This is a genomic window from Sporolactobacillus laevolacticus DSM 442 (assembly GCF_000497245.1).
Classification (GTDB): domain Bacteria; phylum Bacillota; class Bacilli; order Bacillales; family Sporolactobacillaceae; genus Sporolactobacillus; species Sporolactobacillus laevolacticus.
This window is the reverse complement of the sequence record NZ_AWTC01000021.1, coordinates 1-57671: the sequence shown is the minus strand read 5'-3', so window position 1 is coordinate 57671 and position 57671 is coordinate 1. Positions and strand designations below refer to the sequence as shown.

Here is a 57671-nt window from a genome sequence, read left to right as displayed (position 1 = left end):
TCAGCTGTGTCAGACCCATTTCTACTTTTCAATGGCATCACTCCGTTCCACTATGATAATGAAATTCTATCATTTACCATCAACAAAAGAAATGCCCGAATGAAATGTATCTCTTTAACTCCATTTAATCTTAAATACGGTCCAACGTGTTTCCGTTATATTCCTTTGATTTTGCCCTTATAGCGTCGGTAAACAACGAGTACCATGATGCAACCTGCGAAAGCAAACAGTGCATTGATCAAGAAGGTATTTTGTGCTCCTTTTTCTGCGGCAAAACTGACGAGAAACGGAATGAGAAAGTACGCAATCGCTTCAGATATATTGTACAGACTGGTAATTAACCCTTTTCCTCGATCAGATACAAATGCCAGCAGCGTCAAACCGAGTTGAATGAGTCCCCCACATGAAAAATAGCCTAGAAGGATAGAGCCGACAATCGTGAGCACCGGCTGATGAATCAACCATAATAACAAGGACAGCACCGTTGAAGAAAAAGTATAAACAATCACGATTTTACTTGTACTGACACCCCTCTTACTAAACCAAAAGGTCACCAGCACACAAACGATTGCGCCAATACTTGCGTAGCTGACCAATTTTCTTCCCAAATCACTGCTCATATGAACCACTTCGGTGCCATACACCGCAAGCCAGTTATTTAATATGTAGAGAAGAATTTGTGCGATTGCTCCGAATAGAATCAGTAATAGTTCATCAGAAGAAAATGTATATTTTTTTCTCGTTAATTCCCCACTCTGTTTTCGATCACGATGTTCCATTAATGCACTCGATGCTGGAAATTTGCATACAGAGATTAATAAGAGATTGACCAGTAATACAACCGCTACAACGATGAAACTGTATCCGTACCATAACTGATGGACAATGAGAAAACCGATAAAAAAAGGTAAAACAAATTGTCCGGCTTGCATGAACGCTTTAACAATGATGGTAGCTGATGCCGCGTTCCTCGGAAAGGCTTCCATTAGTGCCGGATAGGTGCCTGTATCTAGAAAAGAATTCGCGGCGCCACCTAGAAATCCAAACAGATAGGCAATTTGCGCATTTGGGCTGATTAATATTCCACAAAAGAAAACGAGATAGAGAATCATGCCTAAGATAATTGATCGTTTTCTTCCCCAAATATCTGACAGCTTTCCGGAAACAGTGACAGCGATTAATTTGCCAATCCCGAGTGCAGACACAACGATTGCGGCTGTCAGTGTGCTTGTATGCCACTGTTTGGCCAGAAACTCCATATTTTGGGCCAATATAATTAATCCGACACCGTGTATGAGATAGTTGATATATAGACTCAATGCGGTTAGGGAATATCTGTTTTTCATGAATGTCTCCCCTATTCCATGTGTTATTTAAATATATTAAATGACTCAAAACTCTGTTTTCCGTTGATCAATACAAATAGAGTCTTTTAAAGACTAATACAAAAAATTACTTTTTGGAACCCCACTTCTTGTAACTTTTGTACGGTTTAAATAAAGTGCTGCCTTGTTTTTTGACCGTAGAAGCATACTTCTGCCAAGTAAAACAATATCATTTTGAAAATTTCGCTCTTCTTTCGTCTTCTTCCAAAAAAAGTGAGAGAATGGACGCTTGCGGCATCCATCACCGGTTCATCGTCTTTTGCATTGCTGTTTTCTCGTTGAGCATGAGTAAATAAACAGTAAAAAATATGTGTACTGAATTAGATTCCTGGATGAATATGGTACAATGAAACAAAAATAATTTTTCCTAGGAGGGGTTTTCACTTTTATGCGAATTTCAGAAATTAAAGATGATGCAAGATCATCGCTCAAAGGCTATGCTGTTTTAGCAGGGCTCTTTATCTTCATCCAGTTGTTGATCTCAGCGGTGCCTCCTAATATTGCTGACATTGTGCTGTCTGGGGGCTTCTCGAACTGGTTGGATCGGACGGATACCTCAATATCGTCCTCTATCTTTCAATTCATTTATATCATCGTATTGATTCCGTTGAACATTGCCTCAACTTGGTTTTTTCTCAATTTAATTCGTGAAGAAGAACCTAAAATTTCATCTATTTTCACAATCTATCAAAAAGGGAAACTCGTATTCAAATTGATTTGGACGTCTATCATTCAATTTATTTTAGTTCTCTTATGGTTACTTTTGCTTATCGTACCGGGCATTATAAAGGGCTTGTCTTATTCTCAAACTTTTTTTGTACTTAAGGATCATCCGGAGTATTCAGCAGGAAAAGCGATTAAAGAAAGCAAGTTATTGATGAAGGGTTATAAGTGGAAATTCTTCCTACTTGGACTAAGCTTTATTGGCTGGGCGCTTCTTACAGCTGCCCCAATTATCATAGGGATTATCGCTTTTGCACTGCTAATGACTTTTCAAATGGCGGTCATCAGCATTGTTTTCCTTGTCCTCGGAATATTAGGAACCGTGTGGTTTTACCTATGGCTTATCCCATACATCAATGCTTCTTATGCAACGTTTTACCAACGATTAGTGGACATTCACACCCCAGCAGAATCCGATACGGAATTGCAATAATTTATGAGTTTTTTTACCATATAAAAGCCGCCCATTAATACAGGCGGCTTTTTCCTATTGGGTGTTAATTAATTAGTTAGCTCAAATTTGATTCCGGAAGGATCTTTGGCAAATAACCGGTCATCAGTTTCTTCCACGACAGCATCCATCTTTTCTAAACGTTCGATTACTTCTTTTCTCTCCTCTTCACTAGGAAAAACGAGGCGGAAGTAGTTCATGCCGACATGTACCCCTTCTTGGACAGGGATGCCTCTGCTGTTCCAGACATTGAGCCCGATATGATGGTGATAGCCTCCAGTTGAAATAAAGTCGGCATATGCACCGTATTTTGCTACAAGATTAAAACCAAGTCCTTCGACATAAAATTGCTCAGTCGCTTTTAGATCAGCTACTTGCAAATGAAGGTGTCCCATTATTGTTCCTTCAGGGAGACCAGTCCATGCTTCTCCATCCAATTCGTCTAACAGATGTTCATCCATTGCTTCGGTTGGCATGAATACCGTGCCATTTTCCCACTTCCACTGATCTGATGGCCGGTCACGGTAGATTTCAATGCCGTTTCCATCCGGATCTTCAAGATAAAGAGCTTCACTGACTGCGTGATCCGCACCCCCGACAAGTGGATAGCCTTCTTTCATTAAGTGAGCGGTAACCGCAGCCAAGTCTTTTCTAGACGGGAGTAACAAGGCAAAATGATAAAGACCTGCGCTTCGGCGGATAAGCGGCAAAACGCCCTGTGGCTGTTCAACCGTGATCAAAGGATCTTTTCCATTTGCTGAAAATGTAATGGCGCGTTTATTTTCTTTTATCACATGCAACCCGAGCATCCCAGAGTAAAAATCTTTAGAGCGTTCCAAGTTATTTACATAAACATTTACTTGATCTACATAGGTATTTGGATATTCATGAAAATTCATCATGACCCCTCCTGTTTCGTTTTAGTTATAGTTTAGATATGCTTTTATTGGTTATTACTTTATGTAAGTAAGTATATATTGATAAGCTATTTAAGTCTAATATTCTTTCTCACAGGACTTTAGGTTTCTTAATGCCTTTCAAGAATCAGAAAAGGTACATTATGGTAAAATGAGATCAATCATAATGAATTGGGGGATGGATATGGATCAAAGACTGCAACGAAACCAGGTACCGACTGAAAAAACATGGAATCTTGTCGATCTATTTCAAACACGGGATGATTTCTTGGCAGAATTGGACGATTTATTAAAAATGGCAGATCAGTTGGCGAATGAAAAAGGAAAATTATTAACAAACGGACCGTCCCTTTTCCATGCATTAGAAGAGTACTTTGACTTTTCCGCCCGTTTGTGGCGCTTATCCGCCTACGTGAGCTTGAAGCAATCAGCAGACAGCAGTGATCCCGAGAATCAGGCGGATGCCGCTCGAGTGGATGCGGCAAGCGCTCAAATCGAAACAACACTCTCTTTCTTTGAGGACGAGTTTATGGATTTAGATGAAGAACGGTTGAATGCATTGGAGCGCGAGACCACGGAACTTGCAGAATACCGTCCTTATTTCACCAAATTATTCGCGCTTAAACCTTACCGTCTGCATCCGGAAGCTGAGAAAACGATCAAAGCTTTGTCCGAAGTTCTTGATGCTCCATATACGATTTACGCACGCAGCAAGCTTGCCGACATGCAGTTTCTTCCTGTAAAGGATGGGAACGGTAAAACCTTGCCAATGTCCTTTACGCTTTATGAGAATAGTTATGCGTCAACACAAGACACTGAGCTAAGACGAAAAGCATATGACTCGTTCACAAAAACACTGGACGCGTATAAGAACACGTTTGCATCCGTTTACGCAGCAGAGGTTGCGAAAACAGTGGCAATAGCCAAGTTGCGTGGCTACCGTACAGCAACGGAATACTTGCTTCAGCGTCAGCAAGTCAGCGAAACGATGTATAATCATCAGCTTGATATTATCTACAAGGAATTGGCTCCTCATATGCAGCGCTATGCTGAGTTGAAACGTCAAGCGCTCGGACTTGATCGCATGACCTATGCCGATCTGCTCGCACCTATCGATTCAACCGGCCCACAAACGACCTTTGAAGAAAGTAAAGCTGCAATTCTCGAGGCATTGAAAATCATGGGACCTGAATATCATGCCATTATCGAAGAAGGCTTAAATAGCCGTTGGGTTGACTATGGTGACAATATCGGCAAATCAACCGGAGGATTCTGTTCCTCGCCCTACGGCATTCATTCTTATATATTAATGACCTGGACAGGTGACATTCGTAACATTTTGACGCTTGCCCATGAATTAGGTCACGCCGGCCATCTCATGCTCGCCCAAAAATATCAGAAAATGGCTAATTACCGCCCTTCCCTGTTCTTTATCGAAGCTCCTTCGACAATCAATGAACTGATTCTTGCACAGTATTTGAAGAAAAATGCAACTTCAGATGAATTAAAACGCTCTGTTACAGAACGATTGCTGAGTACCTATTACCATAACTTCGTCACACATTTACTTGAAGGTGTCTATCAGCGTAAAGTTTTTCGACTGGCTGAAACGGGTGAAGCGTTGACCGCTTCAAAATTGACGGAGCTCTTTAACGAAACACTTGCTGGTTTTTGGGGGGACGCGGTTCAGCTTGAAGATCGTGACGGATTAACTTGGATGCGCCAGCCTCACTATTATTCAGGCTTGTATTCTTACACCTACTCAGCTGGCTTGACCGTTGCGACGGCGGTCGCGGGTCAAATTACTGAGGAAGGACAGCCAGCAGTTGATCGGTGGCTGTCTGTGCTTAAGGAAGGCGGCAGATTGACACCACAAAAATTGATTGAAAAAGCACATGTTGATATTTTAAATCCGGTGACAATCCGCCGAGCTGTAGCTTATGTGGGCACGCTTGTTGACGATATGCAGGCAGCTGCGATTCAGTAAGTAGTAAAAGAATAAGAGAAAAAGCGTTCCCAACATTGCGGAACGCTTTTTCTCTTTTCAAAGAGAGTGATAATTAACTTCACACCAAAACTTAATTAAGCTCTGTTTTTTTCCTAGCTTAGCAATCGAATATAATAGCGCATGTCCAGAACATGTAATCCTACATCGATTTAAATTTTAAAATGCTTAATCAGCTGTTCAAATTTATCGGATGTATTTGCAAGTTCTTGTGCTTCATTCAGCAATCCATCCATTGTCTCTTCGACACGTCCCATTGATTGATTGACTTGATCGACACTCGCAGAAGATTCCTGAGAAACTGCAGCAACTGCGTCAATGGACTGCTTCATTTGATTGCCTATGCTGCTGACCTCATGAAGTCTATTTGACAATTCCTTCATGCTTTCCCCAATCATCTGTGCCTCCTTGTTAATTGAAATAAAAGCTTCACCGGTGAGTGAAATCTGCTTTACGCCTGTCCGCACATGGTCACAACTTTCTAAAAGAGCATTTTCAACAGATTCAGAACCTGTTTGAACACCATGAAGCATATTTGTCATATCTTTAGCAGAATTTGACGTTTGGATGGAGAGCTTCCGAATCGATTCGGCAATGATACTGAATCCTTTTCCTGCTTCACCGGACCGAGCCGATTCAATAGTCGCGTTCAAGGCAAGAAGATTCGTTTGACTGGCGATCTGATCAATAATTTCGACCAATCGCGACAGATCACTCATTCGGTTCTTAAATCTGGCCATATTTTCCGATGCATTTAGAACGCTTGATTCAATTTGGTTCATATTTTTCTTTGATTGGTCAATTTGTGCTTTGCCTTTTTCTGTCAGTTCGGATGCGAATAATACGTTCTGGAGAACACTTGCTAGCGTGGACACTTCTTGTTCAAGCCGTATCATGAACTCTTCAGTAAATTGTGAAATATGGCTCGTATTGTCCGCTTGCGTTTCCAGGCCAGTAGAAAGCTGATTCATCACATGTACCATCTCTTCGCTTTCCTTGGAGATGGATTGTGTTGATCGGATTAGTGTCCCTCCGCTTTTTTTTGTCATTTCAGCTGCTTGGACAATCGCTTGAATCATATTGAGTAGATTAATCTTCATTTTTTCGATAGATTCTGCAATCAATCCAAGTTCATCTTTGTTATGTATGGCTTGCTCATTTCCGCGCAAATCACCGGATGCAATCATGTTGGTTGTGGCAATGACGCGCTGGAAAGAACCTTTGATCTGACGCCTAATCATCCAGGTAATTCCTGCGCTCAGCATAATGGACAAGACCACACTCGCTGCTAAGAAGAGTATGGCTCCCCACACTTGCTTTTGGACGTTTTCCATCGCCTGCTGTTCTTCACGAATCACAGAATTCCTCAAATGCTCTACTAATTTTATCGTCTTCTCTTGAATCAGGTTCTGCTCCTTGCGAATATCCATTGTCTTTTGTTTGTCATTCATCAGTACTGCCGGCACAAATTCAGTTTGAAAAAGATTGAATGTGCGCGCGTCGTAACTCATAATCTGCGAAAACCATTCTTTCTGTTGCTTCGTTTTCATATAAGGCTTTAATTTCTTTTCTGCCTGTGTCAGTTTCAACTGATCTTGTGAGTAAAGCTTTACAGCCTGATCACCTGGATTTAGCAAGTAATCTACAACGCGTGAGTCTTTAGAACGAAATAATGAACCGACCTCTGTAATCTGAGCAGCACGCTCTCCTTCTACCCGTGCATCCTCCGCCCGCTGTAGCGTGAGATAAAGCAGAAGTGTGGAGATGATTGCGGAAACAAGCATCAGTAGCAAAACAATCCATAAACTGAGTGAAAACTTCTGGCTTATGGTCAGATGCCGCCAGCTTGACCATTTTCTAAAGTTGTTCTTCAAACGTAACCCTCCGATAGTCGTATACGTTCTTTCCTACATTTTAAGTATTAAAGGATTACAGCTTTGGAACAAGACGCGCAATGTAAAAGAATTGTAAATTCAAATTTACAATACCAGTCATGATTCTAAAACCAGATGCCAATGATCGTACAGAAAAAAGATGGCTCACTAAAAAAATAAGTCTATCTTCCGCCCTCTCTCTCATAGATTAATAGAGCAGCATGAATCTTTCAGATGATGGGGAGGGACAAGTATGAAGAAATTAAAATCGCCACATTCAACACAATCATCGATCAACCATAGTCTGTTGTTCCACTATCTCTTTGTCCTGATCCTGATTTACGGGCTAGCCATCCTTGTTACGGTCAGCCAAGTAAAAATAGGTTTCATAGAGGACACTTTACAAAAAGCGGATTGGCCTGCAAAAGTTTTACTTACCGAAACGTTCGGAAATGAAAATGTTCTCTTTAATCAGGCGATAAAAAAACAAGATCGCCCAAAGACTGTCTATCATCTCTTATTTGAAGCAATGACTGAACTCCGATTTGACGATAACCGCAGTCTTTTCGGTTCGGAATTGCCCGGTTTTACCATTTACAACACAAGGATTTTCATAGCCGGAAAAGGATTGAATTATACAAATCTGCCTAAAGATAATCCGCCGTCTCCTGAAATTAATATTGAACCACCAAAGGAAAAAACTCCTCAAGAAAATGCTAAAGATGTACCTGATCAGAAGTTGAAAAAAGTAGTGCTTCTCTACCATACGCACCCTTGGGAATCCTATAAGCCAATGAACAGCGGCCAGGATTCGACCTATACCGACCCATTGAAAAGTGTCGCAAAAGATGCTGACATAATAGGGAAAACGTTGAGTGAAAATGGTGTGGGCTATATACACAAGTACAAACAGGGCTGGGGGTACAATGAAGCGTACGCGAAATCTAGAATCATTGTCCAGGATGCGCTCAAGCAGACGCCAACACTTAATTATTTGATCGATATCCACAGAGATTCATCAGGCAGGAGCGTTACGACCATGAACATTGGCAGCACATCTTATGCGCGGATCAGCATCATTATTGGGGAAGCAAATCCGAATTATTCGGCTAATCTCTATTTAGCCAAACAAGTCAAAAATCAGATCGACAAAAAATATCCGGATCTTGTGCGCGGCATTGTTGGCAAGACCAAGCTTGAAGGAAACGGAATCTATAATCAGGATTTGTCAAAGAACGCGATTCTCGTTGAAATCGGCGGCGTGGATAATAACCTGCAGGAAATTACGCGCAGCTCAAAAGCCTTTGGCGAAGCGCTCGCACAAGTCATTAAACAAAATAAATGAAAAGAGTTGTAAAAATTAGCACCTGGTATTAATATTAAGTTATAAATCGTATTGCTGAGTCTATACCCAGCCGAAACCAATTTAGGGAGATGAGTGGCAGCTTATGGAACTTATGGACCTCGTTGCACCACAGAAATATAATTTAACAAGTGAAATTGATCGGTTTGATTCTGACCGGATCGCATTGCTTTGGGAAAGCGAAGATGGCGAAAAGAAAACCGTCACATATCATGAACTGATTCAAAAAGGGAAACGTTTCGCGAACGTCTTGAACAAACTTGGCATCAAAAAAGGCGATAAAATTATGACGATCGTCCCGAGGATCATTGATGCCTATGTCATCTATATGGGCGCTCTGAGAGCAGGCGTTGCCGTCATTCCAGGTTCTGAGATGCTGCGTTCAGGCGATATCAGCTTCCGGATCAATCAAGGTGAAGCAAAAGCGATTATTACCTTTAAAGACTACACGGAACAGGTTGACGCGATACAGGAAGACATGCCTTCTCTTCAATACAAAATTTCCGTCGCGGGTGAAACAAATGGCTGGATGTCCATGGATCAACTCATGAGTGAATCCTCTGATTCTTTTACTACGGTTGACACTAATAAAGATGATATGGCTTTTCTGACCTATACTTCAGGAACTTCAGGCACGCCAAAGGGTGTTGTCCATACTCATGCATGGGCGTACGCGCATCTTAGGATTGCGCCTAAGCGCTGGCTCAATATTAAGGAAGGCGATACAGTTTGGGCAACAGCAGGTCCCGGCTGGCAAAAATGGATTTGGAGCCCCTTCCTTTCTGTTCTTGGAAAAGGTGTAACGGGTTTGGTTTATTGCGGTCGCTTCCATCCTGAAAAACAGCTTCAACTGCTTCAAGACTACAAAGTGAACGTGCTTTGCTGTACACCAACAGAGTATCGACTCATGTCAAAAGTGGATCACTTGGGCAAGTATGACCTCTCCCATCTGCATACTGCCTGCTCAGCTGGCGAAGCGCTGAATCGAGGCGTCATTGATATTTTTAAAGACACTTTTGACATTCAGCTCAAAGATGGTTATGGCCAAACCGAAAGTACACTGCTGATCGGTACACTTGTCGGCAGAGATATCCGGATTGGCTCAATGGGGCAGCCAATTCTTGATGAATTTATTACAATTATCGATGAGGACGGTCATCCCGTTCCAGAGGGTGTCGTTGGCAACATTGCCGTACGTCGGGACTTCCCCGCTCTCTTCAAAACCTATTACCAGCAGCCGGATCGCTATAAAGAGGTAGTAATCGGCGATTATTTCCTGACGGGGGACCGTGCGTCGAGAGATAAAGATAATTATTTCTGGTTCCAGGGCAGGCGCGATGATGTTATTATCAGCTCGGGCTATACGATCGGACCAACTGAGGTTGAGGACGCACTTCTGAAACATGAATCCGTTAAGGACTGTGCAGTCGTCGCTAGTCCTGATGCGATCCGTGGTAATATTGTTAAAGCATTTGTCGTATTGAAAGAAGGCTATGCTCCAGATGCTTCCCGAGTTCCAGAACTTCAAAAGTTTGTGAAGAAGCAGACGGCACCTTATAAGTATCCACGCGCGATCGAATTCGTGTCGGAGCTTCCAAAAACGGTATCCGGCAAGATCATGCGCTCTACACTTCGCGATCTGGAAATCCGTCGTGCTAGTGAAAAAAAGAACTAATTTGAATTTGAAGATTAAAAAACCCGGAACGATTGAATTTTATCAATCATTCCGGGTTTTCTTTGTCTCGTTCACTTTTTCTTTTCACCGGTTACAAAACGGACGGCTTTAGCTCCCCAAGACCTTGGCAGCACCTTAGCTGCGATCACACCTGCGTGGTTGATATTTCCGGGAATCGCAACTCTTCTCCCTTTTATCATTGCCTGGTAACCAATTTGGGCGACACGGTTTACATCCATCGTTTTGCTGAACATTTTGATATCCTCCGCATGAGCAACAGCACCAAAGTTTGTGTGGGTTGGTCCTGGGCAAAGTACGGTGACGGATACCCCGCTTCCCGATAACTCCTCAGCTAGTGCTTCGGAAAAAGAAAGCACATAAGCTTTCGTCGCAAAATAGACCGCCATAAATGGACCGGGCTGATATGCAGCTGTGCTTGCAACATTAAGAATTTTCCCCGCATGCTGCTTTAGTTCAGGAAGAAAATAGGAAGTTAGATTCGTAAGCGCGGTAACATTTAACTGAATCATTTCATTTTGAAGATCGGTATCCAGCGAATCAAAGGCACCAACCAACCCGAAACCTGCATTATTAATCAGTACATTGACAGATCGTCCATCCTGTTTTACTTCGTCAAAAACTTCTTTAGCAGCGCCTTGTTTGCTTAAATCCTTTTGAATAATGGCCACAGATCTTTCGGGCAGAGCATCCTTTATGCTTCGCATTTTTTCTTCATTTCGCGAAACAAGAATCAAGTCATAGCCATCTGCAGCAAGCAGTTGTGTTAACGCGTAGCCGATCCCACTCGTTGCCCCTGTTACTAGTGCGGTTTTCCCCATCTGTTCTCCTCCATTCTGTTTCCTCTAACGTACACTCCGGACACGCGAAGGTCAATGATCCAGTACATTGGTGAACGGTGTCAGTGGGAAATAAGCGGAGCAGACAAAACCAAGTGTGACGGTTAACAGGATAATGACGACAAAGAAAAGATCGTAACGACTCCAGCCGATTTCATAATAATACGTGCGTTCCTCAGTCATTGAAAAGCGTTTCGCTTCCATGGCGATTGCTGTACGCTGCGCGCGTCTGATGGATTGCGCCAGCATGGTCAACATGTACCGGTTCATTCGCTCATAAAGCGCTTTTGCGCCTTTTTGCCGTGCCATGCCGCGGACAATCATCGCCTGGCGGATATGCATCAATTCTTCCGCCATGATCGGAATCATCCGAAATGCGGCCATGCAACCATATGCGTAGCGGACTGGAACCTTTAACTGCTGCATCAGCGAATAAAAGAAGGGTACAGGAAGCGTTGTTGTCGCAAAGATCATGCCAACCAGGCTGAAAGTAAAGGTTCGAAGGCCAAGCAGAATACCTCTTGCTAAGCTCTCCTGAGTAATTAAAATAAGATACTTTTGATAAATAATGTGATCACCTTTGCCGAACATAATCATCGCTGATGCACTGAACAAAGACACAATCAATGTTAGAAAAACAAACCAGAAGGACCATTTCCCCGTTAGTCCGCTCACCAAATAGTAAAGAATAAGGAAGAGAAGGGACGCCCAGATCATCGTGTTCAGATTATGGACAAACAGATAGACAATAAATAATGACGAGATGATGACGAACTTCAGACTTGGATTGATTTTAAAAAATAATTTGTTCGTGCTGGTCCACACGTTGTCCACTCTTCTTCTCCTCCCCACTGTTATTCACGGAGTCATCAACGATACGGCCATCTTTAATTTTCAACACACGGGTCGCGTAATGGCGGACGATTTCCATTTCGTGTGTGACCATAATAATCGTTGTGCCTTCTTCCCTTAACTGCTGAAAAAGATCGAGCAGAGCGAACGTATTTCTTGCATCTTGCCCATAGGTTGGTTCATCAAGAATCAATACATCCGGGTACGTAATAAGTGCCGAGGCAACACTGAGCCGTCTTTTTTGTCCGACAGAGAGCTGAAATGGGTGCTGGTGCTTTTGTTCTTCAAGAGCGTAGCGAAGAAGCTGTTCATTCACCCGTTTATAGATCTCTTCTTCAGTCAGGTTGTTCACCTTTAAGCTGAAACCAAGTTCAGCGTCTACTTGATCAGTAACGAACTGGTATTCAGGATTCTGAAACACAAATTGAACATGATCCTCAGGATGATCAAACACCCATCTGATTTTGCCCCTTGTACGAAGAAGGTTCATTATTCCTTCAATCATCGTGCTTTTTCCCGCGCCGTTCTCACCGATCACAGTTACCCATTCGCCGCGATGAATACAGAGCTTGTCGGCAGTGAATTTCACCTTTTTTTGTCGCATGACCATAAAATGATCAAGTTCCAGCACTGGCTCTTTTGAATTGGCAGTGATCTGATTCCCTGGATGATTTTTTTCATAATCGTCCCAAATACCTGGATGCCAAATACCGAATTCATCCAATTTATCTTGATAGCGTCTAAGTGTTTCTGCCTTGGGCCCATCGGCAAAGATTTCGCCATTTTGATTAAACAGAATGACACGGTCGATAAAATCGAGCACATGATCGATCTTATGCTCGACAATGAGTAAAGTTCGATCTTTTCCGATTCGCTGCACGGTTTGCCAGAGCTGCTCGGTTCCTTTCGGGTCAAGCAGCGCGGTTGGCTCATCTAAAAACAGCACTTCCGGTTCCAACGCGAGGATACTGGCAACTGCTAGGCGTTGTTTCATTCCACCGGATAGTGTCCGGATCAGCTGGTGATTCTTCTCCAGCTTCAATCCCACCATATCTAAATAGTGCTGAATGAGCGATGGCATATCCTCACATTTTGTTCTCCTGTTTTCGAGAACAAATGCGATTTCTTCATCTGCATAAGGCATGCAAAATTGCGTTTCCGGATCCTGAAAAATAAATCCCCAGCTTTCAGGAATATCTTGGCTTTCCGTTCGCATCGGCAATTCGACACTTTTTGGAATAAGACCGGACAACACTTGCAGGAGCGTTGATTTACCGCATCCGGATGGGCCAAGGAGCAAGATCTTTTCTCCTTTCACATAATGAAAAGACAGATCTTTAAAATGCATAGTCTTCTTTTTAGGAAAAGCGAGGCGAAGATTCGTTACCCCCCACTCCTCCTTATTATTTGAGGACATCGTAATCTTCCTTGGAGACTGGACGGATCGACTGCGTTACACCCGTTTTTTCCAATCCTTTAACGAGAACAAACGGAAGCAGTCCTGAAAGAAGAATGGCACCCAGAACTCGGAATACGAGATACAAGGTTAGATTCCATCCGGCGAGCATCGGTAAATAACTGTAATATGCATCAATTATCACCGAACCAACCAAAGCAGCAAATGCGGACAATGAAGCAATACCTAGCGAAAATTTCTTATAACGCCATGCAGCAAAAATTGCTTCTGAGAGTAAGCCTTGGACAAGCCCGTAGTATAAATTGACAACTCCGCCGCTTCCTGCAAACAGCATTTCAGCAAGTGCTGCTGCTGTTTCTGCTATAAATGCAACGCCTGGTTTGCGAATCAGCAGAGCCGCAAAAGGTGCCGCAATAAACCAGATCCCATACAATAATGCGTCTAAATGAAGACCCAGCGGCTGCAAAAGATCATAGACCGGCCCCATCAGACGAAATACTAATCCAAATACAAGTGCGATAACAATCGTTACCAGAATGTCGGTCAAATTAAGCTTCAAACTTTTTTTACCTTCACTCATTTCAATTCCCCCTCGTCATTTTTTTGAACTATCTGTCCTGTGAAACCTGATAAAGGCGGTGACATGAAAAAATAAAAAACCGCTTTCATGATGACACAAGAAAGCGGTGAACCTAGTCACAATAACCACTTTCCTACGCTGGTATTACCCAGATCAGGTCCAAGGGTCGGGACAAGTCCCTCTCAGCAGAAGCACCCCTAGTGGACGAACAATTCATTATTCATTTGACAAGATAAACATACTACATCATATTCATTTGAGCAAGGCTAATGTCCTCATCAACTCCTGCACGTCTCGCAGATGTATAGATTTCGATTCACTGTATCAATCTAATAAAAAAAGATGGAGATTTTGTCTATGTCTAGTGTTATGCGAAAGTACCTGCCATTGCTTCTGATCCTGATCTGCCTATTTTTCTCAATAAGAATTACTAGTGCGCAACCTTCTGATTTGAATCAAATCATCAAATCTGAGCCGCCGGCATTCAGCAAACAGATGATCCAGATTTCCGATCTTATTGTCTACGCTCACCTTGATGAACACGTTACGAAATGGGATACCGGCCGCCGGCTTGCTTCAGGAGCCAAATTGATAAACGCTGCGCAACATCTTCACATCCGCCAGACATTGAAAGGGCGATCACCGGTCAACCCGTTACTTGTAACTACGGGTGTTGATCCTCTTCCTCCTCCGCAAGATCCTCTGAACAATGTCTATACCGGGCCGCTCGCTGACGGTGATTATATTTTGTTTCTAAAGAGCTTCCATGACGCTCAGCACTTTATTCTTAATGGCGGTTTCACCGCGGTCTATCCTGTTGTCTCCGGCAAAATGATTGCTTTGGACCAAGGGTTTAAAGAGTTTGAAGGTCTAACCGTACCCGACTTGAGCAAGCGCCTCCATGATCAATAAAAAGTAGAACTAGAATGATCTGTTGGTATATTTCTACAGGACAGGTCATATAGTCTGATAGAAAGCAACGAATCAGGAGGGACATGGCATGGAAAAAACAAACACAACCACATTCTCAAAAAAACAAACTCGCCTCGATGAAAAGGTCCAGCAGATTGCACATAAAGTGGAACACCTCTCTGCTGAGGAATGTTTTGAGTGGATCACAAAAATCATGTATCGAGCAATTCTTTTCTTAGGCATTCCCTATTTTTTATTTGTTCTCTTCTCTTTCATTCGAATGGCGAGTTAACCTTGTTCGCCATCACGTCCTGCTTGTAACAAAATATGATCGAGTACGTAATCGATAGATTTTATCGTTTCAAGAAAACGTCTTCTTCTCGTATCTTTCTGGAATGCGGTCACACATACGATCGATAGGTTGTCATACGTATCTTTAATCTGAATGGGGAAAACGTATTTAGGCCGGTTGCTTCTTACCCATTCTTCTGCTAAAGGACGCCAAGCATCTATAAGTAACTGCATTTTATCGGCAAAAGGTTTTACCTCACCATAGAAATCGGTTTGATAGTCAGTCAGTTGTGTTCGCTCGGAAAATTGACGAAATGCTTTTTTGTTCAACCGACTTATTTGAAGCGTGAGTTCTTTCAGCTTCACTTCTGCTTCTTCAGACACATCCATTCACTCCAATAGCTCTGTTTTTTCCAGTTTAACACGTTCTATCAAATAGCAAACCGAACATGCTCAACGATTGGAGTATGAAAACAGAACGTAGATGGTTGCTGGATTAACCAAGCGCACCGGATGGATGATGATGCCATGACTGCTTCTCAACCGATGATGGAACATGATTTTCACGAAACATGACTGCTTCCAATTGCCGTGAATAGAAGATATCTGTACCTCTGGCGGCTTTTATCATCAAGTGATTGACTTGCTGAAGATTTCGTCCGGTCTTTGCGAGTTTTGTGCGACAAACCGAAAGATGACTGTCAATCAACTCTTCATTTTTTCGAACCAGCTTATTTTCAATTTGCTCCAACTGCATGGTTAAATAATCTACTTTGAAATCCAGTTCTTTCGCGGACATACCATTGCACTTCACAGTGTCCATAGTTATTCCCTTCTCTCGCCTTTTTTATAGGATTTCCATACATTTAGGACAAACCCTTCATGGTCGACAAAACTCGTAGCGTTCCCTCAAAACTAGTGAAATATCGCATGCGATGATTGTAAGGCTCAACTAGAAAAGAAAGAAAATTAACCTCTTTAATGCTGACTTTGGTATACTGTTGTATGAATCTACTCTGTGTACGTAATCCGGCAGTTTCTTACTACCATGAAAGGAGCACTCCTACTAAATGACGGTCTATTACCCGAACGGTCAACCTTTTAAAAACTCCTTTACGTCCGTGGGAAAAGCATCGGATTCCGGAGTGGTCTATGGACATCGCGGCATGACCCTGGAAGAAGATCTGAATGTGAGTAACCGCTATTATATTGAGACGGATCAAGCGGTTATTTATAAGAAGCCCACCCCGATCCAGATTGTCCATGTAGATTACCCAAAGCGGAGTGCGGCAAAGATCACTGAAGCTTATTTTCGTAAAGCATCGACTACGGATTACAATGGTATATATAGAGGAAGATACATAGATTTTGAGGCGAAGGAAACAACCCATGCCCACTATATTCCCCTAAAGAATTTCCATGCCCATCAAGTCGAGCATATGAAACGCATCAAACGCCATGGTGGTATTGGATTTATTATCGTTAAATTCACGCAAACCGCTGAAATCTTTTTGCTCGACTCAGATTACCTCGCGAATTATTGGGTTGCATCGATGAAAGGTGGCAGAAAATCAATGCCCAAACAGCTTTTCATGGACCATGGACATCTGATTCCCCAAAATTATCTGCCTCGCATTGATTACCTTCGCGTTGTAAATAAGGTATACTTTTAGCTGGTCATAATCCATGGGAACAATCGAATACTATAAAACGTAAACCATGGGATAGGCTTTTTTTGGAAAGGTAGGATCAGTCATGGTTGAATACCATACACGAATGGAAAGACGGCGCGCAGCCGAACAGGAAAAACAAAAAAATACGAATAATAACGCACCAAAGAAAAAGAAAGTATCGAGTGGCAAAAAAAAGCACTGGTTTAAACGGATAGTTTTCATCTTCTTTCTCGTTCTATTATTTTTAATTCTGGCAGGAACTATTTTCGTGTTTGCGGTGATCAAAAATGCACCTGCATTGAATGAAAATGCCCTGCACAATCAAGTCTCATCAGTAATTTATGACCAAAATGGAAAAAAAGTAACCTCAGTAGATTCTGGTCTACACCGAATGTATACAAGCATCAATGATATTCCCATGGATGTTCAGGATGCTTATATTTCGACAGAGGATGTTCGATTTTATAAGCATATCGGTATTGACCCGATTCGAATTATGGGTGCGGGAGTTGCTCAATTTACAAAAGGTTATAAATCCGAAGGTGCCAGCACCATTACCCAGCAGGTTGTTCGTAATGCGATGTTGACGCAGAACAAAACGTTTACGCGTAAGATTCAAGAAATGTACCTTGCAATCCAGCTTGAGAAAAAATACACGAAGAAACAGATTCTGGAAATGTACTTAAATCAGATTTACTTAGGCGGTGGTCCAACATATGGCGTCGCAGCGGCTTCTGAGCGTTATTTTGGAAAAAACATTAAAAATGTAACTCTAGAACAAGCGGCCATGCTGGCGGCAATGACCAGAAATCCTGGATATTACGATCCGATTCGCCATCCGGTACAGGCCAAGGCACGCCGTGATCTCGTACTTGACCTGATGGTTCAGAATAAGGCAATTTCTGCGGATGAGGCTGCGAAAGCAAAAGCCGTCTCTATGAAAGAAATGACCATGGGGCACCGTAATATACCGATCAGTAATCGGAAATATGGCGCTTTTTTGGACTATGTTCGGAATGAACTGGTTAAGGACAAAAAGGTAATCACCGAACAGGAATTTACTTCCGGAGGACTCAAGATCTATACTACATTGGATCCTGATATCCAGACCCAAACACAAAATGTATTGAACAATAAGAGCAATTATCCGAATGTCCAAAGTAACTTCCAGGCAGCTGTTTCAGTTATCGACACACAAACCGGTGCGATCCGTGCACTCGGCGGCGGAAGAAATTATAAATATTTGGATCTAAATTATGCCTACACATCTAAGGGGCAGGTTGGCTCTACTGCTAAGCCGATCATGGATTACGGTCCGGCGATTGACTACTTGAAATGGCCGACGGATTATCAAGTAGACGATACAAAAGGCGCAAAATATAGTAACGGCGGTCCGGAAATTGGGGACTGGGACGGCAAATATCTTGGGAAAATGACGATGCGAAAGGCTCTTTACCTATCGCGTAATATTCCTGCGCTAAGAACTATGCAAGAAGTCGATCATGCACTTGGCAACCCGAAAAGCATTCAGACATTTGCAGGTAAATTGGGGATTAACCAAGTACAAAAAAGTTTCAATGAATCGTATTCAATAGGAAGTTTTCAATCCAATCCTCTTCAAATGTCAGGAGCCTATGCAGCATTCGGAAACAACGGGATCTATAACCAACCATATGCTGTTCGGAAAATTGTCAAACCGGACGGAGAAGTCATCCAGCTCGACCATACACGCCGTGTCGCCATGCATGATTATACCGCCTACATGATTTCGGATATGCTGAAGGATGTCATGACGAAAGGAACCGGAGTTGGTGCGAATATACCAGGGGCAAATCTTGCAGGTAAAACCGGTACACAGAACATACCTCCAGATTATGCACAGATGTTCAAGATTCCAAAATATGGACAGGACCACGGAGCTTTAGATGCTTGGTTTGTTGGTTACAATACGCGACTAACTACTGCTGTATGGACCGGATATAATGCTGATAAAAGTAAAATTGGCAATAAGAACTATGGTTCCTATTTGGGTCCAAATGAACAAAATTATGCAAAAGCAATATTTAAAAATATTATGGCTCGATTCTTACCAGGTGCACAGGACTTCACAAGGCCGAACTCAGTGATCGATCTCAGTAATGGAGAACTCGGCGTACGGAATTCGACGATCACCAATCATTTTCAAGAAAACAAGCCTACTGACGCAAGCAGCAGCGATTCTTCAAGTAGCAGCTCAGACAGCAGCAGTTCGATGCCGCCGGATAGCAGTAGTTCAAGCTTGCCGCCGGATAGTAGCTCAGGTTCGGTTCCACCTGCTTCATCATCATCTGTTGCACCTCCATCTTCACCTGCCGCTCCACCTGTGAACGGAGATCAAGGGAACAACGGTAATGGGAACGGTAATGGGAACGGTAATGGTGGTCAGGGCAATGGAAATGGAAATGGTAACGGAAGCTCAAATCCATAAAAAAGATAGAAAAAAGTGGTCAGCGACAGAAACGTCGCTGGCCACTTTTTTCTATGGTCTAATCTTACAAAATTCGATAATTAGCTTATTCATTTGTATCTTTTACTTGCAACCTCCGGCGAACTGCTAATTTCTTTGTCAGTTCCTGCTCAAGTTCATCGAGCTGGATAAAAGAAAGATAGCGATCCGGTTGATTCAGGACATAGCTCAATCGTTCATCACAATTCAGAGGTGCATATCTCATTTCCTTCATATCCTGAATTTGTTTTTTATAATTCAACGTCGAAACCGGTTTGCCCGACGACCAATACATCTGATCAATAAATGCAGCGACCGACTGAATCATCGGTCCCCTTGCTTGTTCCTGATTCCGTTTATGAAAGAGATCACGAATTTGATCTTTATGGCTTGTCCAAAACGTATGGAAAAAGTTGTCTTCTTGTATCCATGGCCAAATGATTTGATAATCCGGTTTTTCAAGATAAAGTAGATCATAGAAAAAAGGAGTGTGGAATGCGATATGATCAGGAATAGAACTCAGTTCAAGAACTTGATTATCCACGTAAAAAGGAGCGACATGAAAACAAGAAGGTATCTCAAGCTTTAGGTAAGGCTGTTCCAATACGAACGTCTCCTCTATTCATCCGTTTCTTCCCTTCTCTGCATACATCGAGCAGCGGACATTCCGGACAATTTGGATTCTGAGCCTTGCAATGATAGCGTCCGAAAAAAATCAGTCGATGATGTGTCTCCGACCATTTTTCCCGAGGCAACCTCTTTGTCAATGTCTTTTCTACTTCTAGGACACTGTCCTTCCACCGACAAATGCCCAGTCGCTTCGTCACTCGTTCAACATGTGTATCAACAGCAAGCGCAGGTTCTCCGAATGCAACGGAAACAATCACGTTCGCCGTCTTACGACCGATACCCGGAAGCTTGATCAATTCATCGCGATTATCCGGAAGAACACCGCCATAGTTGTCGATAAGCATCTGGCACATCTGCCGAATGTGTTTCGCTTTATTTCGATACAAACCTATAGAGCGAATGTCGTGTTGAAGTTCCTCAATAGACACCGCTAAGTAATCTTCAGGCACATGATATTTCTGAAAAAGCGCTGGAGTCACACGATTGACAAGTGCATCTGTGCATTGCGCGGACAGCATCACAGCGATTGCAAGCTCGAACGGATTGCTGTGCACTAATTCGCAATGCGCATTTGGAAACATCTCAGTGATTTTCTCCATGATAAAGTCAAATTGTGTCTGGTTCAGAGTCGTTCCCTCCTTTACCGTTTGTCCAGCCAATTGTAAGAAGGCATCTCCGGTGCACTTTGTTGCGCGCGGGATCCTCCAGTCGATCGTTGCTGATGATTCCTGATTTTTTCTCCATGGGTCTTTGCCTGATCCAGCGTTCGAATTCCGTTCTTCTTCCATTCGAACAGAATACGATCAATATAGCGGAAATTCAGTTTACCGGAAACGACTGCTTCACGAAGAGCACCTTTAATTAACATCGGTGAATGTCTATCCTGATCCATCCACATAGCGAGTGTCTCGCATTCAATTGGAGATAGAGGACGGCCAAATTCGGTTTCAAATAAAGTATAGAGTGTATTTTCATTGTTTTTTGATGTTGTCTCCACAGTTTTTCCGTAGGATGTACGCAATAATTTTTCCCATAAAGGCTGCAAAGAGTAGGATTCTGAATAAAAATCGTTATCACTTTTTTGAACAATCGAAAGATAACCGCGCTGAATCAAGCGCCGCAATAGATCGGCACATGCCGTTTCATCCAAGGTCATCCGATCAGCCAGATTGTCAAATGTGGGAAAATCATCACCCTTACTCAAGAACGAGTGCACCTGAATCAGCATCATACATTCTTGTTCATTTAAACCAATCTCCGGATAGTGTTCGAGAAGCAGGGACGGCACGTTGACACTGCCGTTTGCGATTAAATTAAGCATGAATCTCATATCCATAATTGACACCTCATCGTCCATTATAGCATGGATCTCTTAATTCGGATGAATCGCGTACGTGCACCATCATACGAAAATATACGAGTAAAGGTCCGGGAAGTATGCTCCCGGACCTTGAGAAAACTTATCTATACTCATATCAATACATCATGGATAAATACGGTTCAGCAATCTTGGGAATGGAATTGTTTCTCGAATATGATCAAGACCGCAGATCCAGGCTACTGCACGTTCAAGTCCAAGCCCGAACCCTGAATGCGGAACGGAACCATATTGGCGAAGTTCAAGATACCATTTATAAGACGGATCCGTCAGATGGAACTGTTCGTAACGTTCCTTCATCAATTCCAAATCATCGATACGCTGGCTTCCTCCGATGATTTCACCGTAGCCTTCAGGGGCAAGAAGATCTGCACATAGCACAACTTCATCACGTCCAGGTACCGGCTTCATATAGAATGCTTTCACTTTGGTCGGATATTCCGTTACAAAGACCGGCACATCAAAATGTTCTGCGATCGCTGTTTCATGTGGGGATCCAAAATCGTCGCCCCATTCGATGTCATCAAAACCTTCGCTTTTAAGAAATTCAATCGCATCATCATAAGTCATGCGCGGAAATGGTGCTTTAATTTTCTCCAGCTTGCTCGTGTCACGGCCAATTGTCTTGAGCTCTGTCTGGCAATTCTTCAGGACTTCCTCGACAAGATAAGCCACATAGTTTTCCTGAACGTTCAAACTTTCTTCATGATCACAGAATGCCATTTCAGGTTCAATCATCCAGAATTCAATCAAGTGACGTCTTGTTTTCGATTTTTCAGCACGAAAAGCAGGTCCGAAAGAATATACCTTTCCTAGAGCCATTGCTGCAGCTTCCATGTATAACTGACCACTTTGTGACAGATACGCATCCCGATCAAAATATTTCGTGTGAAACAAGTCTGTCGTGCCTTCAGCGGAGCTGCCGGTCAAGATCGGCGGATCAACCTTTGTAAAGCCGTTGTCATGGAAAAAGTCATAAGTTGCCTTGATTATTTCATCACGAATGCGCAGAATCGCATGCTGCCTGCTTGAACGCAGCCATAGATGACGATGATCCATCAAGAATTCAACACCATGATCTTTAGGTGTGATCGGATAATCTTGCGCAATTTGGATAACTTCCAGGGAGGTTACAGTCAGTTCAAAACCGCTCGGTGCGCGTTTATCTTCCCGAACCGTCCCCGTTACATAAAGTGAGCTTTCCTGAGTCAGTTCTTTCGCTTTTTCCCAGCTCTCTTCGCTGACCTCATTTTTGAGTACAACTCCTTGGATATAACCTGTACCGTCACGCAATTCGAGAAATTGGATTTTTCCGCTTGAACGTTTGTTTGCGAGCCAGGCACCGATCGTAACTTCCGCACCGACATAATTTTTTACTTCAGATATAGTTGCTTTCATTTCTTCTCGTGACCCCCCGATTAACTAATCAATCAAGATTACTGAATATGTTTTTTTATAAAGTGTTCAATTCTGTCTAAAGCATTTTCAAGATTTTCTAATGAAGTCGCATAGGATAGGCGAATGTATTCAGACATACCGAATCCTGCGCCGGGTACAACCGCCACTTTTTCTTCCTCAAGTAGAGCAGCAACCCAATCAGTCACTTGAGCAAAGCCGCAAGCATCACTTGTTTTCTGGATATTCGGAAACAGGTAAAACGCTCCCTGCGGTTTCACACAGGACACACCGGGAAGTTCTGTCAGACGAGCATAAACAGTATTCAAACGTTCTTCAAACGCCTGGCGCATTGATTCAATGCTTTCCTGAGGTCCATTATACGCTGCAATGGCCGCGTATTGAGAAACGGAAGCTGGATTAGATGTGCTGTGGCTTGCGACGTTAGTCATTGCTTTGATGAGCGAAGCATCAGCAGCCGCATAGCCGATACGCCAACCAGTCATCGAATGAGATTTGGATACACCATTAATCACGACTGTCTTCGCTTTCACCGCATCAGAAATTTGCGCGATGGAATAAAATTGATTGCCATTATAAACGAGTTTCTCATAGATCTCGTCCGAAATAATTAGAATATCGTGCGCGAGGCAAAATTCAGCGATAGGCTCAAGCTCTTCTTTCGAATAGATCATACCAGTCGGATTGCTCGGCGAATTCAAAATTAGTGCCTTTGTCTTTGATGTCGCAATCTTTTCGAGATCTTCAACGGTGATTTTAAAGTGCTTTTCTTGTGTGGTGATTATTGAAACCGGTACACCACCCGCCAGCTTCACTTGTTCCGGATAGCTGACCCAATATGGCGCCGGAATAATCACTTCTTCTCCAGGATTAAGTAAAGCCTGAAATAACAAGTAGAGCACATGTTTTGCTCCGTTGCCAACGATAATCTGAGATTTATCGTAATCAAATCCTTGATCACGCTTCAATTTATTGATGATTGCCTCTTTCAGTTCAGGAAGTCCGGCGGTCGGCGTATATTTTGTGTGTCCGGCTTTAACAGCCTCCATAGCGGCATCGATAATAAAGTCTGGTGTATTAAAATCCGGTTGACCCGCGCCAAGCCCAATTACGTCAAATCCTTGGGCCTTCAGTTCCCCTGCCTTCGCCGTAATGGCTAACGTACTAGATGGGGTAATTGTTTCTACTCTCTTTGCAAGCTGCATCATTTGTTCCTCCTAATAAAGCTTCGATCATATTCCTTTCATGAATTACAGGTTTAAGATGCGCTGCGCTTCTTTGCCATTATCAAAATAAAGGGATACATAATTATAATTGTTTTTCGAATTCATAAAGGTGATTTCCCATACCGGATGGCCATGAATTGCACCAAGGCGCACAGAAATAATGCTTTTGATATCCAGTCGCTCACCAAATAAACGCTGGATTGCCTGTTTTTTTGTGATTCCCTTGCTTGCTTGACGCTCAATATAAGGAGCTTTTTTTGGATGATCAGGAACCCAAAAATACATCATTTTACCTTTTTGTTTCGCTTGAATCACTTGATACGCATCAGTTCCATGATAAGCAGTGACTGACTTAACATGATCGAAATGGTACCACTTCTTCGCTTTATTGATCGCAGAAACAGCCGAATGATCCTGAAAATGCATATTGCTAAAATAAAGCTTCCAAGAGCCAAAGCAAAACAATATGAATACGGCTATTGCAGCCGTGATCAACCACGCCTTTATTCTTCTCAAAAAATCACCTGAATCAGTATATGTATAGTGCGGAAACAGCATGTACTTCTTGCTGCTTCCGCTAGCAAATTCTGGCGAGAATGACTGTTGGTCATCCCGCCCAAACTATAATTACCCGTAGAGGGAAAAATGCTCCTGACCCGACAATCTTCATGCATCTCCTGAAAAACCCGGCAAATTTGGGTTTTTCAGTTGTTTTTAAGGCAAATTAATCGTATCTATTTCATCAGAGAAATGCAAGGATAAATTATGCCGAACTTTTGAATACCCTCTTTAGAGGATCTGCATCGGTTGTTCGCCGCTTAGGAGCTTTTCAATCCGATTATTTTGATCAAGAACAGCAACAGCGGGTGTCACATTCTTGCACTCAGTTTCATTCATTAACGCATAAGCCATAATGATCAGTATGTCGCCCTTTTGTGCGAGCCGAGCAGCGGCACCATTCAAGCAAATAACACCTGAGCCCTGTTTGCCTGGAATGACATACGTTTCCAAACGGGCACCGTTATTATTATTTACAACCTGCACTTTTTCATAAGGCAGAAGATCAATAGCTTGCAAAATTGATGCATCGATGGTTATGCTTCCCACATAATTTAAGTTAGCATCTGTAACAGTTGCCCGATGTATTTTACATCTCAGAAAGGGACGCATCATTTGGCCGACACCTCACAATCCATTGTCACGTTGTCGATTAAGCGGGCTTGATCGAATCGTACTGCACAGGCAATAATCACCCGGCCACTAATCACCGGGGCGTTTCTTTTCAGATCCGGATAATTCAGAACATCTACATAATCCACAATACCAAGCTTCAGATGTGTTTTGTAGTACGTTTCAACTGTTTCAATGACTTGAGCGAAATCACGTTCACCTGTTTTTAGTTTTGTTAATCCGCTCTGAAGGCCTTTAAATAATTCCGGAGCTTCCGCTCGTTCCTGAGACGAGAGCCGGACATTGCGCGAGCTTTTCGCAAGGCCGTCTTCTTCACGTACAATCGGGCAGGCGATCAGCTTAATCGGAAAATGAAACGAAGTGATCAGGCTGCCTACAATTGCTACTTGCTGCGCATCCTTCATGCCAAAATAAACATGGTCAGGCTGGATGATGGTAAAAAGTTTTGTAAGAACTGTAGCCACTCCGTCAAAATGTCCCGGACGGCTCTTACCACAAAGCACATTGGTCTTCGCATTGACCTTCACCGTGATCTGCTCACCATTCGGATAGATGGTTTCTGCAGAGGGAAGAAACAATGCATGAATTCCTGATTTCTCTGCGAGTTGAATATCATGCGCCTGGTCCTTTGGATAATTAACGTAATCATCTCGCTCACCAAACTGCGTTGGGTTCACAAAACAGCTGGCGATCACGCAATCCGACGACTCAGCCGCTTTTGCAAAGAGCGATGCATGGCCTTCATGGAGATACCCCATTGTTGGAATAAATCCTATTGTTTTTCCTAGTTTCTTCTGTTCCCGCACATATTGCGTCATTTCAGCGGGAGACGAGATGCAAAGCATGCGCTTCGCTACTGCCACTTTCATCACTTGTTCCTCCTCTTGTCCTGAGGAGGTTTGGGTACGGAACTGCAAATTTGAGCATCTCACCCAAATTTGGTGTAGCCCGCTCCTCCGTCCATGTCCGGAATCCGGATCATAGCAGACTTTTATCTGATTTGCGTAAATAGCCGGGCCAACGTACCGCTTTCCAAAGAAATGCAGCCGATAGATCCTAGCCCTACCCATTCGGCAAATTCATTATAGCAAAAGACGACCCTTTTTTCGTCAGTCAACGACTTAAATTATTTCGTTTATTCCCATTCGATGTCTGCAGAATACACACGAACCGGGGTGCCATCCGCCTTTTCCAACAGCAATACCCCATCGTCATTGATACCGCGAGCAAAGCCCTCCAGAATCCTTCCGCCCGGCTGCCTAACTTTGATTTGCTTACCAAGGTTCAGTGCACGTTGTTCCCACAACGGACGGATGCTTTTAAAACCGTTATGAAGATACAATTCATAAAGGAATTCAAACTTAGCCAAAAAAGATTGAACAAAAGATGCGAGTTCATACTGTTTCCCGGTAATGGAACGCAGAGATGCTGCGACACTTTTAATCGGTTCAGGAAAAGCGGAAGATTCTGTATTCACATTAAATCCGATACCAATAATAACAGCTTTTACATAGGTGGCTTCCGCCTGAAGTTCTGTCAAAATACCGACGAGTTTCTTCCCATCAAATAGAATGTCGTTCGGCCACTTGATGCCACATGAAAGACCTGTTTCGTTTTCAATCGTATCAGCTGCTGCAACCGCTGTTAGCAATGTGAGTTGAGGCGTTTTCTCAATAGGTAGATCTGGCCTTAAAATCAGGCTCATGGCAATATTTGTACCACGATATGATTGCCACGTGTGTCCGAGTCGTCCACGTCCGTTCGTCTGCTCATTCGTCAGTACAACGGTACCGTCAGCAGCACCCTCGTCCGCCAAACGCAATGCTTCTTTCTGCGTCGAACCCATTGATTCATAAAAACAGATCTTTCGTCCCAATGTCTTTGTTTGTAGTCCTGCAGAGACTGAGACTTCGTTTAATCCGTCAGGCGCGTCCATTAGTTTATAGCCTTTTTTCTGGACGGACTCGATTTTAAAGCCTTCTTCAGTCAGTGTTTTAATGTGTTTCCAAACCGCTGTTCGCGAGCAGCCGATCAGCTCCGAAATTTTTTGTCCGGACAGAAATTGGTCTTTGTGTTCGTAGAGTAGCGTTAAGATTGCTTTTTTTGAGTGATTTGCCATCTTTTGAACCATGACTCAATCACCTCCAAATCATTTTCAACGTTTCCATTCACGATATCTTTTTCAAGCTGGCTGATGACTTTGGCCAGCCATGGCCCAGGTTTTAATCCTGACCAGTGTAAAAAATGGTTCCCGGTTGCCGCGAGTTCCGAACGCGAATGAATTGGACAGGAGCGCCATAGTTCGATCACTTGTTGTTCTAATAGAGAAAGATATGCCTCATTCACAACTCCACTTGCGGCAAGCAGACGATCCGCCGCCTTAGCATCATCCTCACCTGCAAAATAAACGGATTCAGGCGTCCAATCTGCTAATCTGCGGACGTTCTGCAGTTCGATCAGCCGGGTAACTTTTCTTTCAGTTTCTCTTGACCACTTCCAAGCTTTGGCGAATTCGTGCGTATTCTTAATGCCCAACCCGATCAGAAAGGCTGCCCAGCGCTCCTCAACTGATTGAAGGATGGAGAATCGAACCCCAGATAGCCCGGAATGAAGCTCAGCGTTCTCAAGAAGCGGCAATGCATGGATACATTTTGTCTCAAAAAGAATCCCAATTGCCTCTTGTACTCCTCTACCAGCAAGCAATCGAACCATTTCTTGATTGACGCGCTCAACCGATATGTTTTTCAGAAGCGCAGATTTTTCAAGAAATGCAGCACGTTCTTGATTGCCGAGTGTAAAACAAAGTTCGGATGTGAAACGTATGCCACGCATGATGCGTAAAGGATCTTCTGAAATACGTTCCTCTGCGCGACCGACTGTCCGAATTTGCCGGTGGGCGATATCCGCCCTTCCTTCGAATAAGTCGATAATCTTGCCGGTTCGATCCATGGCAAGTGCATTGATTGTGAAATCGCGGCGCATCAAATCCTGATCAAGAGTCAATACAAAATCAACCTTGTTCGGATGGCGGAAATCATCGTATCCTGTCTCCGATCGAAAAGTCGTAACTTCAAAGGGCTTTCCACCGAACAAAACAGCAACTGTGCCGTGCTGGACGCCAACGGGTATGGTTCTTTTAAATAAAGAGACAACGTCAGCAGGATGTGCCGACGTTGCGACATCAATATCATGAATTGGACGGTCAAGCAAATAATCGCGTACTGCACCGCCAACAACATAAGCTTCAAAGCCATGGCTGATCAATTGATCAAGAATACATGCTGCTTGCTTAAAAGGAAAATTCACAGGGGACACCCCATTTTTTCATTAACTTCATAGCGGCTCATTCGTAGGCGAACAAATTAAGCGTCATCTTTCCGCGAGTGAATTAGTTCACGCCAATGCATTTCACCGCGTTTCAACGCATGCATTAGAAGTTCCGCTGATGCGAGATTCGTTGCAAGTGGGATCCGATAAACGTCACTCAGCCTTAGAAGTGCATTGACATCAGGTTCATGCGGCTGCGCCGTAAGCGGATCCCTAAGAAAAACCACCATATCCATATCATTCGATGCAATCATCGCGCCGATTTGCTGATCGCCGCCAAGCGGTCCAGATTGGAATCGATGCACTGGCAAACCGGTTGCCTCCTTGACTTTCAAGCCGGTCGTCCCGGTCGCATACAATTCATGATTTTTTAATACAGACTTATAAGCGAGTGCGAATTCTACCATTTCAGGCTTCTTCTTATCATGAGCAATCAAAGCGATCTTCATAATCCTAGTCACCCCTTATTTAGAGGGTGTTCGAAAAGCAAACAAATGATAAGCGTCGAAACACTTCCGTCTCTTTTCGAACAGACTCTTATTCGTCAATCAGCTGTTTAGTCAAGTATATTCTCCAAACCATAAACAAGAGTATCAAGATCCATAACAGTCTTTGCAGCGTAATGAACGCCTGTCATAAATGAAGCGCGATCCATTGAATCGTGACGCAGCGTCAATAATTCACCCTTGCCGCCAAACAGCACTTCCTGATGAGCAATCAATCCAGGGAGCCGTACACTGTGTATCCTCATCCCGTCGAAGTCGGCGCCGCGTGCTCCGACGAGCGTCTCCTTTTCATCCTCAGCACCTTGCTTTTTTGGCTGACGAGATTTTGCCATCAGTTCAGCCGTTTTAATTGCTGTACCCGACGGCGCATCTTTCTTCTTATCGTGATGCAACTCGATGATTTCCGCATCTGGAAAGTATTTGGCGGCCATTTGGCTGAATTTCATAACCAGTACGGCGCCGATCGCAAAATTTGGTGCGATAATACCACCAAGCTTTTTCTCGTCCATCTGCTGTTTGTAACTTTCCACTTCCTCGTTTGAAAAACCTGAGGTGCCAATCACCGGCCGTACACCATAATCGATCGCTTTTTGCAGGTTTCTTTTTCCTGCCTCCGGATTGGTAAAATCAATCAGCACATCCACGTCTTCTTGCGAGAAGCAGGCATCAATTTCCGTATAAACTTGACCGCTCAGGCCAGTAATGCCAAGTAGATCTTCAATGCGTGCACCATCATGTCCATGATCAATTGCCGCTACAAGATCAAGATCAGGTGATTGAGCGATCATACGGATCGTCTCTGAACCCATTCTTCCTCTAGGTCCTGAAACGACCACACGAATTTGTTCTTTTTCTGTCATAAGTTTTCCTTCCCTTCATCGGTCTTTTTCGTCCACCGGTCTTTATCCCGGGTTTGAAATTTATCTAGAACAGTCTCTAAGGCCTGTCCCAGATTAATATGTAAACTATTCGCCATGCAAATCACAACAAAAAGAAGATCGCCCAGTTCCTCTTCAACGGTTTTTTCCAGTTCTGTGGGCTTCTTCTTTTTCTCTCCATAATAATGGTTGATTTCTCTGGCAAGTTCTCCCAGTTCTTCAGTCAGACGCGCGGTCAATGCGAGCGGCGAAAAGTAACCTTCCTTAAATTGGCCGATATAAGTGTCTACTTCTTTTTGAAACTGATCGATTGTCTTTTGCTCCAACTTGATCACCTCTACCTCTCTTCCCCTATTTTAACGGAAAAAAGGCATAATGCCAAAGTACATGTGATCCGAATGCAGTTGGATTATATCATTGTTTTCAACTCATGAAAACGTTTCGCAAGAGAAATATCCATGAATTGTGTGATCTCTTATTGAAGGTTGCACAAGTTAACCGTATGATATAGATTGCGAAGTGAATCGGAAAGGTTGTTGTTCTGAATGAAACTGAATTTACAAACAAAAAACATGCTGTTTATTTTGCTGGGTGCAGCAATCTATGCTTTCGGACTCGTTAATTTTAATATGAAGAATACACTGGCGGAAGGCGGAGTCACGGGCTTAACGCTGATTTTGTATAACCTGCTCAAAATTGATCCGGCGGTCAGTAACATTGTGCTCAATATTCCCCTTTTCTTTGCCGGCTGGCGATTCTTCCGGCGAAATGAATTTATCTATACCTTGGTTGGGACATTCTCGCTCTCTTTCTTTCTATACATTTTCCAGCACTGGATCACCTTTGACTTCTCATTGAGGCACGACTTGTTTCTTGCGGCGCTTTTCGCAGGCGCATTTATTGGCGGCGGACTCGGGATCATTTTCCGTTATGGAGGCACGACCGGCGGCTCGGATATCGTTGCTCGAATAACACATAAAAAATATGGTTGGGCAATGAGCAAGACGATGCTTATTATCGATGCCGCGGTGATCATCTTGTCCATTTGTTATTTGGACTATCGCCAAATGATGTATACACTTGTCGGTGTCTTTGTCGGTGCGAAAATGATTGACATCATTCAGAAAGGTGCTTATTCCGCAAAGGCAATCATGATTTTCTCTAGGAAGAGCCACGTTTTGGCGGAGCAAATCATCAAGCTTCTCGACCGGAGTGTGACGCTTATTGACGGTCAAGGCGGATACACAAGGCGAAAAATGAATGTGCTTTATTGCGTTGTCAGTCGCAATGAAGTATTCAGGTTAAAAAGTTTGATTCATGAGCTTGATCCCGATGCATTTGTTACTGTGAATGATGTTCATGAAGTTTTTGGTGAAGGTTTTGCAAAAAATGATGTCGAAACGGCGGATTGGCAGGCGAAGGCTTCTTCCCAACAAACGGAACAGTCAACAAAAACAGATAAACAACAGTAAAAAAACGTTAACCGTATCACAATTTTGCTATCTATAAGCCTGAACATTCCTCTAGTCAGCCGTGCAGAAAGCCGATACAATGAATGAATGGTTCTTTTCAGCCTGTTATTTGTCAAAATATCGCAACAAGAAAGGAAGTGACGGTTCAGCAAAGGCTTCGGCTTTCTGCTTAACATCCCTATGAACAACCGAGAAACGAAAATAGGCGCTACTTACGCTCTGTCGGCTTATTTTATGTGGGGCCTATTTCCACTGTATTGGATTTTATTTAACCAAGTGCCGGCGTTAGAAATTTTGGCACATCGCATTTTTTGGTCCCTTATTTTTATGTTCGTGCTATTAATGGCTTCCAAAACGCTGGGTAGCTTCATTCAGCAATTAAAGAGTTTACTGGTTCAGCCAAAACTACTGTTCTTTGTGTTTATAGCTTCGGTCCTGATTAGTGTTAATTGGTTGGTCTACATATGGGCGGTAAACAATGGGCATGTGATTGAATCGAGCATGGGGTATTACGTCAATCCTCTTGTGAGCATTCTTCTGGGGATTGTTTTTCTTAAGGAGAAATTGACCGTTTGGCAGTTGGTCGCTTTTCTGCTTGCTGCCGCAGGTGTACTGATTCAAACGATAAATTTTGGACAAGTGCCTTGGATCGCTTTGTCACTAGCTTTAACGTTCGGTTTTTATGGTTTAGCGAAAAAACTGATTCATATCGCGCCATCAATGGAACTCACGTTTGAAACCCTATTTGTTGTTCCCGCTGCACTTATTTATCTGATCTATTTGCAGCAGGCGGGCGTTGCATCATTCGGCACTGAATCATGGCTGACGACTTTACTTTTGGTTGGCACCGGTGTCGTTACAGCGGTGCCGCTCCTCTTTTTTGCCGAGGGCGCACAACGCATTTCATTGACAATGGTCGGTTTTTTTCAATACATTACACCGACGATGCAGCTGATTATCGGCATCGCAATCTACAGAGAACCGTTTCATCTCACCCAGCTTGTTTCCTTCTCGTTCATCTGGCTGGGACTGATTGTCTTCACATTGTCGGCAACACTCTTTGTGAAAAAACAATCCGTTATGTTAAGAACTGCTGATTCAAAAAACAATTAAACAATCATAAAAGGCATGCCTGCGAACGATCATAGGCATGCCTTTTTACATGAATTTATTTGTACAAGGAGTAAAAATAGAGAAACCATATGGCGTGTTTTTGTTCATCTTTTGCCATCCGATAAAAGCAACGTTTCACATCCAAATCAAGAGTTGCATCTCCTGATTTAAGATAGAAGTCAACAGAGTGCTGTTCATCCTCAATGCTGTGACGAAGGCTTTCGAGATAGGTACTCGGGCAAGAATTAAATGGAGTATCTTGGATCGGATCTTCAGATAAATTTCGATATAGCGCTAAAAATTGCTGTTCATGTTGAATCTCATCATCACGTATATCAGCAATTTGTCTTTGCTCCCTATCTGTTTTTGCCTGCTTCATCAGCGCTTCGTAACAATTGACCGCATGTCGTTCCCGATTGATCGCGGCTTGGAGTCGTTCAAGTGTTTGCTCATTCGTGTCTAGGTGCGCTTGGTACTCGTATTCATAGGACATATGCTCGGCCTCCCCACTTATCCTAATTTATGTGTATTCGATAAGATGAGAAAGGTGCCCATTTTTTAAAATGGACACCTTGCTAAGCCGATATGTTCCTTTGCTATATGAAACTCTGAGTCGTATATATTACAGCGAAGGCTTGACGCGATGCTGTGTGGTCTGTTCAAACGAATAAGCAAGTTCAATCAATCGAGGTTCACTAAACGCCATGCCAACAAAGGTAATGCCGATCGGTTCGCCATCGCTTGTATAGCCAGCAGGTACCGTAATTGAAGGATATCCTGCCTTTGCCGCAATATCGGAACCTTGATAATCCGCAAAAATAAGTGCATCCAGTTTGCGTGTCTTAATGACTGCATCAATGCCTTCCTTTTGTGATAATCGTAAGTCTTCCGCACGATCGGCTAAATAATCGCGGCTGCCTAAATCACCGCTTAATTTCTCGGCCTTTTCAAGCAACGTTTGTCCATATTTTAACGCCTTGTCTGCATGAGCCTCATTATAAGCAATTAATTCAGAGAGATTATGGACAGGGACGTCCTCAGGGAGTTTTTCAAGGTATTGATTTAGGTCATATTTGAATTCTTGAATCATGACCGATGATTCACGTCCTTCTAACGAATCCGTAGATGGAATGATTGCAGGATCAACAATTATTGCACCTTTCTCGCGCATCAGATCCAGCGCACGATTAATAATCACCGCTTTCTCGTCACTAACAGAGTCTAAATAACGGCGGTCAATGCCTAGTCGCGCATTCTTTAATTCTCCACGTTTTAAATAGACCGTATAATCCTTTGCCACATCCCCCTGGCTCCAGATGGTCTCTTCATCGTCTTCATCCATACCGGTTATTGCATTCAGCAGTAAAACTGCGTCCTGAACTGTACGCGCAATTGGGCCAGCCGTGTCTTGGCTGTGGGAAATCGGAACGATACCACGTCTACTAACTACGCCAATTGTCGGTTTGATGCCCACAAGTGAATTATATGCGGCAGGACAGATGATTGAACCTGAGGTTTCGGTTCCGACGCCGACCGCTCCAAGATTGGCGGCAATTGCAGCAGCTGTCCCGCTGCTTGATCCGCCGACATCAAATGATGCACCGTAAGGATTTAGGACTTGTCCTCCCAAAGAGCTGTAGCCGTTCGGCATGCCTTCGGTAATAAAATTCGCGAATTCTGTCAGATTCGCTTTCGCTAGAATAATCGCGCCTGCTTTCTTTAACTGTTTTATTACGAAGGCGTCTTCAACCGCTCTATGATTTGCCAGTGCGACCGAGCCCGCGGTCGTATGCATTTTCCCAGCTGTATTTATATTATCTTTAACAATTACAGGAATACCGAATAATGGGCCGATTTCCGGCGTCACAGTACGCCTGACGTCACATGCCTCTGCTTCATGCAATGCATCAGGATTGATTTCGATGACCGCATTCAGCTGGGGACCTTTTTTGTCAAACAGATCAATGCGATCTAGATACATCTGGACCAAGTCTTTCGAAGTCACTTGTCCAAGTTTGAGTGCTTTCTGCATTCCGGTGATTGTCATTTCTTCAATTTCAAATGGCTTGCGTTTCGCCGCTTCCTGGCGGATATACATGCCGGCTGTCAGTGCAGCTGCAGCCGCACCGGTCAACGCAGCCGCAAAAGCGAACTTTTTCTTTTTAGACATTTGGCTCACTCCAATAGACTCGATTCATAGCATTTAATTTAACTATTATCTTACAAGGAACATCAAGAAACTGCAAACATGCTTCAATAAATAAAAAAGCCGGCGATTGCCGACTCGTTTCTTCTTTTAACAATTTGTTATTATTTTACGGAGCCCTGTGTCATCCCTTTTATTATTTGTCTTTGAGCAAAGAAATAGACGAGGATAATCGGAATAATCGACAAAGTCAGTCCGGCAAGCGCAAGATGCCATTGTTTGGTATATTCGCCGAAAAAGAAGAACATTTTGAGCGGAATGGTCTCTTTTCCCGGACTATTAATGACGAGTGACGGTAAAAGATAATCATTCCAGATCCAGACTGCATTTAAAATCATTACCGTTACAGTCATCGGCTTGAGTATTGGAAAAATCACATACCAAAATGTTTGCCAGCGGTTGCACCCATCGATTCTTGCGGCTTCATCAAGTGAAACAGAAATAGATTTGATCGATCCGTGATATAAGAAGATTGATAAGCTTGAACCGAACCCCAGGTACATAAACATTAGCCCTACCCGATTCAGCATCTCCGCAGCACCAAAAACTGAGATCAGTGGTATCATCACTGTTTGAAAAGGAATCAGCATCGCAGCAATAAAGATCATAAATATGACACTGCTGACTTTACGTTTCGTGCGAACGAGCGCGTAAGCAGCCATAGAAGAAAAAATGATGATGATTGTGATACTGCACACCGTAATGATTATTGAGTTAAGAAACGAGCGGAAAAAGTCAAGCTGTTGCATAGCGGTTGGATAATTTTCAGCTGTGAATCGGTGAGGCAGTCCAAGTGCATTGAGAAAAATTTCCGCTTTTGTTTTAAATGAATTTGAGAGCATCAAATAGAAAGGTAAAATCCAGACAATGGCAAGGAAAAAACCGATTCCAGCAAATAAGTAACGCCAATTGTTTCTCGACTTCATTACAGCTCCACCTCCCGCTTCTTACTGTAATAAACCTGTGTTAACGATACAGCTGCGATAACTACGAAGAAAACGACCGCCTTTGCCTGTCCAAGCGCCATCTGGTTTTGTCCGAAGGCCGTATTAAAGATATTCATTGCGACCATTTGTGTAGAATTATAAGGACCGCCTGCCGTCAGCGAAAGGTTCTGATCATACATTTTAAAGGAATTGGACAATGTGAGAAACAAGTTCACTGTAAAAGCGGGGGCAATTAAGGGTACAATAATATGCCGGAAGCGTTGCCAGATATTTGCACCATCAATCTCTGCGGCTTCGAGCAGCTCGCGATCCATCCCTTCTAGATAAGCAATATAAATCACCATGATATACCCCGAATATTGCCAGCTCATTAAAATGACCAACCCCCAAAATCCCGTATCCGGTGTCGCCAGCCAATCTTTTAATGAAGCCATACCAATTAAATCACCAACAGAAGAAAAAGCCTTAATAAAGATAAACTGCCAGATAAAACCAAGAATCAGTCCACCAATCAGGTTCGGCATAAAAAATACAGTACGCAGAAAATGATTGCCTTTGAATTTTTGCGTGACAATCAAAGCAAGCGATAAGCCAATCAGATTTGTTAACACAATTGAGACAATGGAAAATTTAACCGTAAACCAAAGAGAATCAATAAATCCTTTATCATGAAAAATCGCGACATAATTTGCAAAACCTACCATCTTAGTTGACTGAATGCCATTCCAGTTGGTAAATGAGTAATAGATGCCTAATATAAGAGGAACGATTATAACCATGACTAGGGCAATGAAAATGGGTGCGATAAAAAAGTAAAACCAGCTATTCTTTCTTTTCATCCGTTCCACCTCCTGTTAAATTAAAGAATATGGAGGCCAAAGCAGTGTGCTGCCTCGTCCTCCGCAATGGTCGCTTCTTAGTTAACTCTATGGCTCTGTAAAAACTTACATTTTGATTTTCACTCCATATGCGCGCATCAATAGGTACGGCCACGGTCGCTCCGCTAGGCTCCTCGCCCAATACTTTGCTGAGGAGTCTCACCCATCCGCTCCAATTAACACAGTAGCAAATTCAATAGTGAGCTTTAACATAGCCTACTTTATAAACAGTTATATTTGCATACATATTGTAATTATTGAGATCTTGCATCCTTCCACTTCTGCTCAACATCCTTTAATAAGTTGTTCCAACTTAATTTCCCGCTCATGTATTGCTGAATGTCCGAACCAAGTGTATTTAATCCCCAGCCGGTAGGATAACCGTTAAATACCCAGCCGATCGTCTTATTTTCTTTTGAATACTGATAAATTGATCTAGAAATAGGGTCCTTTAATCCAGAAACATCATAGCCCTTATAGGCAGGGATAAATTGAAAATCGTTAATGACAATTTTCTTGCCTTCCGAAGAAGTGTACATCCAATCAAGAAAATCTTTTGCTGCCTTAATCGTCTTTGTATCCTTATGAGCATTTACTGCCCAATACATTGGCACTCCCACTGGGATGCTGTCTGTTTTAAAGCCGTCCACTGGAATAGGGAGAATACCAATACCATTTTTTGCAAAATCTGCATTAATACCTACAATTGTTGGTGAAACCCAGTTACCTTGCTGAATCATGGCCACTTTTCCATTCGAAAACAGCTCTTCAACTTGTTGTGAATAATCAAGGCTTGCTGTAGGCTTCACAGAGTACTTTTGCTGCAAATCAAGATATGCTTTCAATTGTTTCCCATATTTAAAAGAGACTGTTTTTGACTGATATGCCTTTGTTACGTCTTGGTCAAATTCCGGAGACAAAAAGATGTTCGAGGAGTGAAGTCCTGACACCCAAGTCTCTTTTCCGGCATAAGCAAAAACGGCTTTCAACCCTAGAGACGCTTTTTGTTTATCTAAAAACTTCGCGGCATTTGTCAGATCCGCAAATGTATGGATTGAAGCAGGATCAATTCCGGCTTTTTTCAACACTTTTTTATTATAGAGTAGGCCGTATCCTTCCTGATTATAGGGAAGTCCGAATACTTCGCTCCCTTTCGTTACACCTTTCAAAGTTCCGGGCAATGCGGCTTGCGCAGCTTTCGTATCTTTCAGGTCAGCGAGTTTTCCGGTCCAGTCCTTTACATCTTGAGGTCCGCCAATATTGTAAATTGCAGGCTCATTCCCAGAAGCGAATTTGGATTTCAATGCAGCGCCATAATCACTCCCGCCTCCCACAGTTGTAATATTAATTTGAACATTGGGATGCTCTTTCATATATTTGTCTGCAAGTTGCTTAAATTGATTTTTAAATTCTACTTTAAACTGAAAGATATCGACCGTTGTTTTTCCATTAGTAGCGCTTTTTCCTCCACAACCCGTCATGGCAACTAGGAGAAGAACACTAACAAAAATAACTAACCATTTCTTTTTCAAATCCATACACCCCCGATTGATATGCAGACATTTTAGACGTAAGTGGCCTTTTTGTAAGCGTTGTCATTTATTTAGAAACAAACATAAAGAAACCTTGATCCGATTGATCAGTTATCACCTACTCTCTGAAAGACTGGTCAAAGTTAGGTTTCTTTCGACCTTTTCAAGTATATTGCGTGAATACGATCAGAATAACCTGTGATCCCAATATTTTTTTCAACAAATCTGGCAAAAAAAGAGAACTTAAGGGGGTTCCTTAAGTTCGCGACTTACATGAATAATTTAAATTCAATTTGTATTTATTTTGTTCAAACCGGTTACGCTCAGTCGCAGCCACAGTCATCGTGATGATCATCATGACGGTCATCATCGAATCGCTCACCAAACGATTTAATAGCAACGATATCTTCAAGGCAAATGTCGATTGTGGAAACTCTACGTTTCTCACAATTGAAGAGTGTCAGCACATTTCTTGATACTCCGGCAAAGAAACCACTAACCGGTCTTGAACTCTTCAGAAATACTTTGATGAAATCGTTCTTGGAAATACCTCTCAACAAATCCCGCCCATCACAACGATTACTGAAATTACTGGTGTTGTAATTACTGTTGTTGTTGTAATTGCCGCCAATGTTTTGACCACCACAGCCGCAGCCGGAGCCGGATTGCTGACCATATACAAAGTCATTCCAACCCATTCATAACTCCTCCTTGTTTCCATTATTCATCTTACATTAACAGGGTATGAGACTTATGCGTTTTGGTTATGGACAAAGCATCCGGTTCATTCATGTATTTTCATGAATGCAGATCAACGCTGTTTTTCGTGTGATCCTGATTGATCCCCCCTTGATAAACCGCTTACATTTATGGTTAAATTAAGTAAGAAAGACATCGTTTGATTTCAGTTACTAACCTCTTGTGATCGAGTGCCATCATTGTTATGAACATATGTCTTAGATAAAGAAAAAAAAGAATCGAGGGATCAAAGATGGAATTAAAAAAGGGAAATCATCGTTTTTACATGGTGGACGGATCTGATAAAGAAATCGGCGAAATCACATATACTGATCAAGGACCGTCTGTGCTCAGTATTGACCACACTTTTGTTGACCCTAGTTATCGCGGTCAACACATTGCCCAACAATTAATTCAGGCAGTAGTTAACATGGCGACAGAGGAACAAAAGACAATTATCCCGGTTTGTTCCTATGCTAAAGTGCTCTTTGAGAGAAATAAGGAATACCAGAAACTTGAATACAAACCTTCATAACCCCCCAACAAAAGACTCGCTATTTGATTCATCATCAAAGCGAGTCTTTTGTTATTCTCTAAGCATCGTTTGCAGATGGTTTCAATAACCAAACAGACGTGCAACTAGCCCTTTTTTTTGTTTTTTGGACTCAGCTATTTCTCTCAACCTGCTCATCAATTGTTTATCCCGGAGTTCAATACGCCGTTCAAACTCAGTACTGAAATTTTCTACCACCCGATCAGCTGCTTGTTGCGCCGCAGAGGCGGCGACCTGTTCAACCATTGCTCGAAATTGATCGGCAGCCAATGTGACCTCGGATCTTGAGACGTTTAATCCATATTCAACGGCGGCTGGCAAATGGTCCAAATCTGTTTTGTCACATATGCGCTTTGCCGCGTCATCGATTGTCAGACCGGTATTCAACTTTTCAAGTAATTGACTAATGGTTTCCATATCTTCTTTAAAGAAGATTCTTTGATTACTTTTATTTCGCGTGAACTGATACCCATTTTTCTCGAGTGCCATCGTTAAGTGCCTGAGTTTACTCTTTGTAATGTTCAATTTCTCGGAAGCTAGTTTCGTAAATAAGCCAATCGTCTCTTCATCCGCTCGCATTTTTTCACTCCCTGATTCTTTATGTGTATAAGCTACTTATACAATTAAACATTCAAGTTGTGAATTCCTACCTGCAATTGGAGTCTTGCCGAAAAGATTAATCGACGAGATCAGCTCAGAGTATCCAATATTGGACAAAGATCGAGACGATTGCCAAAACAAACCAGCAGATCAGGCCAAGCAAAATTGGACGAATACCATTTTTCAAGAGTTTGACAAGATTCGTATTCAAGCCAATGCAAACCATAGCCATCACGATCATATATTTGCCAACATTAACAAGAAACCCAAGCAATGCTTGTGGTACAGAAATAAAGGTGCTGATAACAGAAGCTGCCGCAAACCAGAGTACGAACCAAGGAAAAATTTTCGAAAAGCGATAGCTTCCTTTACCTTCTTTATCTTTTCTCGAAAAGATTAAAGCTAGAGCGATCGTGACCGGAACAATCATCAGCGTACGTGTCAGTTTAACAATAACAGCAAGGTTTCCGGCATCATGGCTGAATGTGTAGCCTGCTGCAACCACAGAAGACGTATCGTTAATCGCGGTACCTGCCCAAAGCCCAAACTGGTCATTACTCATATCAAAAAGGTGGCCGAGAAATGGGAATAGAAATGCAGCAATGACGTTAAATAGAAAAATCGTTGAAATCGAATGTGCAACTTCTTCATCCTTAGCTTGAATAACCGGTACTGCTGCAGCAATCGCTGATCCTCCACAAATCGCAGTCCCGACACCAATTAACGTCGTCGTCCGGCTTTCGGTTCTAAGCAATTTGCCAGTAATATAAGCCGTAAGAAATGCTGCTGTGAGTGTAAAAACCATCAGCAGCAGCGTCTGTCCGCCCGCACGGATAATGTTGAACAAATTAAGTCCAAAACCCATTAAGATTATGGAATACTGTAAGACTTTCTTTCCTGTAAAGGTAATTCCCGCTTGAAGTGACGCAGGTCTTGTCCAAAAAGAAAGAATAATGCCAAATAAAATACCAAGCACCGGGCTACCGATGATCGGCAGATAGAGACCAATTAGCCATGCCGGAAAAGCGAGTACTGCGGCAAGTGCGATCCCTGGAATCTTTGTTGTTACTGAATTCAAAAAATCTTCCTCCTCATGTTGCCTAAAGCAAAATAAATCTTAGTAAGTCATGACTACTAAATAGACTATTTTCATAGAGAATCACTAAGTTTACATAATTATCGTTACGTTTACATTAAGCGGATTCTGTTCATTGGTTGATTATACACGATATTGGGATGATAGGAAAAAATTTTTTCCGCATCTTATCTTCTTTCACTCTCTTAGTTTTCCATAGGTACATCTGCGAACGGTATGATAAGAGTTGACATAGTGTCAATCAAAATGTTCTGTAATCAGCCACCCTGTCTCTTTCCCATTCCCAACTAATTGAGATATATTAAAACATATTATGTTATCTTATATTACATTTTATTTTTGGAGGGATGGTTGTGTCATATAATCTGTCACGGGAGAAAACAATCACGACAACTGAACCAGAAACTGATCTTGCGAAGGAATACGGCGCTACAGAGAAAGTACCGCATTCCCAGGCGCGAAATATGTCCTTTATGGATATGCTTGCGACGTGGATCGGTGCGAACGCAAACAATGGTACTTGGTATATGGGTGGTGTGGTTGCAGGCTGCGCATTTGGAGGCGCGATCGCCGTCACACTGATTGCCAATCCGATTGCTTATCTGATTATGGCAATGGTTGGGTATATGGGCTATAAAGCAGGAACATCAACCATGGCTTTGACACGTCCTTCGTTTGGTGTACGTGGTAGTTCTCTACCTACCTTAGTCAACCTAACCTCATTTATTGGTTGGACAGCCGTGAATACGTTCATTGCCGCCATATCGATCAGCTTTTTGCTCAAGGACAGCGTTGGATGGGCCGCTTTTGGTGAAAAAGGAAGCGCGAAATCAATGATTGTCGGCATTTTAATCATGAGTATCTTACACCTTGCATCAATTTCGCTCGGCCATCGTTCCGTCAAACTAATTGAGCGCATAGGAATGATTCTTGTCGGGATTCTAGGAATTTGGGAAACAATCGTCGTTCTGCAAAACGTCTCATTCAGCCAGATTATTCACTGGCATCCATCAGCTTCATTGTCTCTTCCATTTGGAACCGCCATGGACACAATGGCTGCTTTCAGCTTGGCTTGGATCCCTGCGATCGCCGAATTCACACGATATACTAAGAATAAATCGAGCGCAACGGTTGCACCAATGATTGGGGCGAACGTTGGCTTATTCTGGTTTGCCTTTGTCGGTATTATCGCAACGATTGCTGCGGCGATCACAACCGGAACTTATGATCCAAATAACTCAGATCCGAGCACAATCGCAAGCAAGCTTGGACTCGGTTGGCTGGCACTTGTTGTCATCGTTCTGACCAGCACTACCGCAAATGCGATCAATCTGATGGCAGCGGGAATCTCCCTGACCAATCTTACAAAGAAAATCAAGGCGATGCCTGCCCTTTGGACAGTTACCGTGTTCGCCGTTTTGCTCACTTTCGTGCCACTCTTATTCGGAAGCTTCCTCGATTCATTTATCGCTTTCCTTGATTATATCGGAATGGTGCTCGGACCGCTTATCGGTATCATGATCACCGACTTTTTCTTCATTAAGAAAAGAGATTATGATGTACCTGCCTTTGAAGAGGTGAACGGCAAATATTGGTTTACCGGCGGTTTTCATTGGCCGGCGATTGTTTCTTGGGCATTTGGTGTTGCGGCATTTCTTTTGCTTCACACGATGGAATTCTTTAAAGCGAGTATCGGTGCGACATACCCAGTTCTGATCCTTTCGGGTCTTGTCTACTGGATTCTCGTAAAAATTCGCAAATAATCGGTTAGGTGGTTTGTCTATGTTCGTACGTAATGCAAGATTACTGAATCATGAGGGGCTGTGGCACATTCAGGTTGCTAATGGTCTTATAAAGAAGATCGAAAAGATGGATCAGCAGGTTTCTGAAAGCCCTGCTGGAAGTCTTGATGCGGAAGGCGGATTAGTGATTCCACCTTTTATCGAACCTCATGTTCATTTGGATACGGTGCTGACCGCCGGAGAGCCGAAGTGGAATATTAGCGGAACGCTGTTTGAAGGAATTGAGACATGGGCATTGAGGAAGGAACAACTGACACGAAAAGATGTGCTTTCACGTGCTAAGAAGGCGCTGATGTGGCAAGCAGCCCAAGGCATTCAATATGTTCGCACGCACGTAGACGTGGATGATCCGGAACTGACGGCTTTGAATGCATTACTCGAACTGAAAGAAGATGTATCGGAATGGATGGATCTTCAGATTGTTGCCTTTCCGCAGGAGAGCATCCTTGGCTTTCCAAAAGGGAAAGAACTGATCAAAGAAGCGGTCCTTCTAGGTGCTGATGCAATAGGCGGTATTCCGCATTATGAATTAACTCGTGAAGACGGCGTTGCTTCTATGAAATTCATTTTTGATCTGGCCGAAAAATATGACCGACTGATTGATGTGCATTGTGATGAAATTGATGATGAACAATCCCGATTTATTGAAGTGATTGCTGCGGAAGCTTATAAACGAAACATGGGCGAACGCGTAACGGCAAGCCACACAACGGCTATGCACTCTTATAACGGTGCTTACGCTGCGAAACTGTTCCGAGTTCTTAAAATGTCCGGGATTAACTTTGTCTCAAACCCACTTGTGAACACACATTTGCAAGGTCGGTTTGACACCTATCCGAAGCGTCGCGGTGTAACAAGAGTCAAAGAATTGCTCGAGTCCGGAATCAATGTTTGCTTCGGGCATGATGATATATTTGATCCATGGTATCCGCTCGGTACAGGGAATATGCTACATGTTCTGTTTATGGGCCTGCATGTCTGCCAACTCATGGGCTACGATCAGATCTCTAAAGGTCTGGATCTGATTACAACAAATAGTGCAAAAGCATTGTACGTATCTGATCAGTATGGAATTGAGGAAGGAAAACCGGCAAACTTCCTGATCATGCCAGAACAGAGCAGTTATGATGTGATTCGCAAGATAGCATCAATTCGCTATTCGATTCACAAAGGAAAAATACTCTCCGAAACCGTTCCAAGCATGACAAACCTATATCTGAATCAAGAAAAGATTGCCATCAACTTTAAATGACCATCGAGATAAAAAGAACCGCCGAACTTCGGCGGTTCTTTTTTCATTAATTTTCCAATCACGAAAACTGATCTGCTCAGTTAATCCTCGGTGACGCGATCATTCAGCAAATAAGCATGACCTGCCAAAGCCAGTTCAATCGCCAGCCGCTTCGGTGAATCTTCGAAGTGCCCACCAAGCCGCTCATTGATTTTCTCAAGCCGTTTGTATAAGGATTGCCTGGATATGTACAGCTTTTGCGCCGCTTCTTTTTTACTCCCGGCACATTCAAGATAAATTTTGAGTGTAAAAAGAAGCTCACTCCTCTTCCCGTCTCCCGAGTCAAGTAGCCCGCCAATCTGTTGCCTGATAAAGGGCTCAAGGCTACCGTTCTTATCCATTTCATGAATGATATGATAAATATGAAGCAAACGAAAAAAAGGAGTTGCCATCCTTCCAATATGTCTTTGAATATCAATCACTTCCACTGCTTCTGAGACACACGATCCTAGTTCATCAAGCGGTTGAACAGAACCAGAAACACCCCATATAAAAAACATCTCGTTGCTTATGTAATGGGCAAGCTGCTCCATTGCCCTGATAACGGCTTTTTCGATCTCCTTCTCATCACGTGACCCGATTAAATCAAGCAAAATACAGATGAGCTGATGATCGCGGTAGATCGGCAGGACAAAAAAGGATTCATTACCGAAAACTGTGCGCAACACAATATTTTTGTGAATCTGAACCGTACCAGCATCTGCTTTATTGTTGACCTGTTCAAAGGCTGCTACACCACACCATGTAAAGGTCATGTTAGGTTTTATACGCCATAGCTTTTCTTTGATGGTATTTTCATCAAGCTGTCCGTCTAGCCATCGGGAGATCCATTGGTTCTCCCTGTTTAGCTGCCTTTCTTCCCAATACATCGAGCGCATGATCTCTTGAGCGACAGCGGTGGCGCATCGGTCTAAGGCGAGCACAATAAAATGATCCTCATCATCGTACGCGTGAACCATTAAATAGCCAAACAGCTGATTCATGACCATAACTGGAAAAACAGAGCTTCTATTCGATGAACTGTTTGTAACATGCAGACTTTCCGACCACTTTTGGAAGTAACCCGAGTGAGGAATGCAGAGTGTGCGCCCTTTTACAGGTACATACGCGATTGCATGTCCTGTAAACGTGAAAAAAAGAGTGAGCAGTGCCTTTATTCCCTCTCCCATTAACAGCAATTCATTGAGCTGGACCGAAAAGTGTTCCAAATCCTCCATCATTTTCTTCTGTCGATTAATCACAAACGCATGAATATCGTGAGTTACATCTATGTAGCGAATATCAGAGTAGATCAAGATCAGCGGAAAATCTTCTGATTGAGCGAGACGAATCATCCGCTCGGGTATTTCGTCAACTACCCTTCCCATATCAATAACCAGTCCCGCTGCATTGCTATCCATGATTTGTTGCAAAAATTTCAAGCATTTTTGCTCGGATCCGTTCCATGTTAAACCTGTCGTTAGAATGAGTTCATTTCCATTAAGCAAATCACCGACGTCATCAACCTCAAGAACATGTGTCCATTTAATTGTACGTTCCAATGCTCGCTCACTTGCATACACTTTTGAATTGTGAAAATAAGGGCGTTCCAAAATCTCTCGGACTGTCAATTTTGTATTCAAGTGAGGAATCCCCTATCTTTGTGAATATGTTGTGTTTCTTAATCGTCTATAAATATTATATATTATTTTAGAAACGGAGCGACAATCAGTAGTGCAGCCACAATGATGATTAACACTCGAGTCGTCTTCTCCGATAATTTCACTAAACTTTTTCCGCGATAAAAGCCATGAAACTGGAATTTATTCCGGTATAGCATAAAGGCCACAATCAGTGTCGCAACAAAAACAAGAGTAGAACCAATAAGACTAATGGGTATTCCAAGCAAATGGTATACGACAGAAATTACATATGTAAGCACCGCGTTCAGAATAAAAACAATTAGAACCACACGTAGCAATTCTAGCGATCCTCTAATCAACTCACTCACCAGCTTTCAAAGATTCTAAGATCTTGAGCAAAACGATTTGTTTCGCAAACTGCAGCATAATTATTAAAAGAAAAACGATCCAAATGTTGCTAGATACACCAGTCGCCTCTAATATATAAAACACACAAAAAAGGAAAAATGTAATCAGATCATCATATAAAAGCAGTCTCCTGATTCGTTTGTTTTCACAATACGCCACTGCAAGTTTATCTAGCCGCCAACGAATTTCAAACTTCAGCACCCTGGTAAACCACGAACATAGATTATTCACAATAAAAAAAAGCAAAAACAAGACTCAGAAAACAAAAGATAATGAGATCAAAGGACACAGCTTCCCCACTCCCCATCTTCAGCAAAACTAAAGAGAATCCGTTACTATTCGTATTATCGCTTACTTAATTTGATACCTCATCATCTTTTTCCATTTCGAACGCCTGACCGTTTCTACAAAACCCGCTTTTTCAAAGACAGACGGAATACCCGTCCATAAAAATGCTCCAGGAACATTCGCATTGTAAGGTACCTCCGGATACGCTTCAATCATTGAGGCACCTTGTAGTTTGCAGAATTGCACGGCAGCTTGAATCAACGCCAACGATAATCCTTGCCGACGGTACGATTTGTCAATAAAGAAACAACTGATCGACCAAACAGGTAGATCATCAATCCGCTTGAATACACGCGACCGTTCTAGTCGGACATATTTATCTCTTGGCGCTGCAGCACACCAGCCAACCGACTGACCATCAACGTACATCAGGACACCTATTGGTTCGCCGTTTTTCACAAGCTGAAGCATAGCTTGTTTGTTCTGCTCGCCTTTCTGTGCATCGAATTCCGCTTTTCTCAGCCTCCAGCTCATACACCAGCATCCACCGCAAGCGCCTCTTTCGCCAAATAAATCGGTAAAATCTTGCCAATGTGCGAGATCCAAAGCATAGGCTTTTATTGCCTTGTCTTTATTTTCGTAGACAAGCATGAATTTTCCTCCCTCATCTTCCCATTAAAGAGAATCTAGATCAGTTGATTTTCCTCTCGTTCCGTAAATGGAATTAATGCCACACCTGGTATGCATTTTTCTTTTCACTATTAATTATAACAGCGAATTTATCACAAATGAGTCAGTGATCTTTTACATTTCTTTTGATTCAGGTTTACAAAGTCCATAACAAACTTAACGTTGGCTTATTAAAATAAAGATGTTGTTTTGTGTTGTCTTAAGTACGTGGATGCCGGATCTATGACACTCCCCGATCTGAGGAGGTCATATTAAAAGGGAGGTTTCTCGATGAAAATCGCCATTTTTACAGATACCTACACTCCTCAGGTGAATGGCGTAGCAAAAACCTTGGAACGTCTGACAAACTATCTCCATCGAAAAGGCATCGACTATACGTTATTTGCCCCGCAAAATGTTAAGGACAATAATGAGAATAACCACGTACAGAAAATGAAAAGCATTCCACTCGCCGTTTATCCGGAATGCCGTCTCGCCTTGCCTAATCTCCATTTTGTCAAAAAGAAGCTTGAGCATTTCCAGCCGGATCTTATCCATGTGGCAACACCGTTCACGATGGGCTTGCTCGGAAAATATTATGCCACAAAACTTAATATTCCTCTGGTCGGCTCTTATCACACAGATTTCGACGCATATTTAAGCTATTACAAGATGGAATTTCTCTCACCTGTACTTTGGAATTATTTGCGTTGGTTCCACAATTCACTCCAAAAGACTTTTGTTCCCTCACTTGAAACATTCAAACAGTTGAAGGAAAAACAATTTCATCATCTAAATGTCTGGAGCAGAGGCGTTGACTGTAATCTGTTCAATGCGAAAGGAAATGATGCAGGTATCCGCCAGAACTATTCGATTACAGCGAAACATATCCTGACTTATGCCGAACGCTTGGCACCGGAAAAAGACATCGAAACGTTACAATCTGTCATCGCTATGGTAAATGAAAACGGAGCAAACGATGTACATTGGTTGATTGCCGGAGATGGCCCACTTGCAAAGGAAATGAAAGCGCGATTCAACAAGAATGTCACCTTTACTGGATACATAAAGCCGGAACGACTGGCGCACGTCTACGCCGCTTCAGATCTGATGGTGTTTCCTTCCGCAACTGAAACCTTTGGCAATGTTGTGCTGGAATCAATGGCCTGCGGAACGCCGGTCATCGGAGCCAATGCCGGTGGCGTCAAAAATATCATTAGCAATACTAAAAATGGCTTGCTCTGTACGTCAAAATGTCCTCATGAATTTGCCAATGCAATTCATTCTCTACTCGAGGATCAAGACGCACGTCAGAGAATGGGTATTGCTGCTAGACACTACGCCTTATCGCAAAGCTGGGACAATATTTTTGCGCGATTAGTCGACAAGTATGCCGACGTGCTTGCACACCAATATGTAGAACTATCCAAGGCTAATGGATGAACCCAGTTAATCAATAAACACCTGATGAACGTTGCAACATGATGTTGCGTTTTTAACCTGTAAAACTATCCTTTTAGTCCTCCTCTTCGAACAGACTCAGCTATATGGATCAAATAGAAGAAACGGCAATGGTATTGAGGACTATGAAGAAAATGAGAATTAGTTAGATTTACACAAAAGGAAGATACGTTACACCTATCGCATCCGGACCCATAGAGAAAGATGTCATCAAAATTTAAGAGACCATTAGCATTATTTTACACATCACTCTTCTTCTATTAAAATTTAGGGGGCACATGAAACATGTGTAGAACGATGAGCATCATCAATGAATAATTTACAAGTCTTTTGAATAAATGAGCACTTTTACTAGAAGGAGTGATTTCTATGCGCGATCTCAATAAAACCATTCAAAAACGCTATAACCGAATTTCTGGGATCTATAATCAGATGGACCGAATGATCAAGCCCGAATGGCGACAGGAACTCTTGTCCTCTCTTAGTGGACATGTACTTGAAGTAGGCGTTGGGACAGGTGCGAATCTACCCTTTTATCCGAGAAATGTTCGGGTGACCGGAGTTGATTTCAGTTCCCGCATGCTTCAGTATGCTCGCAACATGGTACAACAGCTTCGTACCGAGGATCGCATGACTCTGCTGGAGATGGATGTGCAACAGATGACGTTCCCTGATGATTCATTTGATTACATTGTGTCCACCTGTGTCTTCTGTTCGGTACCCGACCCGGTTCAAGGATTGCATGAGTTGCGCCGCGTATGCAAATCGGATGGAAAAATCCTGATGCTGGAACACATGCGAAGCGAGAATCCCGTTGCTGGCATCCTGATGGATCTTCTGAATCCATTAACCGTCAGACTGTGGGGTGCGAACATCAACCGTCGTACGATGGAAAATATCGCCCGTGCCGGTCTGACCATCGAAAAAGACAAACAGCTATTTGGCACTATTTTGAGAAGACTGGAAGTAACGCCTTAAAGAACCGGCATTCTGCGGGCAAGCCGTTGCCGCAGTTTAGTCTCTACTTTCCGATAACGTGACTTCCAGTCCTTTCTTTTTGCTTCACATATAGACATCTAATTTTACAGTAACTAGTGCGAAAACTAGCATTCTTTCTCCATCCGGACATGTGGAATGTTATCAATCAGGAAAACCTCTGATGTTCTCTTAAAGCCAAAATGAGCATAAAGCGCTTGAATATAGTCCTGGGCTTCAATAACGATTGATTTGTTCGGCATCTTCTCGCCAATCACCTGCATTACCTTCATAATCAGCGATTTGCTTATCCCTTTTCCTCTAAAGTCAGGATGCACGAGCACTCTTCCAAAAGTAACCGTGCTCTCCTCATTAAAAATTCTGGCATAAGCAAGAATTTGACCTTCCTCATGAGCATAGACGTGAATACTGCTCAGATCATGTTCATCAATTTCATGATATGGACATTCTTGTTCCACTATAAAAACAGACTCACGTGTTTGAAAGATGTCAAAGACCTCTCTCGCTGTCAGTTGGGAAAACTCTTTCACTTCCCATTTCATCTCCACCATTCCTCCCGAAAGTTTCTTTAAATCTACTTAAATTAAGAAATCCTTCAGATGCTTCATAAACCGTTCAATTTCAGCATTCTGTACTTCATAATAGACCTTGTTTTCTCTCCTAACCGCATGAACAAAACCAAATGATGAGAGCGTCGCCAGATGGTGAGAGGTGGTTGAACTAGAAAGGTTTAGCCGTTGCGCCAATTCATAGCCATAGAGCGGTTCTTTGGAAAGCAGCTGAATAATCGCGATCCGATGTTCATCTGCAAACGCTTTAACCGCTTGAATCATCTGTTCTTTATCTGGAACAGAATCTCGATTAAAGTTGAAAAATTGCGTCCCATACATAAAAAAAGGATGCTTATCTCTGCCTGAAGAAAACACCCACTCATAATACGAAACTGAAGGAGCGAGTGTAATATCATCCATCTCTTCAACCGGCTGCAACAACTTTGTTGAGAGAATCTTGATGAATTCATCTTCACCTTTTTCTGAAATAAACGCTTTAACATCTTGAATACTCTTTTTTTGTTTCTCAAGGAACCCATCCAAATCATACGCCGCACAATGATAGAAAAATTTCAGAAGCCGAAGTATATTCTGCTTCGCCTCTTCTTTATGCACAAACAAGTAGAGTGCTTTCCATTTTTCAACATCCGGCAAATTGCTCTGGTCGATATAATCCGTCGTTTCATTGAAATTATTGAGATCGATGAATTTTTCATTCGCAAAACCGGTTTTCAAAAAGTAGCTGAAGAGCTGAAGGCTAGGCAACGTTTCTAATTTTCTTAGAAAATCATCCACATCTGAGTAAACGTCATTTTCCCAAGCGAACCGAATCAACGAAAGCCCAAAGAAGCTCTCATAGTTAAAAAAAAGTGCCAAATCCTTTTTCATTTCTGCAGAAAACTGTGCGCTTTTTTCTTCAATCCATTTCTTCAGTTTATCTAATTCTTCCGACCGTTCGTCGTGCACGTTCTTCATGTGTTCATCATACGTTGAAATCCGAAACATAGCCGCAAGTAGTTCAAATACTGGGGATGCAACAAATTTTATCCGAGGATTCACTTAGTTCTGCTCCATTCAGTTAAGGGTGATTTCAATAGAGATTCATTATTTTTCGCGATTCTTCTCTTTGTTCCATTGTACCTCAACTAATTGACAAACTGTATCTCGTTTTCAGTACCTGAGTTTTCATTTCCATAGATTCTCGATGGCTCATTTATTCTCGTTTGTTCCCGTTCCTCTCTTCCCTTTCCCGACGCTGCTCTTCTTTTTTCAATAATCCGTATTGAATCAATGTGTTTTGGATGACGGTTTTTGCATCCTTTAACGTTACGCGTGCTTGTTTTTGCTTCAACTGTAATTGTTCATCCGAGTAATGAGAGAGCTTCTCTTGTGTCTCCACCGTTAGATCATAACTGTGCTTCACCAAATAATAGGTATATCTGCCGGCACCAGTAAAGCCATGGCCAATGCTTCTGCCAGAGGGATGACTGCAGAACTCTACTACGCTAGAAACAAGGCGTCTGCTTAGCGTATTATCCCAGAATGTGATTAATGGACCAGCAAAAAAGGAGATGATAATTGTCGCAAGGCCGATTGGTCCCCTTGCGATCAATGCCGCGATCATAAAGCCAAGATCTTGAACAATTCGACAAAATTTATATCTGATATGTAATCTATTAGATGCGATCGGCGCAATTGCGTCATATGGAGCGACCCCAAGATCAGCGGACATGTATAATGAAGTGCCCAAAGTAAAAACAACAAACCTAGAATCCCATTAACCATTCCAGTCAGAAGTGTGGGATGGTAATGAAAGATGGCACTGTAAAAGCTGGAAAACCAATCGATCATGAACCCGGCAAATACCATATTGATAATCGTCCCAATCCCTATCTTTTTTCGATCAAGCAGGATGACGAAGATAATGATGAACACGTTAACAAGAAGCTGATAAATACCTAAACTCAAATGTATCTTTTTTGAAACACCAATATTGAGGGCTGTAAATGGATCAAGTCCGATATGCCCCTGTTTGCAAAGCGTAGCCCCCAAAGCAAGGATGGCCACCCCAATAAAGGATAATATAGATTTTGCAAGGAGTTCCAACCAATTGCTCTTGTTGTTCACACCTTTCAACATCGTCAACCTCCGCATATCAATAATTTCAATAAAACCAGTCTTTCCAAAGAAAGAGTATTCCCTTTCAAAGGGTGCACCATGCAATGGTGCTGTTCTGAATTTGACCGGAATGAATAATGCAAAGGCAACAGTCGATCATGATGCGCAAACAATTGTTCGATGTCGACTTCACCAAGCCTTTGGTGCTTGCGGAACCAAAGCTGGGCTAATACTATTTTCCGTAAAAATTTGTAATCTCTAACACATAATAAAAGGGTGAGCCCTTATTTCGAACTCACCCTTTGTTCATTAGTGCTGTAGTTGTTGCAACCGGCTTTCAACGATCAGACAAACATCATCCGCAGATAATCCGCTGGCTTCAATGATTGGACCATCTATTGATGTCTCATGAATGCCCAACATATTCGTATCCAGACCTGAGATCACACAACAATCGCAGCCTTTAACGTCAGACTCCTGTTTCAATGCGATGATCTCGTGGCCTTTCCGTTTCAAAGCATCCGCAACATTGGTTAATGACTCTTCAACGCCAATTTTTGGCACATCAAACACCTCCCAATCGTAAATTTCCCAATGTTCTCGGACACTATTCATAGTTAAGATGTTCATAAAATTGTGCTTTTCAATTTTTCCATAATCAAATCTATTAATAACGTAACGACTCTTGCTATTAAACACAAAACATGACATAATACGTGTCAAGACAGTTGTAAAGTTAATTCATGACTAATACCACATTGAGAAAGGCTATGATTCTTTGGATTCCTACAAAAACCAAGCAAAACCAATCATCATTGACTGCGACCCCGGTCTTGATGATGCCATTGCGTTAATGGTTGCCTTTGGATGGCGGGATCTGCTTGATATCAGAGGCATCACTTGCGTGGCAGGCAATCAGACTATAGAGAAAACATTCACTAATGCGCTAAGAATTGCTAAACATCTAAATATCGAAGTTCCGGTTGCCCGGGGTGCTGAAAGGCCATTGATTAAACCACTGACCCTTGCCGATGATGTCAATGGTCAAACTGGCCTCGAGGGCATGGAGATTACACCCGAGCATATTCAACCCAGCAAACTGAGCGCCTTCGATTTGATCTCCAAAATTCTTACAGAGGCTCATGAAAAAGTAACCATTCTTGCCACGGCACCTCTAACCAACATCGCCCATTTGCTCAGTGTGCGGCCGCATCTGAAGAACAAAATCGACCATATCTCGTTGATGGGTGGCAGCAGTATCGGCGGAAACATAACAGCTGTTTCCGAATTTAACATGTTTGTTGACCCTGAGGCTGCGAAAATTGTATTTGATTCCGAAGTCCCAATCACAATGTTCGGACTTGACCTCACTTATAAAGCCTATACCACGCGTCAGGACATTCAACAAATCACAGGCAACCTTAAGAACAGGGCAAGCCGGATGCTTGGAGATCTCCTCAATCACTATATGCCTTATTCTGAACGCATGGGATTGAATGGTGTCGCGATTCATGATGCATGTACCGTCATCTATGAACTGAAACCCGAACTATTTTCAGGAATTAAAAGAGTCAGTGTTAACGTAGATACAAGCGGCGGTCCTTCTTATGGTTGCACGTTAGTTGATTTCTATGACCTGACAGGACAGAACAAAAATGTTGATTTTGTCACTCAAGTCGATCGACAGGCATTCAATAATTTTCTTTACTTATGCTGTGCGCGTTACTTGGACTAAATGATGAAAAATTAATCAATAAGACAACCTGTTTATACGATACCCATTACATATAAAAGGAGCAATTTTACATGAGCAAAGCAAGGAATTTATGGCGTGTGAAACTGAATACAGCTTCAATCGTTTTAATACCGGCCGCAGTCGCCATCAACTATATTGGTAAATTATTCGCTGAAGCACTAAAACTTCCACTCTGGCTGGATTCAATCGGGACTATCTTTGCAGGCATTGTCGGTGGACCGGTTCTTGGTGCACTGTCCGGTTTGATCAATAACATTATCTACGGCCTTACTTTAAGCCCAGCTTCAGCCGTTTACGGAATCGCGAGCATCGGTATCGGTGTAGCTTCCGGAGTCCTTGCTCATTACGGCATGGTTAGTAAGTTATGGAAAGTAATTGTCTTCGGGATCATCGTCGCCCTCGTGTCTTCAATTATTTCTGTTCCGTTAAATTACGTGTATTACGGAGGCCAAACCGGCAATATTTGGGGTGACGCCGCATTTGCGTTTTTGAATGCTCACCATGTAAATGTGATCCTCTCCTCGTTTGTTGACAACATATTGGTGGATGCCCCTGATAAAGTTGTTAGTGCAATCGTCGCCTTTGCCGTCTACCGCGTTCTGCCGAAGAGACTGACTATTCTTTTTGATAATAGTCAGGAGACGACAACACTTGATTGAATACAATAACAGACTTTTCTTTTTGAAAAATGATGAGGTGGTATTCAATTGACGTCCATTTCGTTGTATGTAGATAAAAAATCCATCGTCCATGATGTGGACTTTTTAACAAAGCTGATCTATTGCTGCGTGTTTATCGTCGCCCCCATAATAACGGGAGCAGTAATCCTTGGCACATTCTCGTTTCTGGTCAGCCTTATTTTGATCATCAGCGCAGGAGCTTTAAAAAAATTAATGCCGATTGCCGCACTGTCTCTGTTTGTTCTTTTATCCGTTATCATCATCCAGAGTGCATTTATTCAAGGTTATCATGATGTGTTGTTTACAATCGGACCGGTTCATTTTTATCGAGAAGGATTGATCCATGCTTCATCCATTGTTGTACGTTTTCTAGATATTCTGCTTGCGTTCTCTTTGATCGTTCTGACGACGCATCCTGCGGATATGGTAGAAACGCTGCAGCGCAAAGGCCTTTCGCATCGCATCGGCTATGTGATCCTTTCTGTTTTTCAGATCATTCCGCAGATGGCTCAAACAATGAAAACTATTTCCGATGCTCAGCGGTCACGCGGCTTGGAAACGGAAGGAAATATTTTCATCAGAGCCAAAGCGTTTCTTCCACTGATCGGACCGGTCGTGATCAACTCCCTAATCGGCACCCGTGAACGGGCAATGGCACTTGAAGCGAGAGCCTTCAGCGCTGAAGTGAAACATACTTATTTTCGCGATGAGCCCGTCTATCGGTACAAGACACCGGTACGCTTGATATTACTTCTGCTGCTCATTGTATCGATCGCCTGGAGGCTGCTATGAGTAAAATTATCGTAAAAAGCCTGAAATACAAGTATCCCCTAACTGAAGCACTCGCACTAAATGGGCTAACCTTTCAGATTGAGCGCGGCGAGTTTATCGGGATCATTGGCCGGAATGGCGCGGGAAAATCGACACTTTGCGCAGCCTTAAGTGGACTTGTCCCCCATTTTTTCAAAGGTGCTTATGGCGGCTCGATCCTTATAGACGGGATCAACGTCAAGGAAAGCAAGCTAAGCGATATCGCTCGGAAAGTCGGTATCGTCTTTCAAAACCCCTTTACCCAGATGACCGGGGCTAAAGATTCAGTAACCGAAGAGCTGGCGTTTGGAATGGAGAATCTCGCCATCCCCAAAACAGAGATGGTCAGGCGCATTGACGATGCCCTGAGACTTCTGGAAATCGAGAACCTTCGTGATAAAAATCCCTTTGAACTTTCGGGGGGCCAGATGCAGCGTGTGGCAATAGCCAGTATTCTTGTGATGCTGCCGGAAGTGATTGTCCTTGACGAACCCACATCGCAACTTGATCCTCAAGGCACAGAAGAAGTTTTCAAAGCTATTAAACGTTTAAGCAATCAAGGTATGACGATCATCATGGTCGAGCATAAGACTGAGAAAATCGCTGAATATGCTGATCGCGTCATGCTTCTTGATCAAGGCCAAATTGTCGCCTTTGATCCTCCAGCGAAATTATTCTCTCTAAGTAATCTTGAAGAACGTGGTGTACGCCCACCCGTTTTTACAAGGGTTGCCAAAGGCTTGGACATACATGACCAGGTTGGACTCTATCCGGTTACTCTTGAGAGTACAGTAAATGAGGTGCAAAAAGTTTATGAATCTCATTGAGGTTAGAAACTTGCATTTTTCATATCAGAATGACCATGACGTGCTTAAAGGAATTGATCTGACGTTCGATCACCGCAGCACAGCCATTATTGGACAGAATGGGGCCGGAAAAACAACCTTCGTCAAGCTGCTCAAAGGCCTTCTGAAACCTGTTACCGGGGATATTCTGGTCAACGGCATCAACACAAAAGAAACAAGCGTCGCAAAACTCGCTGCTCAGATTGGCCTTGTGTTTCAAAATCCAGGTGATCAGATTTTTAAAAGCAAAGTATATGATGAAATCATAGTGGGTCCGCGCAACATTGGAATGCCTGCAGACGAAGCGGAGAACATGACGAAAAGAGCGCTTGAAGCTGTCGGACTTGGAAGCAAAATAAATCACAACCCCTACGATCTTTCTTTCGCAGAGCGTAAGCTTGTCAGTATCGCTTCAATACTGGCCATGGATCCGCGTATTGTAATTCTGGATGAACCAACGATTGCTCAGGACGATCCAGGTAAACAATTAATCAAAGACCTTATCAAAAAACTCGAAAGCGAAGGAAAACTGGTCATTTCTATACTCCACGATATGGACTTCGTCTCTGAAACGTTTACAAGGACGATTGTTTTCCAGCATGGTAGGGTTATGATTGATGACGACACAAAATCGGTTTTCTCCCAAACTGATGTGCTTCGCGAAGCATACCTAGAACCTCCGCACATCACTCAGTTAGGCAATCGACTTGGCTATTCCGAGACCTATCTGACTGCAGAGCAGTTTGTAAATGACCTCCTCATGGAGAAAAAGCTTAAATCTAATATTAATTAATAGAAGATGGCAAATAAAACACGCATCACTCTTTATTGAGATATGTGTGTTTTTCATTTGATCGGAAATATATATTCACCCGTATATCTTAAGGGCAAAAATACTCGGATTTCATTAAAAATGTTTTTTAATTATACTACCAACTGAAATTTTCATAGAAATATGCACGAACGTGAGAAGAAAATCAGTAAGCATCTTAAATAACCGCTTTTCTGTTTAACCAGTCCGATAAATCTGAAAATCCGGTGCTTACTCTCTTGTTTCCTCGACCTACTTGTCCATCGAAACTCTCGCTGTGCTCTTGGCACGTATAAAATAATAAACCCGCGTACCTCTCGTTTCCAAGAAGTACGCGGGGTTCATTTGCCTGGCAGTGACCTACTCTCACAGGGGGACAGCCCCCAATTACCATCGGCACAGAAGAGCTTAACGGC

General features: G+C 42.7%; 56 protein-coding genes, 1 pseudogene and 1 riboswitch. Of the genes and pseudogenes, 20 read left to right on the top strand and 37 right to left on the bottom strand.

From position 1 onward, the window contains the following. Nucleotides 1-155: 155 nt before the first annotated feature. On the bottom strand, nt 156-1346 hold the full coding sequence (locus P343_RS34805; protein ID WP_023511542.1) for an MFS transporter: 1191 nt from the start codon (nt 1344-1346) through the stop codon (nt 156-158). A gap of 427 nt (nt 1347-1773) precedes the next feature. Between P343_RS34805 and P343_RS34800 the strand changes: the two genes are divergently transcribed. Next, complete coding sequence (locus P343_RS34800) at nt 1774-2541, top strand: DUF975 family protein (protein WP_023511541.1); 768 nt, start codon at nt 1774-1776, stop codon at nt 2539-2541. Between the two features lie 68 nt (nt 2542-2609). Here the strand turns inward: P343_RS34800 and P343_RS34795 are convergent, their stop codons facing one another. Continuing rightward, nucleotides 2610-3458 carry a VOC family protein gene (locus P343_RS34795; RefSeq protein WP_023511540.1) on the bottom strand — a complete coding sequence of 283 codons (849 nt, stop codon included), beginning with the start codon at nt 3456-3458 and terminating at the stop codon, nt 2610-2612. A 202-nt stretch (nt 3459-3660) separates the two neighbouring features. Here P343_RS34795 and pepF point away from each other — a divergent pair, with 202 nt between their 5' ends. After that, nucleotides 3661-5463, top strand: coding sequence for an oligoendopeptidase F (gene pepF, locus P343_RS34790; RefSeq protein ID WP_023511539.1), 1803 nt, complete (start codon nt 3661-3663; stop codon nt 5461-5463). Between the two features lie 170 nt (nt 5464-5633). Here the strand turns inward: pepF and P343_RS34785 are convergent, their stop codons facing one another. Next, nucleotides 5634-7355 (bottom strand): methyl-accepting chemotaxis protein, encoded by a 1722-nt coding sequence (locus P343_RS34785; protein ID WP_023511538.1) that lies wholly within the window; start codon nt 7353-7355, stop codon nt 5634-5636. Nucleotides 7356-7608: 253 nt separating this feature from the next. Between P343_RS34785 and spoIIP the strand changes: the two genes are divergently transcribed. Then, complete coding sequence (gene spoIIP / locus P343_RS34780; RefSeq protein WP_023511537.1) at nt 7609-8700, top strand: stage II sporulation protein P; 1092 nt, start codon at nt 7609-7611, stop codon at nt 8698-8700. Between the two features lie 103 nt (nt 8701-8803). Beyond that, entirely contained in the window at nt 8804-10393 is a 1590-nt protein-coding gene (mbcS, locus tag P343_RS34775) for an acyl-CoA synthetase MbcS (protein WP_023511536.1), read from the top strand. A gap of 71 nt (nt 10394-10464) precedes the next feature. Here mbcS and P343_RS34770 read toward each other — a convergent pair whose 3' ends face one another. Genes P343_RS34770 through P343_RS34755 form a run of 4 tightly spaced genes read right to left on the bottom strand, consistent with a single transcriptional unit; the run spans nt 10465 to nt 14099 of the window. Beyond that, entirely contained in the window at nt 10465-11232 is a 768-nt protein-coding gene (locus P343_RS34770) for an SDR family NAD(P)-dependent oxidoreductase (protein ID WP_023511535.1), read from the bottom strand. A gap of 51 nt (nt 11233-11283) precedes the next feature. Beyond that, nucleotides 11284-12084, bottom strand: coding sequence for an energy-coupling factor transporter transmembrane component T family protein (locus P343_RS34765; protein WP_023511534.1), 801 nt, complete (start codon nt 12082-12084; stop codon nt 11284-11286). Then, nucleotides 12044-13519 carry an ABC transporter ATP-binding protein gene (locus P343_RS34760; protein ID WP_023511533.1) on the bottom strand — a complete coding sequence of 492 codons (1476 nt, stop codon included), beginning with the start codon at nt 13517-13519 and terminating at the stop codon, nt 12044-12046. The genes P343_RS34765 and P343_RS34760 overlap by 41 nt, the downstream gene beginning before the upstream one ends. Next, nucleotides 13506-14099 carry an ECF transporter S component gene (locus tag P343_RS34755; RefSeq protein ID WP_023511532.1) on the bottom strand — a complete coding sequence of 198 codons (594 nt, stop codon included), beginning with the start codon at nt 14097-14099 and terminating at the stop codon, nt 13506-13508. The genes P343_RS34760 and P343_RS34755 overlap by 14 nt, the downstream gene beginning before the upstream one ends. A 113-nt stretch (nt 14100-14212) precedes the next feature. After that, nucleotides 14213-14308, bottom strand: a riboswitch (TPP riboswitch). A gap of 148 nt (nt 14309-14456) precedes the next feature. Here P343_RS34755 and P343_RS36505 point away from each other — a divergent pair. Then, entirely contained in the window at nt 14457-15011 is a 555-nt protein-coding gene (locus P343_RS36505) for a hypothetical protein (RefSeq protein WP_023511531.1), read from the top strand. An 88-nt stretch (nt 15012-15099) separates the two neighbouring features. Further along, on the top strand, nt 15100-15303 hold the full coding sequence (locus P343_RS34750; RefSeq protein WP_023511530.1) for a hypothetical protein: 204 nt from the start codon (nt 15100-15102) through the stop codon (nt 15301-15303). On the opposite strand, the gene P343_RS34745 is transcribed toward P343_RS34750, so the two are convergent. Both P343_RS34745 and P343_RS34740 read right to left on the bottom strand, forming a co-directional pair. Continuing rightward, entirely contained in the window at nt 15300-15686 is a 387-nt protein-coding gene (locus P343_RS34745) for a YppE family protein (protein WP_023511529.1), read from the bottom strand. The genes P343_RS34750 and P343_RS34745 overlap by 4 nt on opposite strands. Before the next feature lie 112 nt (nt 15687-15798). Next, complete coding sequence (locus P343_RS34740; protein ID WP_023511528.1) at nt 15799-16125, bottom strand: hypothetical protein; 327 nt, start codon at nt 16123-16125, stop codon at nt 15799-15801. Between the two features lie 247 nt (nt 16126-16372). On the opposite strand from P343_RS34740, the gene recU reads away from it, so the two are divergent. Beyond that, complete coding sequence (gene recU, locus P343_RS34735; protein ID WP_023511527.1) at nt 16373-16975, top strand: Holliday junction resolvase RecU; 603 nt, start codon at nt 16373-16375, stop codon at nt 16973-16975. Nucleotides 16976-17057: 82 nt separating this feature from the next. Next, nucleotides 17058-19442, top strand: coding sequence for a transglycosylase domain-containing protein (locus tag P343_RS34730; RefSeq protein ID WP_023511526.1), 2385 nt, complete (start codon nt 17058-17060; stop codon nt 19440-19442). Between the two features lie 85 nt (nt 19443-19527). On the opposite strand, the gene P343_RS34725 is transcribed toward P343_RS34730, so the two are convergent. The 13 genes from P343_RS34725 to P343_RS0119255 form a co-directional block, all read right to left on the bottom strand. After that, on the bottom strand, nt 19528-20064 hold the full coding sequence (locus tag P343_RS34725) for a YpoC family protein (RefSeq protein WP_023511525.1): 537 nt from the start codon (nt 20062-20064) through the stop codon (nt 19528-19530). Continuing rightward, the gene (gene nth / locus P343_RS34720; RefSeq protein WP_269077923.1) at nt 20039-20716 is read right to left on the bottom strand and encodes an endonuclease III; all 678 of its coding nucleotides are present in this window, start codon (nt 20714-20716) and stop codon (nt 20039-20041) included. The genes P343_RS34725 and nth overlap by 26 nt, the downstream gene beginning before the upstream one ends. 14 nt (nt 20717-20730) lie before the next feature. Beyond that, a complete protein-coding gene (locus tag P343_RS34715; protein WP_023511523.1) occupies nt 20731-21426 on the bottom strand; it encodes a DnaD domain-containing protein in 696 nt (231 codons plus the stop codon). A 147-nt stretch (nt 21427-21573) separates the two neighbouring features. Beyond that, nucleotides 21574-22866: an asparagine--tRNA ligase gene (gene asnS, locus P343_RS34710; RefSeq protein ID WP_023511522.1), complete on the bottom strand. Its 1293-nt coding sequence runs from the start codon at nt 22864-22866 to the stop codon at nt 21574-21576. Nucleotides 22867-22904: 38 nt separating this feature from the next. Beyond that, the gene (locus P343_RS34705; RefSeq protein WP_023511521.1) at nt 22905-24089 is read right to left on the bottom strand and encodes a pyridoxal phosphate-dependent aminotransferase; all 1185 of its coding nucleotides are present in this window, start codon (nt 24087-24089) and stop codon (nt 22905-22907) included. A gap of 45 nt (nt 24090-24134) precedes the next feature. Then, nucleotides 24135-24626 (bottom strand): cell wall elongation regulator TseB-like domain-containing protein, encoded by a 492-nt coding sequence (locus P343_RS37275; RefSeq protein WP_168371040.1) that lies wholly within the window; start codon nt 24624-24626, stop codon nt 24135-24137. Nucleotides 24627-24899: 273 nt separating this feature from the next. Continuing rightward, nucleotides 24900-25283, bottom strand: a complete 384-nt coding sequence (gene panD, locus P343_RS34695) for an aspartate 1-decarboxylase (RefSeq protein ID WP_023511519.1) — start codon at nt 25281-25283, stop codon at nt 24900-24902. Beyond that, nucleotides 25280-26170 carry a pantoate--beta-alanine ligase gene (gene panC / locus P343_RS34690; protein WP_023511518.1) on the bottom strand — a complete coding sequence of 297 codons (891 nt, stop codon included), beginning with the start codon at nt 26168-26170 and terminating at the stop codon, nt 25280-25282. The genes panD and panC overlap by 4 nt, the downstream gene beginning before the upstream one ends. A gap of 266 nt (nt 26171-26436) precedes the next feature. Next, nucleotides 26437-27432: a biotin--[acetyl-CoA-carboxylase] ligase gene (locus P343_RS34685; protein WP_023511517.1), complete on the bottom strand. Its 996-nt coding sequence runs from the start codon at nt 27430-27432 to the stop codon at nt 26437-26439. Beyond that, nucleotides 27390-28607 carry a CCA tRNA nucleotidyltransferase gene (locus P343_RS34680; RefSeq protein WP_023511516.1) on the bottom strand — a complete coding sequence of 406 codons (1218 nt, stop codon included), beginning with the start codon at nt 28605-28607 and terminating at the stop codon, nt 27390-27392. Before P343_RS34680 ends, P343_RS34685 begins: the two co-directional genes overlap by 43 nt. A 56-nt stretch (nt 28608-28663) precedes the next feature. Beyond that, entirely contained in the window at nt 28664-29077 is a 414-nt protein-coding gene (locus P343_RS34675) for a methylglyoxal synthase (protein WP_023511515.1), read from the bottom strand. 107 nt (nt 29078-29184) lie between these two features. Beyond that, complete coding sequence (gene dapB / locus P343_RS34670) at nt 29185-29994, bottom strand: 4-hydroxy-tetrahydrodipicolinate reductase (protein WP_023511514.1); 810 nt, start codon at nt 29992-29994, stop codon at nt 29185-29187. Next, nucleotides 29991-30344 carry a nucleotide pyrophosphohydrolase gene (locus P343_RS0119255; RefSeq protein ID WP_031264219.1) on the bottom strand — a complete coding sequence of 118 codons (354 nt, stop codon included), beginning with the start codon at nt 30342-30344 and terminating at the stop codon, nt 29991-29993. Before P343_RS0119255 ends, dapB begins: the two co-directional genes overlap by 4 nt. Before the next feature lie 213 nt (nt 30345-30557). Here P343_RS0119255 and P343_RS34665 point away from each other — a divergent pair, with 213 nt between their 5' ends. Continuing rightward, nucleotides 30558-31484 (top strand): YitT family protein, encoded by a 927-nt coding sequence (locus P343_RS34665; protein WP_023511513.1) that lies wholly within the window; start codon nt 30558-30560, stop codon nt 31482-31484. A gap of 180 nt (nt 31485-31664) precedes the next feature. Next, the gene (gene rarD / locus P343_RS34660) at nt 31665-32597 is read left to right on the top strand and encodes an EamA family transporter RarD (RefSeq protein ID WP_031264217.1); all 933 of its coding nucleotides are present in this window, start codon (nt 31665-31667) and stop codon (nt 32595-32597) included. Between the two features lie 55 nt (nt 32598-32652). Here the strand turns inward: rarD and P343_RS34655 are convergent, their stop codons facing one another. From P343_RS34655 to P343_RS34625, 6 genes are all read right to left on the bottom strand, one after another. Further along, nucleotides 32653-33090, bottom strand: coding sequence for a hypothetical protein (locus P343_RS34655; protein ID WP_023511511.1), 438 nt, complete (start codon nt 33088-33090; stop codon nt 32653-32655). A 129-nt stretch (nt 33091-33219) separates the two neighbouring features. Further along, on the bottom strand, nt 33220-34767 hold the full coding sequence (locus tag P343_RS34650) for an amidase family protein (protein ID WP_023511510.1): 1548 nt from the start codon (nt 34765-34767) through the stop codon (nt 33220-33222). 140 nt (nt 34768-34907) lie between these two features. Then, nucleotides 34908-35729 (bottom strand): carbohydrate ABC transporter permease, encoded by an 822-nt coding sequence (locus tag P343_RS34645; protein ID WP_023511509.1) that lies wholly within the window; start codon nt 35727-35729, stop codon nt 34908-34910. Further along, nucleotides 35729-36589 carry a carbohydrate ABC transporter permease gene (locus P343_RS34640; protein ID WP_023511508.1) on the bottom strand — a complete coding sequence of 287 codons (861 nt, stop codon included), beginning with the start codon at nt 36587-36589 and terminating at the stop codon, nt 35729-35731. Before P343_RS34640 ends, P343_RS34645 begins: the two co-directional genes overlap by 1 nt. 293 nt (nt 36590-36882) lie before the next feature. Further along, nucleotides 36883-38166, bottom strand: coding sequence for an ABC transporter substrate-binding protein (locus P343_RS34630; protein WP_023511506.1), 1284 nt, complete (start codon nt 38164-38166; stop codon nt 36883-36885). Between the two features lie 317 nt (nt 38167-38483). Beyond that, nucleotides 38484-38858 (bottom strand): hypothetical protein, encoded by a 375-nt coding sequence (locus P343_RS34625; protein WP_023511505.1) that lies wholly within the window; start codon nt 38856-38858, stop codon nt 38484-38486. A gap of 293 nt (nt 38859-39151) precedes the next feature. Between P343_RS34625 and P343_RS34620 the strand changes: the two genes are divergently transcribed. Further along, on the top strand, nt 39152-39433 hold the full coding sequence (locus P343_RS34620) for a GNAT family N-acetyltransferase (RefSeq protein WP_023511504.1): 282 nt from the start codon (nt 39152-39154) through the stop codon (nt 39431-39433). A gap of 81 nt (nt 39434-39514) precedes the next feature. Here P343_RS34620 and P343_RS34615 read toward each other — a convergent pair whose 3' ends face one another. Both P343_RS34615 and P343_RS34610 read right to left on the bottom strand, forming a co-directional pair. Further along, the gene (locus P343_RS34615) at nt 39515-40030 is read right to left on the bottom strand and encodes a hypothetical protein (protein WP_023511503.1); all 516 of its coding nucleotides are present in this window, start codon (nt 40028-40030) and stop codon (nt 39515-39517) included. Between the two features lie 115 nt (nt 40031-40145). After that, nucleotides 40146-41129, bottom strand: coding sequence for a YeiH family protein (locus tag P343_RS34610; protein WP_023511502.1), 984 nt, complete (start codon nt 41127-41129; stop codon nt 40146-40148). A gap of 371 nt (nt 41130-41500) precedes the next feature. Here P343_RS34610 and P343_RS34605 point away from each other — a divergent pair, with 371 nt between their 5' ends. Continuing rightward, nucleotides 41501-42910 (top strand): cytosine permease, encoded by a 1410-nt coding sequence (locus P343_RS34605; RefSeq protein ID WP_023511501.1) that lies wholly within the window; start codon nt 41501-41503, stop codon nt 42908-42910. A gap of 19 nt (nt 42911-42929) precedes the next feature. Then, nucleotides 42930-44201, top strand: coding sequence for a cytosine deaminase (codA, locus tag P343_RS34600; RefSeq protein ID WP_023511500.1), 1272 nt, complete (start codon nt 42930-42932; stop codon nt 44199-44201). Between the two features lie 80 nt (nt 44202-44281). Here the strand turns inward: codA and P343_RS34595 are convergent, their stop codons facing one another. The 3 genes from P343_RS34595 to P343_RS34580 all read right to left on the bottom strand — a co-directional run bounded on the left by P343_RS34595 (nt 44282) and on the right by P343_RS34580 (nt 47209). Then, the gene (locus tag P343_RS34595; protein ID WP_023511499.1) at nt 44282-45862 is read right to left on the bottom strand and encodes a PucR family transcriptional regulator; all 1581 of its coding nucleotides are present in this window, start codon (nt 45860-45862) and stop codon (nt 44282-44284) included. 62 nt (nt 45863-45924) lie between these two features. Next, entirely contained in the window at nt 45925-46221 is a 297-nt protein-coding gene (locus tag P343_RS34590) for a hypothetical protein (protein WP_152525325.1), read from the bottom strand. Nucleotides 46222-46621: 400 nt separating this feature from the next. Beyond that, nucleotides 46622-47209, bottom strand: coding sequence for a GNAT family N-acetyltransferase (locus P343_RS34580; RefSeq protein ID WP_023511496.1), 588 nt, complete (start codon nt 47207-47209; stop codon nt 46622-46624). A 309-nt stretch (nt 47210-47518) separates the two neighbouring features. On the opposite strand from P343_RS34580, the gene P343_RS34575 reads away from it, so the two are divergent. Continuing rightward, the gene (locus tag P343_RS34575; protein ID WP_023511495.1) at nt 47519-48670 is read left to right on the top strand and encodes a glycosyltransferase family 4 protein; all 1152 of its coding nucleotides are present in this window, start codon (nt 47519-47521) and stop codon (nt 48668-48670) included. Between the two features lie 387 nt (nt 48671-49057). Continuing rightward, nucleotides 49058-49666: a class I SAM-dependent methyltransferase gene (locus tag P343_RS34570; RefSeq protein WP_023511494.1), complete on the top strand. Its 609-nt coding sequence runs from the start codon at nt 49058-49060 to the stop codon at nt 49664-49666. A 125-nt stretch (nt 49667-49791) separates the two neighbouring features. On the opposite strand, the gene P343_RS34565 is transcribed toward P343_RS34570, so the two are convergent. The 4 genes and pseudogenes from P343_RS34565 to P343_RS34550 form a co-directional block, all read right to left on the bottom strand. After that, a complete protein-coding gene (locus P343_RS34565) occupies nt 49792-50226 on the bottom strand; it encodes a GNAT family N-acetyltransferase (protein WP_023511493.1) in 435 nt (144 codons plus the stop codon). 36 nt (nt 50227-50262) lie between these two features. Next, a complete protein-coding gene (locus P343_RS34560) occupies nt 50263-51294 on the bottom strand; it encodes an ArsR/SmtB family transcription factor (RefSeq protein ID WP_023511492.1) in 1032 nt (343 codons plus the stop codon). 154 nt (nt 51295-51448) lie between these two features. Then, nucleotides 51449-52374: pseudogene (locus tag P343_RS37890) on the bottom strand (YczE/YyaS/YitT family protein). 288 nt (nt 52375-52662) lie between these two features. Next, on the bottom strand, nt 52663-52917 hold the full coding sequence (locus tag P343_RS34550) for a YkuS family protein (protein ID WP_023511491.1): 255 nt from the start codon (nt 52915-52917) through the stop codon (nt 52663-52665). Nucleotides 52918-53131: 214 nt separating this feature from the next. Between P343_RS34550 and P343_RS34545 the strand changes: the two genes are divergently transcribed. The 5 genes from P343_RS34545 to P343_RS34525 all read left to right on the top strand — a co-directional run bounded on the left by P343_RS34545 (nt 53132) and on the right by P343_RS34525 (nt 57237). Continuing rightward, nucleotides 53132-54088: a nucleoside hydrolase gene (locus P343_RS34545; protein ID WP_023511490.1), complete on the top strand. Its 957-nt coding sequence runs from the start codon at nt 53132-53134 to the stop codon at nt 54086-54088. A 71-nt stretch (nt 54089-54159) separates the two neighbouring features. Further along, on the top strand, nt 54160-54768 hold the full coding sequence (locus tag P343_RS34540; RefSeq protein ID WP_023511489.1) for a membrane protein: 609 nt from the start codon (nt 54160-54162) through the stop codon (nt 54766-54768). A gap of 48 nt (nt 54769-54816) precedes the next feature. After that, nucleotides 54817-55581 (top strand): energy-coupling factor transporter transmembrane component T family protein, encoded by a 765-nt coding sequence (locus tag P343_RS34535; RefSeq protein ID WP_023511488.1) that lies wholly within the window; start codon nt 54817-54819, stop codon nt 55579-55581. Continuing rightward, the gene (locus P343_RS34530; RefSeq protein ID WP_023511487.1) at nt 55578-56426 is read left to right on the top strand and encodes an energy-coupling factor ABC transporter ATP-binding protein; all 849 of its coding nucleotides are present in this window, start codon (nt 55578-55580) and stop codon (nt 56424-56426) included. The genes P343_RS34535 and P343_RS34530 overlap by 4 nt, the downstream gene beginning before the upstream one ends. Next, nucleotides 56413-57237: an energy-coupling factor ABC transporter ATP-binding protein gene (locus P343_RS34525; protein ID WP_023511486.1), complete on the top strand. Its 825-nt coding sequence runs from the start codon at nt 56413-56415 to the stop codon at nt 57235-57237. Before P343_RS34530 ends, P343_RS34525 begins: the two co-directional genes overlap by 14 nt. The last annotated feature ends 434 nt before the right edge of the window (nt 57238-57671 follow it).

Bases quoted from the DNA above. Each gene is read 5' to 3' on its own strand.
- P343_RS34805 (WP_023511542.1), bottom strand. From the start codon at position 1,346: ATGAAAAACAGATATTCCCTAACCGCATTGAGTCTATATATCAACTAT.
- P343_RS34800 (WP_023511541.1), top strand. From the start codon at position 1,774: ATGCGAATTTCAGAAATTAAAGATGATGCAAGATCATCGCTCAAAGGC.
- P343_RS34795 (WP_023511540.1), bottom strand. From the start codon at position 3,458: ATGAATTTTCATGAATATCCAAATACCTATGTAGATCAAGTAAATGTT.
- pepF (WP_023511539.1), top strand. From the start codon at position 3,661: ATGGATCAAAGACTGCAACGAAACCAGGTACCGACTGAAAAAACATGG.
- spoIIP (WP_023511537.1), top strand. From the start codon at position 7,609: ATGAAGAAATTAAAATCGCCACATTCAACACAATCATCGATCAACCAT.
- mbcS (WP_023511536.1), top strand. From the start codon at position 8,804: ATGGAACTTATGGACCTCGTTGCACCACAGAAATATAATTTAACAAGT.
- P343_RS34770 (WP_023511535.1), bottom strand. From the start codon at position 11,232: ATGGGGAAAACCGCACTAGTAACAGGGGCAACGAGTGGGATCGGCTAC.
- P343_RS34760 (WP_023511533.1), bottom strand. From the start codon at position 13,519: ATGTCCTCAAATAATAAGGAGGAGTGGGGGGTAACGAATCTTCGCCTC.
- P343_RS34755 (WP_023511532.1), bottom strand. From the start codon at position 14,099: ATGAGTGAAGGTAAAAAAAGTTTGAAGCTTAATTTGACCGACATTCTG.
- P343_RS36505 (WP_023511531.1), top strand. From the start codon at position 14,457: ATGTCTAGTGTTATGCGAAAGTACCTGCCATTGCTTCTGATCCTGATC.
- P343_RS34750 (WP_023511530.1), top strand. From the start codon at position 15,100: ATGGAAAAAACAAACACAACCACATTCTCAAAAAAACAAACTCGCCTC.
- P343_RS34740 (WP_023511528.1), bottom strand. From the start codon at position 16,125: ATGGACACTGTGAAGTGCAATGGTATGTCCGCGAAAGAACTGGATTTC.
- recU (WP_023511527.1), top strand. From the start codon at position 16,373: ATGACGGTCTATTACCCGAACGGTCAACCTTTTAAAAACTCCTTTACG.
- P343_RS34730 (WP_023511526.1), top strand. From the start codon at position 17,058: ATGGTTGAATACCATACACGAATGGAAAGACGGCGCGCAGCCGAACAG.
- P343_RS34715 (WP_023511523.1), bottom strand. From the start codon at position 21,426: ATGGATATGAGATTCATGCTTAATTTAATCGCAAACGGCAGTGTCAAC.
- asnS (WP_023511522.1), bottom strand. From the start codon at position 22,866: ATGAAAGCAACTATATCTGAAGTAAAAAATTATGTCGGTGCGGAAGTT.
- P343_RS34705 (WP_023511521.1), bottom strand. From the start codon at position 24,089: ATGCAGCTTGCAAAGAGAGTAGAAACAATTACCCCATCTAGTACGTTA.
- panD (WP_023511519.1), bottom strand. From the start codon at position 25,283: ATGATGCGTCCCTTTCTGAGATGTAAAATACATCGGGCAACTGTTACA.
- panC (WP_023511518.1), bottom strand. From the start codon at position 26,170: ATGAAAGTGGCAGTAGCGAAGCGCATGCTTTGCATCTCGTCTCCCGCT.
- P343_RS34685 (WP_023511517.1), bottom strand. From the start codon at position 27,432: ATGGTTCAAAAGATGGCAAATCACTCAAAAAAAGCAATCTTAACGCTA.
- P343_RS34675 (WP_023511515.1), bottom strand. From the start codon at position 29,077: ATGAAGATCGCTTTGATTGCTCATGATAAGAAGAAGCCTGAAATGGTA.
- dapB (WP_023511514.1), bottom strand. From the start codon at position 29,994: ATGACAGAAAAAGAACAAATTCGTGTGGTCGTTTCAGGACCTAGAGGA.
- P343_RS34665 (WP_023511513.1), top strand. From the start codon at position 30,558: ATGAAACTGAATTTACAAACAAAAAACATGCTGTTTATTTTGCTGGGT.
- rarD (WP_031264217.1), top strand. From the start codon at position 31,665: ATGAACAACCGAGAAACGAAAATAGGCGCTACTTACGCTCTGTCGGCT.
- P343_RS34655 (WP_023511511.1), bottom strand. From the start codon at position 33,090: ATGTCCTATGAATACGAGTACCAAGCGCACCTAGACACGAATGAGCAA.
- P343_RS34650 (WP_023511510.1), bottom strand. From the start codon at position 34,767: ATGTCTAAAAAGAAAAAGTTCGCTTTTGCGGCTGCGTTGACCGGTGCG.
- P343_RS34645 (WP_023511509.1), bottom strand. From the start codon at position 35,729: ATGAAGTCGAGAAACAATTGGCGTTACTTATTTGCTGGAATCGGTTTT.
- P343_RS34640 (WP_023511508.1), bottom strand. From the start codon at position 36,589: ATGAAAAGAAAGAATAGCTGGTTTTACTTTTTTATCGCACCCATTTTC.
- P343_RS34630 (WP_023511506.1), bottom strand. From the start codon at position 38,166: ATGGATTTGAAAAAGAAATGGTTAGTTATTTTTGTTAGTGTTCTTCTC.
- P343_RS34625 (WP_023511505.1), bottom strand. From the start codon at position 38,858: ATGGGTTGGAATGACTTTGTATATGGTCAGCAATCCGGCTCCGGCTGC.
- P343_RS34620 (WP_023511504.1), top strand. From the start codon at position 39,152: ATGGAATTAAAAAAGGGAAATCATCGTTTTTACATGGTGGACGGATCT.
- P343_RS34615 (WP_023511503.1), bottom strand. From the start codon at position 40,030: ATGCGAGCGGATGAAGAGACGATTGGCTTATTTACGAAACTAGCTTCC.
- codA (WP_023511500.1), top strand. From the start codon at position 42,930: ATGTTCGTACGTAATGCAAGATTACTGAATCATGAGGGGCTGTGGCAC.
- P343_RS34580 (WP_023511496.1), bottom strand. From the start codon at position 47,209: ATGCTTGTCTACGAAAATAAAGACAAGGCAATAAAAGCCTATGCTTTG.
- P343_RS34575 (WP_023511495.1), top strand. From the start codon at position 47,519: ATGAAAATCGCCATTTTTACAGATACCTACACTCCTCAGGTGAATGGC.
- P343_RS34570 (WP_023511494.1), top strand. From the start codon at position 49,058: ATGCGCGATCTCAATAAAACCATTCAAAAACGCTATAACCGAATTTCT.
- P343_RS34565 (WP_023511493.1), bottom strand. From the start codon at position 50,226: ATGAAATGGGAAGTGAAAGAGTTTTCCCAACTGACAGCGAGAGAGGTC.
- P343_RS34540 (WP_023511489.1), top strand. From the start codon at position 54,160: ATGAGCAAAGCAAGGAATTTATGGCGTGTGAAACTGAATACAGCTTCA.
- P343_RS34530 (WP_023511487.1), top strand. From the start codon at position 55,578: ATGAGTAAAATTATCGTAAAAAGCCTGAAATACAAGTATCCCCTAACT.
- P343_RS34525 (WP_023511486.1), top strand. From the start codon at position 56,413: ATGAATCTCATTGAGGTTAGAAACTTGCATTTTTCATATCAGAATGAC.